Origin of the sequence: Sporichthya polymorpha DSM 43042, assembly GCF_000384115.1 — a bacterium.
Lineage (GTDB): Bacteria > Actinomycetota > Actinomycetes > Sporichthyales > Sporichthyaceae > Sporichthya > Sporichthya polymorpha.
Genome location: NZ_KB913029.1, coordinates 2,573,183 through 2,629,701, shown reverse-complemented (window position 1 = coordinate 2,629,701; position 56,519 = coordinate 2,573,183). Strand labels below are relative to the sequence as shown.

Annotated in this window: 53 protein-coding genes (2 of these 53 running past the window's edge); 8 read left to right on the top strand and 45 right to left on the bottom strand. The window is 70.5% G+C overall.

The window, feature by feature from the left end:
• The 22 genes from SPOPO_RS0112920 to SPOPO_RS0112820 form a co-directional block, all read right to left on the bottom strand.
• Nucleotides 1-482, bottom strand: partial view of a cytochrome P450 gene (locus SPOPO_RS0112920; protein WP_019875227.1) — the 5' end (the start) only. 775 nt of this gene lie to the left of the window's left edge; the window shows 482 of its 1,257 coding nt (coding positions 1-482); its start codon is at nt 480-482; its stop codon lies beyond the left edge, outside the window.
• A gap of 77 nt (nt 483-559) precedes the next feature.
• A complete protein-coding gene (locus tag SPOPO_RS0112915; RefSeq protein WP_019875226.1) occupies nt 560-1,426 on the bottom strand; it encodes an SDR family NAD(P)-dependent oxidoreductase in 867 nt (288 codons plus the stop codon).
• A gap of 247 nt (nt 1,427-1,673) precedes the next feature.
• Nucleotides 1,674-3,995 carry a CaiB/BaiF CoA transferase family protein gene (locus tag SPOPO_RS0112910; RefSeq protein ID WP_019875225.1) on the bottom strand — a complete coding sequence of 774 codons (2,322 nt, stop codon included), beginning with the start codon at nt 3,993-3,995 and terminating at the stop codon, nt 1,674-1,676.
• Nucleotides 3,992-4,777, bottom strand: coding sequence for a crotonase/enoyl-CoA hydratase family protein (locus SPOPO_RS0112905; RefSeq protein ID WP_019875224.1), 786 nt, complete (start codon nt 4,775-4,777; stop codon nt 3,992-3,994). Before SPOPO_RS0112905 ends, SPOPO_RS0112910 begins: the two co-directional genes overlap by 4 nt.
• Complete coding sequence (locus SPOPO_RS0112900; protein WP_019875223.1) at nt 4,774-5,271, bottom strand: Zn-ribbon domain-containing OB-fold protein; 498 nt, start codon at nt 5,269-5,271, stop codon at nt 4,774-4,776. The genes SPOPO_RS0112905 and SPOPO_RS0112900 overlap by 4 nt, the downstream gene beginning before the upstream one ends.
• Entirely contained in the window at nt 5,268-6,470 is a 1,203-nt protein-coding gene (locus tag SPOPO_RS0112895) for a thiolase family protein (protein WP_019875222.1), read from the bottom strand. The genes SPOPO_RS0112900 and SPOPO_RS0112895 overlap by 4 nt, the downstream gene beginning before the upstream one ends.
• Nucleotides 6,467-7,900 (bottom strand): aldehyde dehydrogenase, encoded by a 1,434-nt coding sequence (locus SPOPO_RS0112890; protein WP_019875221.1) that lies wholly within the window; start codon nt 7,898-7,900, stop codon nt 6,467-6,469. The genes SPOPO_RS0112895 and SPOPO_RS0112890 overlap by 4 nt, the downstream gene beginning before the upstream one ends.
• A gap of 41 nt (nt 7,901-7,941) precedes the next feature.
• Complete coding sequence (locus SPOPO_RS0112885) at nt 7,942-8,697, bottom strand: SDR family NAD(P)-dependent oxidoreductase (RefSeq protein ID WP_019875220.1); 756 nt, start codon at nt 8,695-8,697, stop codon at nt 7,942-7,944.
• Nucleotides 8,694-9,797, bottom strand: a complete 1,104-nt coding sequence (locus tag SPOPO_RS0112880) for an acyl-CoA dehydrogenase family protein (protein ID WP_019875219.1) — start codon at nt 9,795-9,797, stop codon at nt 8,694-8,696. The genes SPOPO_RS0112885 and SPOPO_RS0112880 overlap by 4 nt, the downstream gene beginning before the upstream one ends.
• The gene (locus tag SPOPO_RS0112875) at nt 9,794-10,996 is read right to left on the bottom strand and encodes an acyl-CoA dehydrogenase family protein (protein ID WP_033385017.1); all 1,203 of its coding nucleotides are present in this window, start codon (nt 10,994-10,996) and stop codon (nt 9,794-9,796) included. Before SPOPO_RS0112875 ends, SPOPO_RS0112880 begins: the two co-directional genes overlap by 4 nt.
• 97 nt (nt 10,997-11,093) lie before the next feature.
• Nucleotides 11,094-12,260 (bottom strand): acyl-CoA dehydrogenase family protein, encoded by a 1,167-nt coding sequence (locus SPOPO_RS0112870; RefSeq protein WP_019875217.1) that lies wholly within the window; start codon nt 12,258-12,260, stop codon nt 11,094-11,096.
• A gap of 1 nt (nt 12,261) precedes the next feature.
• Nucleotides 12,262-13,029, bottom strand: a complete 768-nt coding sequence (locus SPOPO_RS0112865) for an SDR family NAD(P)-dependent oxidoreductase (protein WP_019875216.1) — start codon at nt 13,027-13,029, stop codon at nt 12,262-12,264.
• Nucleotides 13,030-13,052: 23 nt separating this feature from the next.
• Nucleotides 13,053-15,281 carry a molybdopterin oxidoreductase family protein gene (locus tag SPOPO_RS0112860; RefSeq protein WP_033385014.1) on the bottom strand — a complete coding sequence of 743 codons (2,229 nt, stop codon included), beginning with the start codon at nt 15,279-15,281 and terminating at the stop codon, nt 13,053-13,055.
• A 61-nt stretch (nt 15,282-15,342) separates the two neighbouring features.
• Nucleotides 15,343-17,523, bottom strand: a complete 2,181-nt coding sequence (locus tag SPOPO_RS0112855) for an ABC transporter substrate-binding protein (RefSeq protein WP_245541711.1) — start codon at nt 17,521-17,523, stop codon at nt 15,343-15,345.
• Nucleotides 17,516-18,331, bottom strand: coding sequence for an ATP-binding cassette domain-containing protein (locus SPOPO_RS0112850; RefSeq protein ID WP_019875213.1), 816 nt, complete (start codon nt 18,329-18,331; stop codon nt 17,516-17,518). Before SPOPO_RS0112850 ends, SPOPO_RS0112855 begins: the two co-directional genes overlap by 8 nt.
• Nucleotides 18,318-19,226, bottom strand: a complete 909-nt coding sequence (locus tag SPOPO_RS29365; protein ID WP_033385013.1) for an ABC transporter ATP-binding protein — start codon at nt 19,224-19,226, stop codon at nt 18,318-18,320. The genes SPOPO_RS0112850 and SPOPO_RS29365 overlap by 14 nt, the downstream gene beginning before the upstream one ends.
• Complete coding sequence (locus SPOPO_RS29360; RefSeq protein ID WP_051098359.1) at nt 19,223-21,238, bottom strand: branched-chain amino acid ABC transporter permease; 2,016 nt, start codon at nt 21,236-21,238, stop codon at nt 19,223-19,225. Before SPOPO_RS29360 ends, SPOPO_RS29365 begins: the two co-directional genes overlap by 4 nt.
• Entirely contained in the window at nt 21,238-21,567 is a 330-nt protein-coding gene (locus SPOPO_RS0112840; RefSeq protein ID WP_019875211.1) for a hypothetical protein, read from the bottom strand. Before SPOPO_RS0112840 ends, SPOPO_RS29360 begins: the two co-directional genes overlap by 1 nt.
• On the bottom strand, nt 21,567-21,926 hold the full coding sequence (locus SPOPO_RS35175; protein WP_019875210.1) for a hypothetical protein: 360 nt from the start codon (nt 21,924-21,926) through the stop codon (nt 21,567-21,569). The genes SPOPO_RS0112840 and SPOPO_RS35175 overlap by 1 nt, the downstream gene beginning before the upstream one ends.
• Nucleotides 21,927-22,006: 80 nt before the next feature.
• Nucleotides 22,007-23,293, bottom strand: coding sequence for a hypothetical protein (locus SPOPO_RS0112830; RefSeq protein ID WP_019875208.1), 1,287 nt, complete (start codon nt 23,291-23,293; stop codon nt 22,007-22,009).
• Between the two features lie 94 nt (nt 23,294-23,387).
• Nucleotides 23,388-24,914, bottom strand: a complete 1,527-nt coding sequence (locus SPOPO_RS0112825; protein ID WP_019875207.1) for a class I adenylate-forming enzyme family protein — start codon at nt 24,912-24,914, stop codon at nt 23,388-23,390.
• Nucleotides 24,914-26,023: an NDMA-dependent alcohol dehydrogenase gene (locus tag SPOPO_RS0112820; RefSeq protein ID WP_028984743.1), complete on the bottom strand. Its 1,110-nt coding sequence runs from the start codon at nt 26,021-26,023 to the stop codon at nt 24,914-24,916. Before SPOPO_RS0112820 ends, SPOPO_RS0112825 begins: the two co-directional genes overlap by 1 nt.
• 333 nt (nt 26,024-26,356) lie before the next feature.
• On the opposite strand from SPOPO_RS0112820, the gene SPOPO_RS0112815 reads away from it, so the two are divergent.
• The gene (locus tag SPOPO_RS0112815; protein WP_019875205.1) at nt 26,357-26,974 is read left to right on the top strand and encodes a TetR/AcrR family transcriptional regulator; all 618 of its coding nucleotides are present in this window, start codon (nt 26,357-26,359) and stop codon (nt 26,972-26,974) included.
• 43 nt (nt 26,975-27,017) lie between these two features.
• Here SPOPO_RS0112815 and SPOPO_RS0112810 read toward each other — a convergent pair whose 3' ends face one another.
• The 6 genes from SPOPO_RS0112810 to SPOPO_RS0112785 are packed head-to-tail and all read right to left on the bottom strand — an operon-like array spanning nt 27,018 to nt 32,043.
• Nucleotides 27,018-28,184, bottom strand: a complete 1,167-nt coding sequence (locus SPOPO_RS0112810) for a thiolase C-terminal domain-containing protein (protein ID WP_019875203.1) — start codon at nt 28,182-28,184, stop codon at nt 27,018-27,020.
• Nucleotides 28,181-28,597 carry a Zn-ribbon domain-containing OB-fold protein gene (locus SPOPO_RS0112805; RefSeq protein WP_019875202.1) on the bottom strand — a complete coding sequence of 139 codons (417 nt, stop codon included), beginning with the start codon at nt 28,595-28,597 and terminating at the stop codon, nt 28,181-28,183. The genes SPOPO_RS0112810 and SPOPO_RS0112805 overlap by 4 nt, the downstream gene beginning before the upstream one ends.
• A 10-nt stretch (nt 28,598-28,607) precedes the next feature.
• On the bottom strand, nt 28,608-28,997 hold the full coding sequence (locus tag SPOPO_RS0112800) for an SCP2 sterol-binding domain-containing protein (RefSeq protein WP_019875201.1): 390 nt from the start codon (nt 28,995-28,997) through the stop codon (nt 28,608-28,610).
• A 45-nt stretch (nt 28,998-29,042) separates the two neighbouring features.
• Nucleotides 29,043-30,323: a cytochrome P450 gene (locus SPOPO_RS0112795; RefSeq protein ID WP_019875200.1), complete on the bottom strand. Its 1,281-nt coding sequence runs from the start codon at nt 30,321-30,323 to the stop codon at nt 29,043-29,045.
• Nucleotides 30,323-30,535 carry a ferredoxin gene (locus tag SPOPO_RS0112790; protein WP_033386427.1) on the bottom strand — a complete coding sequence of 71 codons (213 nt, stop codon included), beginning with the start codon at nt 30,533-30,535 and terminating at the stop codon, nt 30,323-30,325. Before SPOPO_RS0112790 ends, SPOPO_RS0112795 begins: the two co-directional genes overlap by 1 nt.
• Before the next feature lie 5 nt (nt 30,536-30,540).
• Nucleotides 30,541-32,043, bottom strand: coding sequence for an aldehyde dehydrogenase family protein (locus tag SPOPO_RS0112785; RefSeq protein WP_019875198.1), 1,503 nt, complete (start codon nt 32,041-32,043; stop codon nt 30,541-30,543).
• Between the two features lie 132 nt (nt 32,044-32,175).
• Between SPOPO_RS0112785 and SPOPO_RS0112780 the strand changes: the two genes are divergently transcribed.
• On the top strand, nt 32,176-32,811 hold the full coding sequence (locus tag SPOPO_RS0112780; RefSeq protein WP_019875197.1) for a TetR family transcriptional regulator: 636 nt from the start codon (nt 32,176-32,178) through the stop codon (nt 32,809-32,811).
• A 24-nt stretch (nt 32,812-32,835) separates the two neighbouring features.
• Here SPOPO_RS0112780 and SPOPO_RS29350 read toward each other — a convergent pair whose 3' ends face one another.
• From SPOPO_RS29350 to SPOPO_RS0112745, 7 genes are all read right to left on the bottom strand, one after another.
• Nucleotides 32,836-33,423: a hypothetical protein gene (locus SPOPO_RS29350; protein ID WP_019875196.1), complete on the bottom strand. Its 588-nt coding sequence runs from the start codon at nt 33,421-33,423 to the stop codon at nt 32,836-32,838.
• 43 nt (nt 33,424-33,466) lie between these two features.
• Nucleotides 33,467-34,729, bottom strand: coding sequence for an aromatic ring-hydroxylating oxygenase subunit alpha (locus SPOPO_RS0112770; protein ID WP_019875195.1), 1,263 nt, complete (start codon nt 34,727-34,729; stop codon nt 33,467-33,469).
• 183 nt (nt 34,730-34,912) lie between these two features.
• Entirely contained in the window at nt 34,913-35,884 is a 972-nt protein-coding gene (locus SPOPO_RS0112765) for an NAD(P)H-dependent flavin oxidoreductase (protein ID WP_028984742.1), read from the bottom strand.
• 88 nt (nt 35,885-35,972) lie between these two features.
• Nucleotides 35,973-37,208, bottom strand: coding sequence for a cytochrome P450 (locus SPOPO_RS0112760; RefSeq protein ID WP_019875193.1), 1,236 nt, complete (start codon nt 37,206-37,208; stop codon nt 35,973-35,975).
• Nucleotides 37,209-37,217: 9 nt separating this feature from the next.
• Nucleotides 37,218-38,108, bottom strand: coding sequence for a TIGR03619 family F420-dependent LLM class oxidoreductase (locus SPOPO_RS29345; protein ID WP_019875192.1), 891 nt, complete (start codon nt 38,106-38,108; stop codon nt 37,218-37,220).
• 87 nt (nt 38,109-38,195) lie between these two features.
• Nucleotides 38,196-39,266: an oxidoreductase family protein gene (locus SPOPO_RS0112750; RefSeq protein ID WP_019875191.1), complete on the bottom strand. Its 1,071-nt coding sequence runs from the start codon at nt 39,264-39,266 to the stop codon at nt 38,196-38,198.
• Between the two features lie 46 nt (nt 39,267-39,312).
• Nucleotides 39,313-41,475, bottom strand: coding sequence for an MMPL family transporter (locus SPOPO_RS0112745; protein WP_169577195.1), 2,163 nt, complete (start codon nt 41,473-41,475; stop codon nt 39,313-39,315).
• Between the two features lie 181 nt (nt 41,476-41,656).
• On the opposite strand from SPOPO_RS0112745, the gene SPOPO_RS29340 reads away from it, so the two are divergent.
• Nucleotides 41,657-42,256, top strand: a complete 600-nt coding sequence (locus SPOPO_RS29340; RefSeq protein WP_019875188.1) for an acyl-CoA-like ligand-binding transcription factor — start codon at nt 41,657-41,659, stop codon at nt 42,254-42,256.
• Between the two features lie 22 nt (nt 42,257-42,278).
• On the opposite strand, the gene SPOPO_RS35655 is transcribed toward SPOPO_RS29340, so the two are convergent.
• The 5 genes from SPOPO_RS35655 to SPOPO_RS0112715 form a co-directional block, all read right to left on the bottom strand.
• Nucleotides 42,279-42,497: a hypothetical protein gene (locus SPOPO_RS35655; RefSeq protein WP_019875187.1), complete on the bottom strand. Its 219-nt coding sequence runs from the start codon at nt 42,495-42,497 to the stop codon at nt 42,279-42,281.
• Between the two features lie 273 nt (nt 42,498-42,770).
• Nucleotides 42,771-43,622 (bottom strand): DUF222 domain-containing protein, encoded by an 852-nt coding sequence (locus SPOPO_RS35650; protein ID WP_019875186.1) that lies wholly within the window; start codon nt 43,620-43,622, stop codon nt 42,771-42,773.
• Between the two features lie 94 nt (nt 43,623-43,716).
• Complete coding sequence (locus tag SPOPO_RS0112725; RefSeq protein ID WP_019875185.1) at nt 43,717-44,856, bottom strand: LLM class flavin-dependent oxidoreductase; 1,140 nt, start codon at nt 44,854-44,856, stop codon at nt 43,717-43,719.
• A 65-nt stretch (nt 44,857-44,921) separates the two neighbouring features.
• On the bottom strand, nt 44,922-45,608 hold the full coding sequence (locus SPOPO_RS0112720) for a tyrosine-protein phosphatase (RefSeq protein WP_169577194.1): 687 nt from the start codon (nt 45,606-45,608) through the stop codon (nt 44,922-44,924).
• A 23-nt stretch (nt 45,609-45,631) separates the two neighbouring features.
• A complete protein-coding gene (locus tag SPOPO_RS0112715) occupies nt 45,632-46,243 on the bottom strand; it encodes a TetR/AcrR family transcriptional regulator (RefSeq protein WP_084671055.1) in 612 nt (203 codons plus the stop codon).
• A 70-nt stretch (nt 46,244-46,313) separates the two neighbouring features.
• On the opposite strand from SPOPO_RS0112715, the gene SPOPO_RS29335 reads away from it, so the two are divergent.
• From SPOPO_RS29335 to SPOPO_RS35170, 3 genes are read left to right on the top strand one after another with little or no spacing between them, the layout of a single operon-like run.
• Nucleotides 46,314-47,078 carry a hypothetical protein gene (locus SPOPO_RS29335; RefSeq protein WP_211210894.1) on the top strand — a complete coding sequence of 255 codons (765 nt, stop codon included), beginning with the start codon at nt 46,314-46,316 and terminating at the stop codon, nt 47,076-47,078.
• A gap of 5 nt (nt 47,079-47,083) precedes the next feature.
• Nucleotides 47,084-47,914, top strand: coding sequence for a protein kinase family protein (locus SPOPO_RS32000; RefSeq protein ID WP_211210893.1), 831 nt, complete (start codon nt 47,084-47,086; stop codon nt 47,912-47,914).
• Nucleotides 47,911-48,054 carry a hypothetical protein gene (locus tag SPOPO_RS35170; RefSeq protein ID WP_019875181.1) on the top strand — a complete coding sequence of 48 codons (144 nt, stop codon included), beginning with the start codon at nt 47,911-47,913 and terminating at the stop codon, nt 48,052-48,054. Before SPOPO_RS32000 ends, SPOPO_RS35170 begins: the two co-directional genes overlap by 4 nt.
• A 16-nt stretch (nt 48,055-48,070) precedes the next feature.
• On the opposite strand, the gene SPOPO_RS0112700 is transcribed toward SPOPO_RS35170, so the two are convergent.
• From SPOPO_RS0112700 to SPOPO_RS29325, 4 genes are read right to left on the bottom strand one after another with little or no spacing between them, the layout of a single operon-like run.
• Complete coding sequence (locus tag SPOPO_RS0112700; protein ID WP_019875180.1) at nt 48,071-49,252, bottom strand: phosphotransferase family protein; 1,182 nt, start codon at nt 49,250-49,252, stop codon at nt 48,071-48,073.
• Between the two features lie 2 nt (nt 49,253-49,254).
• On the bottom strand, nt 49,255-50,061 hold the full coding sequence (locus tag SPOPO_RS0112695; RefSeq protein WP_019875179.1) for a hypothetical protein: 807 nt from the start codon (nt 50,059-50,061) through the stop codon (nt 49,255-49,257).
• Nucleotides 50,062-50,075: 14 nt separating this feature from the next.
• Nucleotides 50,076-51,257, bottom strand: coding sequence for a phosphotransferase (locus SPOPO_RS0112690; protein WP_019875178.1), 1,182 nt, complete (start codon nt 51,255-51,257; stop codon nt 50,076-50,078).
• Between the two features lie 7 nt (nt 51,258-51,264).
• Nucleotides 51,265-52,953 carry a phytoene desaturase family protein gene (locus SPOPO_RS29325; protein WP_019875177.1) on the bottom strand — a complete coding sequence of 563 codons (1,689 nt, stop codon included), beginning with the start codon at nt 52,951-52,953 and terminating at the stop codon, nt 51,265-51,267.
• A 121-nt stretch (nt 52,954-53,074) separates the two neighbouring features.
• Between SPOPO_RS29325 and SPOPO_RS29320 the strand changes: the two genes are divergently transcribed.
• Both SPOPO_RS29320 and SPOPO_RS0112675 read left to right on the top strand, forming a co-directional pair.
• Nucleotides 53,075-54,148 (top strand): alpha/beta hydrolase, encoded by a 1,074-nt coding sequence (locus tag SPOPO_RS29320; protein ID WP_019875176.1) that lies wholly within the window; start codon nt 53,075-53,077, stop codon nt 54,146-54,148.
• 423 nt (nt 54,149-54,571) lie between these two features.
• Nucleotides 54,572-56,302 carry an HNH endonuclease signature motif containing protein gene (locus SPOPO_RS0112675; RefSeq protein WP_019875175.1) on the top strand — a complete coding sequence of 577 codons (1,731 nt, stop codon included), beginning with the start codon at nt 54,572-54,574 and terminating at the stop codon, nt 56,300-56,302.
• A 36-nt stretch (nt 56,303-56,338) separates the two neighbouring features.
• Here SPOPO_RS0112675 and SPOPO_RS29315 read toward each other — a convergent pair whose 3' ends face one another.
• Nucleotides 56,339-56,519, bottom strand: the 3' end of a protein-coding gene (locus SPOPO_RS29315) for an acyl-CoA dehydrogenase family protein (protein ID WP_019875174.1). The gene runs 2,063 nt beyond the window's last position; 181 of the gene's 2,244 nt are visible here — the last part of the coding sequence; the start codon falls outside the window, past its right edge; the stop codon is at nt 56,339-56,341.

Below are 56,519 nucleotides of genomic sequence, written 5' to 3'. Positions count from 1 at the left end.
TCCTCGAGCGGCCAGTCCATCAGCGCGAGGAAGACGCGAGCGGGCAGCTCGTGCGCGAACTCGGAGACGAACTCCGCCTCGCCGCGGCCGGCGAACCCGTCGATGAGCTCGTTCACGATGCGGCGGATGTTCGGCTCGAGCGCCGCCATGCGCTTCGGGTTGAACAGCGGCTGCAGCGCGTGCCGGTAGAGCGTGTGCTCCGGCGGGTCGAGCTCGAGAGGGAGGAACTTGCCGGCGCCGTGCGGCACGAGGTTGTTCGGATAGCTGGAGAAGGTGTACGGGTCACGCATGACCTGGTGCACCTCCTCGTAGCCGAGGACGACCCAGTGACCGCCGTACTTGCTGGAGAAATGGATCGGCGACTTCTTCGCCATCTCGGCCAGGATGTCCTGCACGCGGTCCACGGGCTGGGCCATCGACTCGTCGAAGATGTCGAAGTCGGTGCGCAGGCGCTCGGGGACGGACTCGAACTCGGTGGGCATCGATGCTCCTGGGGGCGGTGATACGGGCGGCTGCAGCGGGTCGTGCTCGGCGGGTGATGATGCGTCAGCTGGGGGCGTCAGCTGAGGTCGGGCTGGTCCTCGGGGAACGGGATCGCGACGCGGGCGAGCGTGCCGCCGTCGGTCGAGACCATCGTCTGGCCGGAGAGGTAGGCGGCCTCGTCGGACACCAGGAACAGCGCGACGTTCGCGTTGTCGCGCAACGTCGGCGGGCGGTCGAGCTTGAGCGGGATCGGCGTGACGCGCTTGTCCCACGGACCGGCGACCTGCTCGTAGGACTGGCCGACGACCGGGGCGCCCCGCTCCATGAGGAAGTTCGGCGACATGCCGTGCGTCGGGGCGATGCCGTTGACGCGGATGCCCCACTTGCCCAGGTCCAGGGACAGGCTACGGACCAGGCTGTTCACCCCGCCCTTGGTCGCCATGTACGGCGCGATGCCGTGGTAGGCGGCGAACGCCGACGCCGACGAGGTCATGAGGATGACCCCACCACCGTTCTCCCGCAGCGGCTTCACCGCGTGCTTGGCGCAGAGGAACGGGCCGGTCAGGTTGACCCCGATCACCTCGTGCCAGTCCTCGAGCGGGAAGTCCTCGAACGCCAGCTCCTCGCCGCCCATCACCGACGGAACCCCACCGCGGGAGACGATGCCGGCGTTCGCCCACATGATGTCCAGCTTGCCGAAGCGCTCCAGGGCGGTCGAGACCGTCCGCTCGACGTCGGCCTCGACCGAGACGTCACCCACGACGGCAACGGCGGGGCGGTCGGCGTCCTCCAGCAGCTTGACCGTCGCCTCGGCCCGGTCGCCGAGCACGTCCATCACGACGATGCTCGCGCCTTCGGCGGCGAACAGCTGCGCCGCCTCCCGGCCCAGGCCGGACCCGGCTCCGGTGATGATCGCGACCTTGCCCTCGAGTCTGCCGGCCATGGTTCCCCTCCGATGCGTGTCTAATACCTTTAGATATAACAAACGGAGTCCGGTCGCGACAAGGCTTTCGGAAATCGCTCAGGTTGCGGCGCTGGTTGCGGCGTCGCCGGCCCGGCGTCGCACCAGCCCCACCCGCCCCACTGGGGGTGACACCCTTTCTGGCGCCAAAAAAGGGTGACACCCCTTACTCCGCAGTAAGGGGTGTCACCCTTTCTTGACAGACGACCGGCCGTGTCAGGGCCGGCGGCTACTCGGCGTCGGGGGCGGCGGGGGCGGCGGGGACCTGGAGCACGCCGGCCTCGATCAGGGCGGCGATGCGGGTCTCGTCGAGACCGAGCTCGTTGGTTGCGATCTCGACCGTGTGCTCGCCCGGGAGCGGGGCGGGGCGGAGCGGCGGGTCCGGAATCGTGGAGAACCGGGCGACGTGGGCATTGGTCGGGATCGGGGCCTTCAGCTCGGGGTGCTCCAGGGTCCGGAACGCGCCGCGCTCGACGAGCTGAGGGTCCGTCAGCTGGTCGGGCAGCCGGAGCATCGGGCCCGCGGGGACGCCCGCGGCCTGGAGCACCTCCGCGGCCTCGGCCGGGGTGCGCTCGGCGGTCCAGGCCTCCAAGGCCTCGCCGCCAGTCACCTCGGCGAGCCGCTTCGCGTCGGCCTCGTCGCGCACGTCGATCACGACCCACTCGTCGTCACCGGCGCACGGGTAGACGCCGGCACCGACGCCACCGGCCTCGGGACGGAGGGCGGGGCCCACCGTGCCGGGCTGCAGCGACTCCTGCGCGAGCAGGGGGCCGAGGTGGACGACGGCCACGTCGGCCTGCGCCAGTTCCAGCCCGGCCCCACGACCGGTCCGCGCCCGGTCGAGCAGCGCGGCGATCACGCCGACCGCGCCGACGTGCGCCGCGATGTGGTCGGGGTAGACGGTCGACCCGTCGCAGTAGGTGTCGTGGTCCGCGTCGCCCTCCGGGTACCGCCACAGCGTCGAGACGCCGCACGCGCCGCGGACGAGCGGCCCGTAGCCCATGCGGTCGCTCCACGGACCGCGCGAGCCGAAGGCGCTGGAGTCGGAGACGACGATCCGCGGGTTGATCTCGGCCAGCTGCGCGAACGAGAGCCCGAGCGACTCCAGCGTCCCCGGCTTGAAGTTGCCGGTGACGACGTCGGCGGTGCGGACGAGCTCGCGGACGATCGCGCGCCCCTCCTCGCTGCGGAGGTCGAGGCCAAGGCCGCGCTTGTTCCGCGCGCCCCACGCGAACGAGGCGTTCATCGTCGAGTTCTTGCGGGTCTGCCGCAGACCGTCGGGGAACGCGGAGTTCTCGATCTTGATCACGTCGGCGCCCTGGTCGGCGAGGAGTCGGGTGAGTTCCGCGCCGAAGACGATGACGCCGAGGTCGAGGACGCGCACGCCGGACAGCGGACCCTCGCCGTCACCGGGGAGGTCCAGCGAGGTCAGCCGGTCGGCGCCGGGGAACGCCTCGCCGTCGTGCTCCCCCACGCGCGGCGCGCGGTGGCGGAGGCCGGCGCGCTCGCCGTCGACCGAGAGGTAGCCGTGCGGCACGCGGGCGCGGACGCCGTCGACGATCTCCGCGTCGACGAGTGCACCCGACGCGGCAAAGTGGTCGGCGGCGAGGACCTCGGACGGGCTGAGCACCGCCGAGATCGGGATGCCGCGGCGCGTGCCCTCGGCGACGAGCTCGGCACGCGGGCTGTTCACGAAGTGCGCGGCGATCAGCGGGTGCAGCCGGTCGGACGCCTCGAAGCGGACCGCGATGTGGTTGTACTTCGGGTCCGCGAACTCCTCGGGCCGGCCGAGCCAGTCGAACATCGACTGCCACTGCCGCGGGGCGAGCAGCGCGATGCGGACGTGCCCGTCGGCGCACGGGAAGACCGGGTAGAACGCGGCGGCGTCGGGCCGGCCGCGGGGGAAGGATTCCTTGCGGCCCGCGGCTGCCGAGCCCTGCGTGCCGAAGCCGGGGTCGAAGCCGTGGACCACCGCCTCGAACGCCGAGACGTCGACGAGCTCGCCCTCACCGGTACGCAGCCGCTTCGCGAGTGCGACCAGCGCGGCCCACGCGGCGTGCACCGCGACGGTCTGCGCGACGATGCCGGACGGCGGGAGCAGCGGGGGCCGGCTGGGTAGGCCGGAGCGCGAGAGCACGCCACCCATCGCAGCGAGCACCGCATCGGTGCCGACGTAATCCGTGTAGGGACCGGTCCGGCCGAAGTCGGTGACGGAGACGACGACCAGCCCGGGATGCGCGGCGAGCAGCGCCTCCGGGGTGACGCCCGACTCCACCAGCTCCCGCGGCAGCGACTCCACCACGACGTCGACCTCGCCGGCGAGCGCGAACAGCCGCTCGCGGCCCTGAGCCTCCGTCAGGTCGAGCACCGCACCGCGCTTGTTCGCGTTGCGCAGGCCGAAGCCGATCGCGTCGGCCCGGCTCGGCGACCCGCCCGGCGGCTCGACGAGGAGCACGTCGGCGCCGAGGTCGGCGAGGTAGCGACCGCAGGCCTCCGCGGCGCCGCTCGTCAGGTCGAGGACGCGCAGTCCCCGCAGCGGAAGATTGCTCATCGTCCCTGCCACTCCGGCTTGCGCTTCTCGGCGAAGGCGCGCGGGCCCTCCATGGCGTCCTTGCTGGTGAACACGATCTTGGCGGCCTGCGCGTTGACCTCCCAGACCTCGGGCTCCCAATCCGAGCCCAGAGCCGCGGTGGTGTACGCGACGTGCTTGCTCTGCTCGACGGACAGCGGGGCGTTGGCGGCGATGCTCTCCGCCAGTGACAGCGCGACGTCGAGCGCGGTGCCGGCCGGGGCGACCCGGTTGACCAGACCCAGTTCGTAGGCCCGGGCGGCGGTCATCGCCTCACCGGTGAGCATCGCCTCGAGCGCCACCTTGAAGGGAATCTGTCGCTGCAGCCGGATCACACCGCCGGCCGCCGCGAGCAACCCGCGCTTGACCTCGGGCAGACCCAGCGACGCCGCCTCGTCGATGACCGCGAGGTCGCAGGCGAGCATGATCTCGGTGCCGCCACCCAGCGCGAAGCCGTTGACGGCGGCGATCGTGGGCTTGGAGATCCAGTGCTGGACGATCCCGCCGAAACCCCACTCCGGGTGCTCGCGGTCGTCGATGCGGTTGCCCTTCGCCAGCTCCTTGAGGTCGGCGCCCGCGCAGAACGCGCGACCGGCCCCGGTGAGCACGACGACGCGGATCTCCGGGTCGTTCTGCGCCTCCTCCAGCGCGGCGCCCGCGGCGATCGCCAGGTCGGCGTTCACCGCGTTGAGGGCATCCGGCCGGTTCAGCGTCAGGATCCCGATGTTGCCGCGCTTCTCCAGCTTCGCCGCCGGCTCGGTCATGCCTTCTCCTCCGTTGCCTTGTCCCCCGCCTTGTCCTCCGCCTTGTCCGCGGAGCCAACCCGCCGGAACACCGGCAGCATCTCTCCGGTGTTCTCCCCCGCACCCGAGCGGACGAAGTCCACCTGGACGGAATCGCCGGCCGTCAACACCTCGGGATCCGCGTCGATCAGACGGACCATCAGCCACGGGCCCTCGTCGAGCTCGACGACCGCGGTCACGTAAGGAACCGCACCCGCGAGCACCGGGACCGGTGGGTGCGAGACGACGACCCAGGTGATCAGGCGGCCGCGGCCCGACACCACGGTCGGGCCGAGCTCTACTGACCCGCACGAGAAGCAGGTCTTCGCCTCGGGCGTCAGGACGGTGCCGCAGCCGGCGCACTGCTGGACGAGCAGCTCACCCCGGCCCGCGGCGTCGAAGAACGCCTCGGTGGCGGCGTCGCGCTGGACCGCCGGGAACGGGGGCGGCAGCTCCGAGACCTCGGGCGTACTCATGCGGTCACCTCCGCGGGGAGCTTGCGCGCGTGCGGGCTGAGCACGAGCGTCGAGTGGTGTTCGAGAATGCCGCCGTTGCCGGACACGAGGACGACGTCGTTGCGCGGCGCCTGCCGCGCGCCACCCTCGCCACGGGCCTGGATGATCGCCTCCGACAGCGGCGTCATGCCCCACATGTAATAGCCCGACAGCTGGCCGCCGCCGGTGTTGACCGCGAGCTTGCCGCCCGGGGCCAGCCGGCCGTGCTCGACGAACGAGCCGCCTTCGCCCTTCCCGCAGAACCCGTAGTCCTCGAGCGTGACGAGAACCGTGTAGGTGTAGCAGTCGTAGAGCTCGACGACGTCGACGTCGTCGACGCCGATGCTGGCCATCCGCATCGCGGCCGGGCCGGACCGCGCGGCCGGGGTGACGAGACCCCAGTCCGAGCCGCGGTGCATCCGCCGAACCTCGTGCGCCTGCCCCCAGCCCCAGACGTGGACCGGAGGCTTCGCCAGATCCTTCGCCCGGTCGGCGGACGTGACGATGACCGCGACCGCGCCGTTGCTGACGAGGCAGCAGTCCAGCAGGTGCAGCGGGTCGGCGATCCAGCGCGAGTTCTGGTGGTCGGCGATCGTCATCGGCTCCCGCATCGCGGCGAGCGGGTTGTGCTGCGCCCACGCGCGCTGGGCGACGGCGATCTCGCCGAGCTGCTCCGACGTCGTGCCGTAGCGCTCCATGTGCCGGCGGGCGCACATCGCGTAGAGGATGTTCGGATTGGTCGCGCCGCCGGCGAGCGACCAGCCGCCGAGGCCCGCGATCTCACGCGTCGAGGCGCGCGGCGAACCCCAGGCCGCGCCCGTGCTCTGCTTCGGCTTGAGCGGAGTGTCGGCGAAGACGCACGCGACCGTCGTCGCGGCGCCCTCGGCGATGGCCTTGGCCGCGGTCGCGACCATGATCCCCGCGGTGGCGCCGAACGAGTTCATCGTCGCGCAGAGACCGAGCGGGCCGGTCGAGAGCGCGTTGGCGAGCGTGATCCCGACGTCCTGCTTCTGGCCCGAGCTGATCAGCAGCCCGTCGACGGCCGACAGCGGGAGGCCCGCGTCGGCGGCGGCGAGCCGGACCGCCTCGGCAGCCAGGCTCGACGACGAGCGGCCGTACACCTTCCCGAGCTCGGTGATGCCGAGCCCGGCGATCGCCGCCGTCCGGTCGTCGTTGCTCATCGCGCCACCGGTGCCAGGTAGACCGACCGGGTCTGCACGTACGGCGCGAGGCCCTCGGGCCCGAGCTCACGGCCGAGGCCGCTGGCCTTCACACCGCCGAACGGAGCGCCGAAGTCGAGCGCGTAGTGGTTCACGCCGACGGTGCCGGTCTCGATGCGGTCGGCGATCGCGATGCCGCGCTCGACGTCGCCGGTCCACACCGTGCCGCCGAGGCCGTACTCCGAGTCGTTCGCGAGGGCGACGGCCTCGTCCTCGTCGCGGTAGGGAATCACCGCGAGGACCGGGCCGAAGATCTCCTCCTGTGCAATCCGGGCGTTGTTGTCGACGTCCGCGAAGACGGTCGGCTGCACGTACCAGCCGGGCAGGTCGGCCGGGACCTCGCCGCCGACGGTGACGCGGCCACCGTCGGTGCGCCCGATGTTCACGTAGTCGAGGACGCGGTCGCGCTGCGCCGGGCTGACCAGCGGGCCGATCTGCGTGTCCTTCTCGAGCGGGTTGCCGATCCGCAGGCTGCGCACGGTATCGGTGACGGCCTCGACGACTTCGGCGTACCGGCCGGCCGGGGCCAGGATGCGCGTGCAGGCGTGGCAGGTCTGGCCGTTGTTCGGCAGCGAGATCTCCAGCAGCGCCTTCGCGAACAGCTCGAGGTCGGCGTCCTCGCAGACGATCGAGGCGGACTTGCCACCGAGCTCGAGCGTGACCGGACGCAGCAACCGCCCGCACTCGGCGCCGATCGCGCGGCCCGCGGCCGTCGACCCGGTGAACGCGACCTTGTTGACCTCGGCGTGCGAGACCAGCGCCGCGCCCGCCTCACGGTCCGCGGGGACGACGTTGAGGACGCCCGGCGGCAGACCCGCGGCGGCGGCCGCGTCGGCGAACGCGTGCGCGTCGAGCGCGGTCTCCGGCGCCGGCTTCAGGACGACGGTGCAGCCGGCCGCCAGCGCGGGGCCGAGCTTCATCGCGGCGAGCGCCTGCGGGTAGTTCCACGGCGTGATCGCGGCGACGACACCGATCGGGTCACGGCGGACGAGGGTGCGCGCCAGCTGGCCGTTGCGCTCGTCGTTCTCCACGTCGCCGCGCACGAGGCCGGCGTAGTACTGGAAGATCGCGGCCGGGGCGAACTTGTTCGCCCCGATCGACAAGCGGATCGGCATGCCGTTCTCGCGGCTGACGAGGGCCGCCGTCTCCTTGCCCGCCTCGAACAGCGCGCCGGCCATGCGGTCGATCAGGTCGGCCCGCTCCTTCGCCGGCGTGGCCGCCCAGCCCTTCTTCGCACGCGCGGCGGCGGTGACGGCGCGGTCGATGTCCGAGACACCGCCGAGCGCGGCGGTCCCGATCACCTCACCGGTCGCGGCCTCGACCACGTCGCGGGTCGTCCCGTCGAGCGGAGCGACCTGCTCGCCGTCGATGTAGAGCGAGAGCCTGTCCATGCGATTCCTTACCTAGGGCGTCGGGCGGTCGGGCGGTCGGGTCAGAAGATGCAGTAGCCGCCGTCGACGACGACTTCGTTGCCGGTGTGGAAGGTCTGGCTGGGGTCGGCGAGGAACACGGCGACCTTCTCGAACTCGTCGGCGGTGGCCCACCGGCGGACCGGGGTACGAGCGGTCGTCGCCGCCAGAAAGCGTTCGTCGGCCTGCAGGTGCTCGTTCATCGCGGTACGGGTCCAGCCGGGGATGAGCACGTTGGCGCGGACGCGGTGCCGGGCCAGCTCGACGGCGAAGGTGCGCCCCATGCCGACCACGGCGGACTTGCTGGTGGCGTAGGCGCCGAGCCCGCCGGCACCGAACCGGCTCGCGGTCGAGGAGACGAGGACGAGCGAGCCGCCCGTGTCCTGCGCGACGAAGCGCCGGCCCGCCTCACGGGCCGTCAGAAACACGCCGTCGACGTTGACGCGCATGATGCGGTGCCATTCGTCCAGCGAGGTGTCGACGAGCTTGGTCTCGCCGGCGATCCCGGCGTTCGCGACCATGCACCCGAGCGGGCCGAGGGACTCGATCGTGCGGTCCATCGCCGCGGCGATGTCCTTCTCGTCGGTGACATCGCACTCGACGGGGAGCGCCTGCACCCCGAGGGCGGCGACCTGCGCGGCCGCCTCGGCGTTGCGCTCGGCGTTGCGGCCCCAGATCGAGACGTTCGCCCCGGCCCGCGCGACCCCCAGGGCCATGCCGAGGCCCAGGCCCGAGTTGCCGCCGGTGACGACGACGTGAAGTCCGGTCAGGTCGATCATGCGGCGGCCCCTCCGGTCGGCACCGCGGGGATCCCGACCAGGTCGCCGATCGCGGCCCGGTGCCGGTCCGCGGTCCCGAGCAGGATCGCCGAGCTCTTGGCCCGCTTCAGGTACAGGTGCACGGGGAGCTCCCAGGTGAAACCGATGCCGCCGTGCAGCTGCAGGCACTCCTGCGCGGCGAGCTCGGCGGCGGGTGAGGCGGCGGCCTGCGCGAGCGCGGCCGCGACGGGCAGGTCGGCCGCGTCCGTGGCGGCGCAGTCGGCGGCGTACCGCGCGGCGGCGCGGACGCCGCTGTTGCGGACCCACACGTCGGCGGCGCGGTGCTTGAGAGCCTGGAACTCCCCGATCAGGCGACCGAACTGACGACGCGTCTGCAGATACTGGACCGCGATCTCCAAGCAGCGCTGAGCGAGCCCGAGCTGCTCGGCGGCCAGCAGGACCGCCCCGATCTGCAGCGCCTTCGCGAGCGCCTCGTCGACCGCCGGCCCGGAGGCCACGACCGTGCCCGGCGCCCCGTCGAAGCTGATGTCCGCGATCGGGCGGGTCCGGTCCAGCGACGGCGCCGGCGTGACGCGGGCGTCCGCCGCGTCGACGGCGTACAGCGCGTCCCCGGCCCGGACCAGCAGCAGGTCGGCGGTGGTGGCGTCCAGGACGGCCGGCACCGAACCGTGCAGCCGACCGTCCTGGAGGTCCACGGAAGCCGCGTTCTCGTGCGCGGCGGTGGCGGCGCGCACGACGACGGCCGCGGTGCGCTCCCCCGCCGCGACGGCGGGGAGCAGGTCCTCGGCGCCGAGCTCCAGGAGCAGCGCGGTGGCGACGGCGTGCCCGAGGAACGGCACGGGCGCGACGGCCCGCCCGAGTTCCTCGGCGACGACGGCCGCCTCGCGCCAGGACGCGTCGACGCCGCCCCACGCCGAGGGCACGGCCAGGCCGGCGCCGCCGAGCTGCGCCAGGCGCCGCCAGAGGTCGGTGTCGACCGGCTCCGCGGTCTCGGTCCGTGCGAGCACGGCCGGCCAGGGAGCCCGGTCGGTGAGCAGGTCGCGGACGCTGGCCCGCAACTGCTCCTCGGTGTCGGTGTAGAGGAGGTCTCCGACGCTCATCGCGGCAGGTCCTTCCACGCGGTGTTCTTGTCCGCGCGAGGTTCGGCGGGCAGGCCGAGCACGCGTTCCGCGACGATGTTGCGCAGGATCTCCGACGTCCCGCCCTCGATCGAGTTCGCCCGCGAGCGCAGGTAGCGCCAGCCCGGTTCCTTGGTCTCCTCGGGCTCCATCACCGGCATGCGCGTGGTGTAGTCCGCGTACCGCAGGCCGTCGTCGCCGAGCAGGTCGAGCTCGAGGGAGGAGATCGCCTGGTTCAGCCGCGCGTACTCGAGCTTGGCCGCCGACCCCTCCGGGCCCGGCTGACCGGCCGCGATCTGCTGACCGAGGCGCGCGGCGGCGAGCCGGGCGACCTCGGCGTCGACCCAGAGTTCGAGCAGGCGCGTCTGGAGGCCGGCGGTCCGCTGCTCCGGGTGCGCGCGCCAGGCCTCGACGACGCAACCGATCGGTCCGGACCCGCGGGGGGCGGGGCCGGACGTGTACTGGACCCGCTCGTTCATCAGCGTGCCCTGCGTGACCGCCCAGCCCGCGCCGACGGCCCCGATGCGGTAGGCGTCGGGAACGCGGACGTCGGTCAGGAAGACCTCGTTGAACTCGGTCTCACCGGTGATCTGACGCAGCGGCCGGATCTCGATCCCGGGCGCCTGCATGTCGACGACGAAGTAGGTGAGGCCGCGGTGCTTCGGCACCGTCGGGTCGGTCCGCGCGACGAGCAGCGCCCAGCGGGCCTGATGCGCGAGCGTGGTCCAGACCTTCTGGCCGTTGACGACCCAGTCGGCGTCCGGGGCGTCGCCGTCCCGGACCGCTGAGGTGGCGAGACCGGCGAGGTCGGACCCGGCGCCGGGCTCCGAGAAGAGCTGGCACCACAGCTCCTCCCCCGTCCACAGCGGCCGGAGCCAGCGGTCGAGTTGCTCCGGCGTCCCGAACGCGAGCAGCGTCGGGGCCGCCATGCCGAGCCCGATGACGTTGTTGTCCGGGTCGTTGCCCGGGGCGCCGGCCGCGGAGAGCGCGCGGTCGACGGTCTCCTGCAGCACGGGATCCAGGCCCAGCCCACCGCGCCCGACCGGGTAGTCCACCCGTGCCAGGCCCGCGTCGAACCGCGCCCGCAGGAACTCCTGCGGTGCGGTCGTGGCCGGGTCGCACTGCGCCAGCAGCGCGTCGACCCGTGCGGACAGGTCCGTCACTCCTCCGCCTCCCGGCATCTCTCCACCCACTAACCTACAAGGTATAGGTTACGCGCGTTCTCGGTGCTGATCCAGCCGAGACAACGCTGTCTAATACCTTTAGATTACCGGAGACTCAGCCGACCAGGTCGCGGCCGATGATCACCTTCATGATCTCGGTGGTTCCGCCGTAGATCGTCGAGATCCGGGTGTCCCGGTAGGCCCGCGCGATCGGGTACTCCTCCATGTAGCCGTAGCCGCCGAAGAGCTGCAGGCAGCGGTCCACGGTGCGCTTGTGCATCTCCGAGCCCCACCACTTCGCCTTGGCGGCGTCGACCGCGGAGAGCTCGCCGCGGTTCAGCGGGTCGACGAGCGATTCGACGTAGGCCTGGGTGACGTCGAGCTCGGTCACGCACTCCGCGAGGACGAACTGCGTGTTCTGGAAGTCCGCCACCCGCCGGCCGAACGCAGAGCGGTCGCGGACGTACTCCAACGTCCACGCCAGCGCGGCCCGGCTGCCCGCACACGCGGTGTACGCGATGCTCATCCGTTCGCCGGCGAGCTGGCGCATCAGCATCGAGAAGCCCCCACCGGGCTCGCCGAGCAGGTTCGCTTCCGGGACGCGCACGTCTTCGAAGACGAGCTCCGCGGTGTCCTGCCCGTGCAGACCGACCTTGTCGAGGTTGCGGCCGCGGGAGAACCCGGGCATGCCCTCCTCGACGACGAACAGACTGAACCCGCGGCTGCCCGCGTCCGGATCGGTGCGGGCGACGACGACCACGAGGTCGGCGAGGATGCCGTTGCTGATGAAGGTCTTCGACCCGTTGAGGATCCAGTCCGACCCGTCGCGGCGGGCAGTCGTCCGGATCCCTTGCAGGTCACTGCCGGTGCCGGGCTCGGTCATCGCGATCGCGACGATGTGCTCACCCGTGGAGCAGCCGGGGAGCCAGCGCTCCCGCTGTTCCACAGAGCCGAAGTCGCGCAGGTACGGCGCCGCGATGTCCGACTGTGTCGCGAAACTGACGGCGAGTGAGGCCGCTCCCACGCGCTGCAGTTCCTCGATCACCACGCAGCGGAAGCGGTAGTCCTCGACACCGCCGCCCCCGAACTTCTCGGGGAACGAGATGCCGAGCAGGCCTTGGCGCCCGGCCTCGAGCCAGACGTCGCGGGACACGATGCCCTCGTGCTCCCAGCGGTCCATCTCTCCCGCGACGTGCCGAGTCACGAAGGTGCGGACGGCGTCGCGGAACGCCTCGTGGTCAGCGTCGAAGAACGGGCGGGGCGCCCAGAGGTCGGTGGCCATGTCAGCGCCCGAACCCGCCGTCGTCGACGACGACGACCGTGCCGGTGACCGTGGCCGAGGCCGGGCCCACGAGGTACAGCAGGGTGCCGTCGAGGTCTGCCGGCGTCATCATCCGCTTGCGCGGTTGCCGGGCGGCGACCTGATCCACGGTCAGACCGGTCCGCTCCATCATCCCGCCGACCATCTCCGTGTGGACGAAGCCGGGCTCGATGCCGTTGACGTTGATCCCGAACCGCGCCCATTCGACCCCGAGGACCTCGGTCATGCGATTCAGCGCGGCCTTGGTGACGGAGTAGAGCGCGGCCGGTGCCGAGTCCGGGCCGTAGTTGGTCGCGGCTATCGAGGAGATGTTCACGATGCGCCCGCCCCGGCCGGCCTCGATCAACCGCGCGGCGACGCCGGTGGCGAGCAGCCACGGCGCTCGCAGGTTCGTGTCGAGAACGGTGTCGGTCAGCTCGACCGGCATCTTGTGCGCGCGGCGGCCGTCGACCGCCGCCGCGTTGTTCACGAGGATCGTGATCAGCCCGACCTCGTCGGAGATCCGGGCGAGCGCCTCGCCGAGGTCGTCGTTCTCGAGGTCGAGCGCCCACGGGACGCACCGACCGCCGCCGTTCGCGATCTCCGCGGCGACCTCGTCGAGCCGGTCCTTGCGTCGAGCGGTGGCGACGACCGTCGCCCCCTGCTCCGCGAGCGCGACGGCGAACCGGCGGCCGAGACCACCGGATGCCCCCGTGACGAGCGCGATCTCCCCGGCGAGCGGGCCTGACATACGTACTCCTTGCGTGCGGGTTGCTAAGCGGGGGTCAGTTCGACCGGCACCCCGTTGAAAACGGCGGTGCCGGAGAGCGGGTCGACCACGCGGTGATCGGTCAGGGCGTTGGCGTTGACGCCGGCCGCCGAGGTGGCGACCTTCAGCCGGACGCCGGGGACGTCGTGGCCCCATCCGTGGGGCAGGCTCACGACACCGGCGCGCATCGCCGGCGTGAGCTCGGCCGGAGCCGTCACCGATCCGGCGGCGGACGTGATCGTCACATCGGCGCCGTCGGCGATCCCGAGCTTGGCCGCGTCGTCGGGATGCATCTGCAACGTGCACCGCGTCGAGCCGCCGATCAGGTCCGGCAGGTTGTGCATCCAGCTGTTGTTGGACCGCAGCGCACGGCGGCCGATCAGCACGTACTCCGGCCAGGCGCGGTCGAGGTCGGCGGCGAGAGTCTCGACCTGCGCGGCGAACTCTGCCGGGCAGAGCCGGACGAGCCCGTCCGGGTGGATCGTCACCTCGGTCAGGCGCGGCTCCATCGGCCCGCAGTCGATGCCCTCGGGGTGCTCCAGCAGCTTCTCGAGGGTGATCCCGTCGGGGTTCGCGCCAAAGCCGTCGCCGAACGGGCCGAGGCGCAGCATCACGTCGAGGTGGCGCTCGAGGTCGCTGCGGCCGGTGACCGCGGCGAGCAACTCGGCGGGGTCCCGGCCCTCGACCGGCGAGCCGGGCATCGTCACGGCGCGCGTGAGGATGCCATCGACGAGCTTGGCGCCGGCGGCGGCCGCCGCGGCCGGGGTGTCGTTCCCGGCGCAGATGGCCGCGAGGCGCGCGAGGATGTCCGCCTCGGAGAGCTGACCGGGCGCCAGGTCGACCGCGGCCGGCGTGTAGCGGACGACCGCGCGGACCTGGAAACCGCTGAGCAGCCAGTCGAAGTGGCCGTTCTGCATCACCCGCGGGGGCGGCAGGATCACGTTCGCGTGCCGAGTGGTCTCGTTCAGATACGGGTCGACGCTGACCAGAAAATCGAGCGTCGGCAGGGCTTGGTCGAGCCGGTCGCCGTTCGGCGCGGAGATGACGGGGTTGCCGGCGACGGTGATCAGAGCGCGGATCTGCCCGGCCCCGGGCTCGGCGATCTCGTCGGCGAGGGTGGCGACCGGGAACTCTCCGATCACCTCAGGCAGGTTCCGCACGCGGCTGTGCCAGCGCCCGACCTTCATCGGCGCCTCGGGCAGGTAGGCGGGGCGGATCGCGCTGCGCGGGAACATCGCGCCGCCGGGCCGATCGAGGTTCCCGGTCACGGCATTGAGCACCATGATCAGCCACTGCGTGAGGGTGCCGTGGACCGTCGTGCACGTCCCGATCCGCCCGTAGACCGCGGCGGTCGAGGCGGCGGCCAGGTCCTGCGCCACCGCGCGGATGTCGGCCGGGTCGAGGCCGGTCGCGCCCGCGACGCGCTCCGGCGTGAACGGGGCGGCGAGGCGGAGCACCTCGTCGAGGCCCGCGAAGGCCGCCGCGTGCTGACCCGGCGTCACCTTGCCGGTGGCGTCGAGCTCCGCGAGGAGCGCGAGCAGGAACAGGGCGTCGGTACCGGGGCGGATCGCGAGGTGCCGGTCGGCGCGGCGGGCGGTCTCGGTGCGCTTCGGGTCGACGACGACCAGCGAGCCGCCGCGCTTCTTGAGCTCCCGCAGCCGGCGCGGCAGGTCCGGGGCGGTGAACAGGCTGCCGTTGGAGACCAGCGGGTTGGCGCCGAGCATCAGCAGGTACGAGGTGTGATCGATGTCCGGGACCGGGATCGACATCGGGGACCCGAACACCGCGCCGGCAGCCACGTGCGCCGGCATCTGGTCGGCCGAGCTGGCCGTGTAGTGCTGACGGGTCTTCATCGCGCCCATGAGGACGCGCAGGTAGGGCACCGCGGCGAAGTTGTGGGCCGTGGGGTTGCCCCGGTACAGCGCGAAGGCTTCGGAGCCGTGGGCCTCGCGCACCGCGTCGAGGCCGGCCCGGACGGCCGCGAAGGCCTCCTCCCAGGAGGCCTCGACGAAGCCGTCGTCGGTGCGGATCAGCGGGACCGTCAGGCGGTCCGGATCGCTGTCCAGCGCCCCGAGGTTGATGCCCTTGGGGCACTGGTAGCCGCGGCTGAACACGTCGTCGTCGGCGCCGCGGACGGCGGTGACGACCTCCGTCCCGTCGGGCGCGACCTCGAGCGTGACGTCGAGGCCGCACATGGCCTCGCACAACGGGCAGATGCGACGGGCGGTACGCATCGGTTCCCCCTTCCGGTGGAGTCTCCGGCAGCGGAGACCCCACCGGAGGGGTGTCCGCTTTCTAGCAGGGCGTGTTCGTCGCCTTCGCGTCGCGGAACGAAGCCGCGAGCTGCTGCAGGCTGCGGTCACCCGGCTGGATGAACTGACCGTAGTCCTTCGCGATGCCGTCGAGCGCCTCGGCGCCGGCGTCGATGAAGCCGTTGGCCTGCTCGTTGTACGCCGCGAGCGGCTCGATGAAGGTCCGGAAGTCCGCGATGGCCGCCGGAGCGTCCTTGCTGAACTGCTCGACGAACTTCGCGGACTCCGCGAGCAGCTGGCCCTGGAACTGACCGAGCGGCTCGGGCAGCGGGGTTCCGAGCACCGCGAGCGCGATGCCGTAGACCACACCGGGGCCGGCCGCGCTGCCGGTCTGCATCGCGTCCAGCAGGTAGGACAGGCCGGCGACCCGGTCCGGCGGGCAGGTGTCCGCCGCCGGCTGGCCGGTCGCCGTCGCACCGGCGGTGGCGTTACGGGCGGGCGCCGAGGTGGCCACGCGGGCCCGGGCCGGCACGACACCCACGATCGGGTTCAGCTCCGGCAGCCACGCCTGCTGCTGCGTCGCCGGGGCGGCCGGGGCCGCCGCCGGGGTCGACGCCTGCAGAGCGGCGCGGGTCGGCGAGGCCTGCTCGACCGCACCGGCAGCCGCACCCATCTGGGACGAGTAGTCGTCCGGGTTGCTCAGCGGCTTGCCGTTCTTGGCACAGGTGAACGACTTGCCCGAGCCGGTGGCGAACTTGTCACCGGCGACGACCGCGACGCCGTAGCAGAGCTGACGGTCCATCGCCTTGCCCCGAGTCATGGTGATCGGGAACGTCATGCCCTTCAGGTTGTTGTTCTTGATCGAGTAGATGCCGTCCTCGATGTCCTTCAGAGTCTGCTTGTCCGGCAGGTTCTTGGCGGCCGCGGCGAAGAACTCACCGATCAGCCAGCCGTACGAGATGCCACCGGTGATGACCTGGCCCGGCGCGAAGCGGGCGAACGCCGTGTGCATCTCCTTGATGCCCGCAACGCCCGTGTTGGTGAACGGCGCCATCTTGGTGCCGATCACCAGGCCGTCGACGTTCTTGTCGCCGGGGAGGTCCTTGGTGATGACCAGGTCGGCGGACGAGAGCTTCGGACGGTAGTTCTGCCGCGCGCAGTCGCTGGCGAAGCGGCGGATGGCCGCACCGTCGAGGGCGACGATGATCGCCTCGGCGCCGGCCTGCTTGGCGGCCAGGCACTGCGAGGTGTAGTCCGGCTGGGTCAGCGACGGACGACCACGGGCGACCAGCGAGAAGCCGGCCTTGTCGAGGACGTTCTTGTCGCTCCAGCGCTTGTCGAAGTTGTCGCACAGACCGAAGTCACTGCAGGCGAACGAGGCGAGCTTGACGCCGCCCTTCGCGCCGATGCCCGCGCCGAACGAGAGCACCATGACGTCCGCGTAGGTCAGACCCGCAGGGGCCGGCGTGAGGACGTACGGGTTCTTGTAGGGAACCTCGAGGCCACCCTCGTGCGCGAAGGTGAAGATCTTCTTCGAGTCCAGGTACTTGTTGTTGCCGTTCGGCGCGAAGCCGAGCGTCGTGTAGAGGAACGCCTGGACGCCCTGCTGCTCGACGAACTGCTGCAGGATCGAGTTGAAGCGCGCGGGGTCACCACCGTCGTCACCGACGAGGATCTCGACCGGGTGGCCGTTGATGCCGCCGGCCGCGTTGACAGCCTGCGCCCAGACGCGGATACCGGTGACGGTGTCCTTCACCAGACCGCCGACGGGGCCGGAGAACGTGCCGACCGCGCCGAGCTTGATGACGGACTTGCGGGTGACCGGGCCGGCCGCCTGGCCGCCCGACGCCTGGCCGCCACCCGTGGTGGCGCCGCCGGCGTTGGTCGAACCGCCGGCGTTGTTCTTGCCGCCGCCGGCGTTGGTCGAGCCACCGCCGGTGGTCGCGCCGCCGGTCGTGGCACCGGGGGCAACCGTGCCGGGGTCGCTGCCGACCGCGCCGGGGGCGGCGGGGGCCGCACCGGTGCCGGGGTCGACACCCGGAACCGCGCCGAGGCCGTCGGTGACGGCGCCGCCGGCCTGCGCCTGCTGCGCAGCGCCCGCCGCCTCGACGATCGCTTCGTCGCTCATGCGGGTGCCCCCGCACCCGGTGAGCAACACGGAGAGCGCGGCCACGCCGACGACAGCTGTCGTCCGCGCGCGCCGGCCGAATCGGATATCAGACACTGACGGTTCCTCCCTGCTGCACAACCTGGGGGCCGCCGCCGGTGTTCGTCCCGGCGTAGGCGGCGAAGATCTCGTCCTCGCTGAACTGGTCGGAGCGGCCGGCCAGGCGGATCGTTCCGCGCGCGACGACGACAACGCTGTCGGCGAGGGCGAGCGCACGGTGGACGAACTGTTCGACGACGATGAGCGCCACGCCCGCGTCCTTGAGCGTGGCCAGGAACTCGAAGATCTCGTCGACCAGGTTCGGGGCCAGGCCCATCGAGACCTCGTCGAGCAGAACGACCTTCGGGGACTGGATGTAGGAGCGCGCGACCGCGAGCATCTGCTGCTCACCACCGCTCATGGTCCCGGCGACCTGGCTCAGGCGCTGACCCAGGCGCGGGAACGCCGAGGCCGCCTTCTCGATCGCCGCCGAGGCCTGCCCGCGCGGGGCCTGCAGGATCAGGTTCTCCTTCACCGTGAGGGAGGGGAAGATCCCGCGGGGGTCGGGGATGTGGCACAGCCCCGCCTTGACCCGCTCGTGCGTGGAGCGGCGGGTCATGTCCTTGCCGTCGACGAGGATCTGACCCGCCGTCGGCTTGAGCAGACCCGAGCACGTCTTGAGGAACGTGGTCTTCCCGGCGCCGTTCGGGCCCAGGATCGCCATCGAGCCACCGGCCGGCAGCGTCAGGCTCATGTTGCGGACGACGGTCTTCTCGCCGTAGCCGGAGGTCACCCCACGCGCCTCGAGGATCGGGCGCGCGCTGGACTGCTCGGTGGCCTGGTCGGTGCGCTGGGCGGTGCGCTGGTCGGTGCTAGGCGTGGTCACGGTGCGGCCCCGTTCCGTTGAGGTTGCCCGACGCGCCGGAGTCCTGGGGCGGGTCCGTCTCGTCGCTGTCCTCGATTCCGAGGTCCTCGGTGCCGAGGTAGGCCTTGCGGACGATCTCGGAGGACAGGACCTCGCGGGGCAGGCCTTCGAAGATCAGCTGGCCGAAGTCCAGGACGTAGGTGTAGTCGCAGAGCCCCGAGATGACGTTCATGTCGTGCTCGACGATGAGGATGCCCACGCCGTTCTCGGCGACCACCTTGAGCAGCAGCGCGGTGAACGCGTCACTCTCGGAGTGGTCCAGACCCGAGGAGGGCTCGTCGAGCAGCAGCAGCCGGAAGTCCCCGGCCAGCGCGCGGGCGAGCTCGACGAGCCGGCGCTGACCGGTCGAGAGCCGGCCGGCGCGGGCATTGGCGACGTCGAGGATTCCGCACTGCTCCATCGCGCGCTCGGCCGCCTCGGCGACCATCGTGCGCTCGCCCTTGCGGGGCAGGAGCTGGGTGATCGGCGAAGTGCCGGCCAGCCGGGCCTCGCGGCCGAGCTGGACGTTCTCACGCACCGTCAGGGAATCGAAGAGCTCGATCCGCTGGAAGGTGCGCCCGATGCCCAGGTGCGCCCGCTTGGACTCCGGCGCCTTCGTTAGGTCGACACCGTCGAAGAAGATCGACCCCTCGGACGGGGTGAGCGAGCCGGAGCAGGCATTGAACGTCGTCGACTTACCGGCGCCGTTCGGGCCGATCAGGCCGGTGACCTGACCGATCGGGGCGCTCATCGTCAGGTGGTTCACCGCGGTGTGGCCACCGAAGCGGATCGTCAGACCGTCGATGTTCAGCCCGGGCAGATCCTTGCGCTCGTGGATCTGCAGGGTTGCCGTGGTGTCGGCGCTCGGTGAGCTCATCGGGAGCCTCCCGTCGATGCGAGCTCGATCGGCTGGTCGTCGTCCTCGTCGCCCTCACCGGCAGCCCGCCGCGCGGCCGCCGCCGGAACGGGCTGGCGCGAGCTCGCGGCCCGGCGCCAACCGCCGTCCGTCGCCCGGCTCGGGATCGGGCCCCGGGTGCCGACGCGGGAGGAGGTGGCGAGGTTCTCGCGGATCCACGCGACCGGGTCGAACTCCTTGGCTGCGAGCAGCGCGACCAGGACGGCGGCGACGCCGAACATGATCGACTGGTAGTTCGGGTTCAGCTCGGTCACGTAGGAGGGCATGACCGCCAGCAGCAGCGCCGCGATGATCGAGGACCGGATCAGGTTCGACCCGGTGATCGAGATGATCGCCACCCACAGCAGCGACTGCAGCGACCCCAGACCACCCGGACCGGCCGCGCCGGTGCCGACCGCGAGCACCCCACCGGCGATGCCGGCGAAGAACGCCGAGATCGCGAACAGCAGCATGAGCGTGGTCGTGGTGCCGGTGCCGTAGGTCGACAGCGCCAGCGGCGAGTCGGCCATGGCCCGCAGCAGACGACCCAGGCGGGAGCGCTGCAGCACCACGACCGCGACGATGACCGCGACCAGGATCGCGACCGCGATGTAGAAGAACTCCTTGTCACTGGCCTGACCCGAACCGGGGATGTTCGGCCGCGGCGCCTCCCGCACCCCGCCCTGCGGGAACATGATGTCCTTGCGGTAGATCAGGTTCTCCATCAGCAGGCCGAACGCGAAGGTGGCCAGCGCCAGGTAGATACCGGCCAGGCGCACCGCCGGCAGCGCGACGATGATGCCGAGCGGGACGGTGATCAGACCCGCCCCGAGCAGCGCCAGCAGCCAGGGCAGGTTCGCCTCGGTCGACAGGCGGGAGAACGCGACCGCACCGACGGCGACGAAGGCGGCCTGGCACAGCGAGACCTGCGCCGACATCTTCACCAGCAGCGAGAGCGACAGGAACATGATCGCCAGACCCACGGCCTGGGTGAACACCGGCAGCCGCGCGTCCACCAGACCCGGCAGCGCGATCACCAGGATGCCCAGCGCGACACCGAAGCCCGCGCGGACACCCAGCGGGAGCGGGGTGAAGTGCTCCGGCTGCTGGCGGCGCACCGGCGCCGGGGTGGGCAGACCACGCTTGCCCGCCACGATCAGCATCACGAACAGGGCGAGGAACGGCACCGAGGCCGGCAGACCCAGCAGCGCCGAGTGCTCCGCCTCCAGCTTCTGCCCGATCGCGGCCGCGACACCGATCATCAGACCACCGATGAACGTCCACGGCAGCGAGCGGAAACGGCCGATCGCGGCGGCGCCGAAGGCCTGCACGACCAGGTAGGTCAGACGGACCGGGTCCAGACCGATGGTCGGGGCGAGCAGGATGCCCGAGACGACCGCGACCGAACCACCGATCATCCAGGCGAAGCGGCGGATCGCCGGGCCGGACAGACCGGTCAGCTCCATCAGGTCCGAGTCATCGACCACACCGCGCATCGCGATACCGATGCGGGTCCGGCCGAGCAGGATCGCCAGGCCCGCCGCGATCGCGACACCCACCAGGGTCGTGATCAGCTGGTCGTAACCGACCGAGACACTGATGTCGAAGGTGTCCGTCGGCAGGAACTGGTCGATGGTGATCGTCTGCGAGCCGTACCGCTCGGCGGCGGCGCCCTGAATGATCAGCAGGATGCCGACGGTCGCGACGACGATGACCGACGCCGGCGCCTTGGCCAGCCGGCGCGCGACCTGTTCGAGCGCCAGGCCCATCAGCACACCGAAGACCGCCACACAGACGATCGCGGCGAGCCACCACGGCCAGCTGCGCTGCACCGAGAGCTCGTAGAACAGGTACACGCCGGCGGTCGCCAGCGCGCCGTGGGCGAAGTTGAACACGCCCGAGGTCCGGTAGGTGAGGACGAGGCCGACGCCGGCCAGGCCGTAGATCGCACCGGCGGTGATGCCGATGACGACGAAGGGCAACCAGGTGTCCATCAGTCCTCCTCCTCCCCGTACTCAGCACCGAAGATCGAGCTCCGCACCGCACGCATGCGGTGCGCGATGCGACGGCGGAACATGAACAGGTAGAACCCGCACCCGATCAGCACGACCAGCGCGCCGAGGATCGCGAGGTTCAGGCCGGTCTGCTGGTCGTCGAACGCGGCCTCACCACTGACCGAGATCCAGCCCAGCACCAGCAGCAGCACACCGAGCGCACCCGGGATCGCCGCGGCGATCAGGCTGGGCGGCGAGCCCGGCCGACGCCGTCCGGCGGCGCGGCTCCCGGCTCCCGCGCTACGCGACAGAACCGTGCTCCCAGCCATCAGTGGGAGCGGCTGAGCTCGGACGCCCGGGCGTCCGCGCGGCTCTCCAGCGCGCGCAGACGGTCCTGAAGAGCCGTCAGCTCAGAACGGTCGACGGTGTTGGCGCGCTGCGCCTCTTCGAGGCGGTCGAGCGTGCGCCACTCGTCGTTCATGTCCGCCGACAGCCACAGCGTCGAGCCGATGATGATCAGCACGAGGCCGCCGATGCCGTAGGAGACGACGAACGGCACCTGCTTGGCGATGTACGGGGTGTCAGAGACGCCGATCCAACCCAGGATGACGAGAACAACACCGGCGAGGATCGCCGCCACGGACAAGGCCCGGTCCCACTGCAGGCGGCACCACTTCACGAATTCCATCTTCGGGTCCTCAGATCGGTTGGTTCGGAGGTCTAGGAGCTGGCGATCACACGCTGTGCCGACTCTGCACGCTGCGCCTTCTAGACGAAGCGGCGGGCGCCGACAGCGGCCAGCAGAAGGATCGGAACGATCGCGGCGAGGATCGGGTAGAACTCCAGCTCGGTCAGCTTCGGCTGCGCGATGCCCGCGTTCACGAAGTTCGCGGTCGGCACCGGAGCGCCACCGGCAACGGCTCCGGGCACGGCGCCGGGCAGCGCGCCCGGGAGGGCACCGGCGTCGACCTCACCGGTGGTCGGCACACCGGCCACCGGCGCGGCCGGGGCCGCGGGAGCCTGGGAGGCCGGCAGCGGCGTACCCGTCCCGGTCGCACCCGAGGTGAACCCGGACGCGGTCGCCTGGGCGAACGTGCGGCCGATGATGTAGGAGACCACGCCCTTGGCGGTCCCGACGTTCGGGATCGCCTGCTGCATCGAGATCTCCAGCCCGGAGGACAGGATCGAGTCCGCCGTCTCCACCGCCGGCAGGAACTTCACCGTCACCCCGGCCTGGGTGATGGCCTGCTCGACCTGCCGCGCCGGGTCCAGCGGAGCGTTCTGGTCACCGACGACCAGGCCCTTGTCGGTCACACCGATCACGGTGTTGCCGATGCGCAGGGCGGTCTCGAACGTCGAGGACTTCGTGACCTTGCCACCCGGAGCCACCGTCACCACCGCACGGGAGAAGGCGCCGTTGAGCTGCAGGGCACCGACCGCCAGCCGGGTACGCGCCTCGCCGAGGGAGGTGATCGTCCCGCCGACGAAGTCCACGCTCGCGTTGGCGAAGGTGCCCAGCTCCTCACCGGTGTTCGTCGACGAACCCAACTGGGTCTGCGCGGCCGACCGCTCCGCCGCCGACTCCGCGTGCATCAGGTAGCCGGGCTGACGGACCGTCTCGACGGGGTTCGAGGGGTTCTGGCTCGTCACGTAGAACGGGTACGAGGGGACCGACTTGCCGGACAACGTCGAGACCAGACCCGGCAGGGCCACACCGGTCGCGCCCGGGTACGGGAGCGAGGAGTACGCCGTGGACTCCCCGAGGCTGTCCAGCGCCGCCTGGGCGGTCGGGCCGCCACCGTCGACGAAGTCCTCGATGATCAGGTAGTCCCGCAGCGCCACCGTCGCACGCACACCGTCCGCCGACGCCTTGCCCGCATAGGTACCCGACCCGAAGTCGGAGACCGCACCGAACGGGTCCTCCTCCGCCGGGGCGGCGGAGGCGGCCGGCGCGCCGAACGTGGCGGCCGCCGGGGTGAGCACCGTGGCAATCGCCGTCGCCGCGACCCGCCGCCGGCTTCCGGCGAACTTGGATCGCTTGTGCTTACCGCTCATGGGTGGGGTCCCTTCGTGCCGTGCGGTGAAGATCGGGGCTTTATCTAAAGGTATTCGACAGATGATCCGTCGGCGTTACGGCGAGCGTGCGGGTTTAGCGAACCTTTGGATGGGTCGTTGCGACATCCGCGTACTGCTCACGAATGGCGACCTTCGCGAGCTTGCCGTTCGGGAGCTTGGCGAGCGGCTCCTGGGAGAGGACGACGTACCGCGGAACCTTGTAGCTGGACAGCTGCTCGTTGCACCGCTCGACGACCGCTTCCACGGTCACCGAACCGTCGGCGAAGAGGATCGCGGCGGGCGTCTCGCCGAACTTCTCGTCGGGCGCGCTGATCACTGCGACCTCGGTCACACCGGGGATCGCGGCGATGACCTGCTCGATCTCCACCGGCGAGACGTTGATGCCGCCGGTGATGATCAGGTCCTTGAGCCGGTCCACGAACTTGAGGCGGCCGTCCTCGGTCGTGGTGCCGAGGTCGCCGCTGTGGATCCAGCCGTCCCGGATCGCCTGCGCGGTGGTCTCCTCGTCGCCCCAGTAACCCGGCGTCATGCCCGGGCCGCGGAGCAGGATCTCGCCGTTCTCACCGGGGGCGACCGGGTTGCCCTCGGCGTCGACGATGCGGAACTCGGTGAACACCGAGCCGTGGCCGCACGAGTCGGGGTGCTGCTCGGCGTCCTTGACGAGAGTCGCGGTCGCGACGCCGCCGGCCTCGGTCATGCCGTAGATCTGACGGAGCTTCACACCCTTGCTGCCCCAGGCCTGGAGCAGCGGGACGGGCACGGGGGCGCCACCGGTGAAGGCGGACGTCAGCGACGAGAGGTCGGCACTCGCGAAGTTCGGGGCCGAGGCGATCGCGCCGAAGATGAGCGGCACACCGAACAGAGCGCCGATCTTGTGCTTCTCGATCAGGTCGACGGCCCGCGTCGGGTCGAGGGTCTTCTCGACGACCAGCGTGGTGCCGAGGATCGCGGAGAGCGCGAGCCCCCAGACGAGGCCCGGCGTGAACGCGAGCGGGAGGACGAGGAGCGTCCGGCCGCCGGGGCGCATGCCCTCCTCGGTCAGGCTCGCCTCGAAGGCGATCGAGAGCAGCTGACGGTTCGTGCAGATGACGCCCTTGGACAGGCCGGTGGAGCCACTGGTGAAGATCACCATGGCCGGGGCCTCGGGGTCGACGTCGACGACGAAGTCGTTCGGGGCCGCACCCGCCTCCGGGCGGAGGTCGGTGACGGCGTCGAGGGCGACGGTCCGGAGCTCGAGCCCCATGCCCGCGACCTCCTTGAGCACCGGCTCGAAGGCGGGCTCGTGGATGATCGTCGTGGCACCGGCGATCGACAGGATCTTGTGGAGCTCCGGCCCGACCAGACGCGGGTTCAGCGGAACCACGACGCCGCCGGCCTTGAGCACGCCGAGAGCGGCGGCCGCCCACTCGAGCGAGTTGCCGCCGAGAACGCCGACGCGGTCGCCGGGCTGCACGCCGCGGGCGGCGAGGTCCTCACCGATGCGGGAGGTCCAGTCCTGCGCGGTACGGAAGAAGACGGTGTCGTCCTCGAGGATCCACGCGGCGTCGTTCCCGCGGGTGCGCGCCCACCATCGGAGCGCCGAGACCAGGGTTGCCGCCATCAGAAGTCCACCACCCCACGGATGTTGGTGCCCGCGTGCATGTCCGCGTACGCGGTGTTGATCTCCTCCAGTGGGTACCGCTTCGAGACGAGCTCGTCGAGGTGCAGCTGACCCTGCCGATAGAGGTTCAGGAAGTGCGGGATCGCGGCCTGTGGCGACATCATGCCGAACAGGGCGCCCTGGATCCGCTTCTGGAACATGGCCATCTCGAAGAGGCTGACCGGGATGTTCGCCTCGTCGATGTTCGAGACCGCGGTCAGCACGACGGTGCCGGCCTTGCGGATCGAGGCGAAGGCCTGGCCGACGTGCTCGCCCTTGGCGACGCCGACGGTGACGATGGCCGAGTCGGCGCCCTGACCGTTCGTCAGGGACTGCGCGAGGTCGGTCGCCTGCGTCATGTTCTCGACCGCGTCGGTGGCGCCGAGCTTCAGCGCGCTCTCGCGCTTGAACTGCACCGGGTCGACGGCGATGATCCGCGCCGCCCCCGCGTGCTTGGCGCCCTGGACGGCGTTGATGCCGATGCCGCCGGTGCCCATGACGATGACGACGTCACCGGGGCGGACCTGCGCGGCGTTGACCGCCGAACCCCAGCCGGTGGGGACACCGCAGCCCAGGAGCGCGACGGACTGCAGCGGCAGGTCCTTGTCGATCTTCAGCGCGCCCCACTCGGGGATGACGGCGTACTCGGAGAACGTGGAGACCAGCGACGTCTGCGCGACGTCCTGACCCTTGTGATGCATGCGGTACGTGCCGTCGAGCTGCGTGCCCATCATCATGAAGGCGCCGTTGTCGCAGAGGTTCTGCATCCCGGTCGCGCACCAGCGACAGTGCCCGCAGCTCGGGATGAACGCCGCGATGACGTGGTCACCGGGCTGCAGGTTGCGGACACCCGGGCCGACGGCCTCGACGATGCCGGCGCCCTCGTGGCCACCGCACAGGGGCAGGTGCGCCATCGGCACGTCGCCCTTGGCGACGTGGTCGTCGGAGTGGCAGAGGCCCGCGGTCACGTACCGGACGAGCACCTCGTGCTCCTTGGGCTCGTCGACCTGTACCTCGACGATCTCCCATTCCCCCGGAGCTTCGAAGAGGACCGCTGCCCTCGACGTGATCGTCACCCTGGTGACCCCTCACTGCTGGCCGCGGTGCCCCCGAACGGGTGATCGTCGGGACGGCGTCCGCAGCAACGCCGATGAAACCTACAGGCTTTAGTCTAAGGAGACATGACCACGCCGTCAACGGGCGAACGGGAACCCCGGACACGATCCGGACATCTTCACTCGAAGCGAGCGGGCACTTACTACACGTAGGTAACTCGCGTCTGACCTGGCACGTTACGTGGAGTATGTTTCGTCGCTCTCCATAAATACTGACTTCAACGCACATCTGTCAATATTTCGATTCGGCTGAGCCCCGGTTCAGGCGGCCGCCCTAAACTCGCCGCCATGGGGGACGACGAAACCGGGAGCCGCAAGCGCGGCCCGAAGTCGGCCCTTGGCACCGACCCGCGGACGCGGATACACGACGCCGCCCTCGCCTGCTTCGAGAAGCAGGGCATCCGGGGGACGAACATGGACGACGTCGCGAACGCACTCGGCGTCTCGCGCCCGACCGTGTACTACTACTTCGCGTCGAAGGACGACCTGATCCTCGAGGTCGTCGCCCGGCAGGTGCAGCAGCTCCTCGACAGCACCCGCCGCCGGCTGCGCGGCCGCGGCCTGGACCGCGTGGCGCACGCCGCCTACCTGACGGTGGCGGAGTCCCTCGCCAATCCGTACGTGCGGCTGCTGGTCGACGCCGAGTTCGCGCAGCTCACGCCGATGTTCCTGGAGTCCGAGCGCGTGCTCGCGATTCTCGGCGAGTTCTGGACTCCCCTGCTCACCGACGCCCAGGAGCACCACGGTCTGCGGACCGACCGCCCGCTGGACGAGCTGATCCAGTGGATCATGTTCGCCCAGTTCGCCCTGGTGGAGAACTCCGCCGGGTTCGGCCTCGACGACGACCGCATCCGCGACTGGATGTCGACCTACGTCATCGCCGCGCTGCGACAGCCGGCCGACTGACCCGCTGACTGGGCCGGTGACTGACCCGCCGACTGACTCAGCGTCAGGCGAGCGCGTCGGCGGAACCGAAGAGCATCGCGCCGACCTGGGGGGCCATCGGGCCGCCGAGGAGCAGCGAGACCTTCGCGTCCGCGACCGGGTTCGGGGAGTCCCCGCGGATCTGGCGGACCGCTTCCAGGACGACGCCGATGCCGTGGACGAACCCGTCGGCGAGGTTGCCGCCGGCGGTGTTCATCGGCAGTCGGCCCTTCTCGACCGTCAGGTTCTCCAGCGTCATCACCTCGCCGGCGGCGGGGCCGGGCGGGACGAGACCGACGTCGATGAGCGCGGCCACCGCGGGACCCGTGAAGTTCTCGTAGACCTGGGTGACGTCGACGTCCTCGACACCGACCCCGGACTCGCGCCACAGCCGCTCGACCATCGGCGGCAGCAGGCCGTTCGAGGTGTACGGGTTGTGGTTCTCCGTCAGCTCGCCCCAGCCGGCGACGAAACCCTGGACGCCGCCGAGTACGTAGGCCGGCTTGCCCCGGGTGTCCTTCGCGCGGTCGGCGGACACGAGCAGGATCGCCCCGGCGCCGTCGTTCTCGCGGGAGCAGTCGTTGAGGCGCAGCGGCTCGGAGATCAGGCGCGAGGCGCGGTACGCCTCGGCGTCGAGCGGCTGGCCGTAGGCCACGGCACGCGGGTTGTTCTGCGCGTGGTGGTAGCCCGCGAGCGCGAGGGCCTCGAGGGCGGACGGCGGGACCTTGTCGATCTCGAGCATCCGCTGGGTGCGCAGCGCGCAGGTCTGGACAGGCGTGAGGATGCCGTGCGCGGAGTACTGGGTGTCGAAGTGACCCTTGGCGTACGGCAGCCGGCCTTCCTCGGCCTGGTTCATGCCGCGGTAGACGACGACGCAGTCCGCCATGCCGGTCGCGATCGCCGCGACGGCCTGGAGGATCGACGGGACCTGCCCGCCGCCACCGCCGCCCCATGCGAGCGAGGACCAACGGAGTTCGCGCACGCCGAGCGCGGTCGCGATGTGGGTGCCCTCGGTGGGGTCGTCGCCCCACGAGGCGAAGCCGTCGATGTCGCGGGGGTCGATGCCGGCGTCCTGCGCGGCCTGGATCACGGCCTCGGCGACGAGACCCCGCGTGCTGCGCGGGGCGGTGTTGCGCTTGTAGTACGGGGTCTGCCCGACGCCGACGACGGCGGCTGCTCCGCGGATGCTCATGCCGCACTCCAGCGGATCAGGGGCCAGCTGTTCTCGTCCGGGGCGGGTTCGAAGGTCCCCACCACCCGGGAGCCGATCACCGGGTCCTCGGTGCCCGCGTAGAGACCGAGGACCCGGGTGTTGCCGGCCTGGGGCAGTTCGACCAGGACCGTCGTGTACGGCACCTCGGCGGTCGGGTGGAACGCCTTGTGCGTGCGGGTCCAGGCGTAGACGACGCCGGCGGGCTCGACGGCCTCCCACCCCGGGTCGAAGGTGTGGCAGGACGGGCAGAGCGGCTGGGCGATCCAGATCCAGCGCGCACACGCGGTACAGCGCTGGATCCGGAACTCACCCGCTCGCAGGCCGTCCCAGTGGCCTTCGTCGTGTCGGTTGTGGGAAGGGCCCTCGAGCCCGAAGCGCTGGAGCGTCGTCAAGGCGTGCGACCTACTCGAACTCGACCTGGGTCATGGCGACGATCACGTACTGGAACGCCGACATGTTCTTCAGCAGCTGCGACATCTTGCCGCGGACACGGAGCTGACCCCGGGTCAGGGCGACGGTCGGGTTGATCTCCTTCTTGAAGACCCCGGCCCAGGTGTCGGACGAGCCGCTGATGACGAAGTCCGCCTCCTCGGCGTCCTGCGGCGACGCGTCGCGGACCTCGGTGACCTTGCCGTTCTCGAACTTCGCGTGGAACGAGCCCTCGATCGGAGCCTCGTAGTTGTAGACCATGCGGTAGTTGAGGTTCTTGCCCTTCTCCGCCCACTCCGGATCGCTGTTCAGCGCATCGGCCATGGCCTGGTAGAAGTCGACGGTTCCGAGCTTGACTGCCATTGGGTTCTCCCGAGTCTGTGGTGGTGCGGTGGTGGCGGGGGCCGGTCAGATGGACTGGTTGAGCAGCAGCGGCAGGCTCTCGACGCCGCGGACCTGGCTCAGGTGCTTCTTGTACGGCTTCTCGGGGTGCAGCCGGTAGTCCGGGTACCGCTTGTGCCACTCCTCGAAAGCGATGTTGAGCTCGATGCGCGCGAGGTGCGAACCGAGGCAACGGTGCCGGCCGCCGCCGAACGTGACGTGCGGGTTCGGCTCACGGGTGAAGTCGATGTCGTCCGGGTTCTCGAACTTCTCCGGGTCGCGGTTCGCGGCCGCGAGCGGGATCAGGACGCGGTCGCCGGCCTTGAGCTGCACGCCGCCGACGACGACGTCCTCCTTGACCACGCGGGCGCCGGCGACGGCGGCCTCGAGGCGGAGCATCTCCTCGACGGCGGACGGGATGAGCTCGGGGTGCTCGACGAGCTCCTTGCGCTTGGCGGGGTTCTGCGCGAGGTGGATCCAGCTGTGCGCGAGCTGACCCTGCACGGTGTGCAGGCCGCCGATCATCATCAGGAAGAAGATGTTCAGCATCTCGAACTGCGTGAGCTCACGGTCGCCGAACTTCGCGTTGACGAGGACCTCGGTGACGTCGGCGGTGTCCGCGTCGATCTCGACCTGGCCCTCGTTGTCGCGCTGCTCGATGCGGTCGTCGATCATCTCCGCGAAGTACGCGTAGGTCTCGAGCGCGGCCTCCATGCGGAAGGCGGTGTTGTCCTCCTCGGAGGCGCCGGGGAGACCGAGCACGATGCGGTCGACCCAGTCGTTCATGCGGTCGGCGTCGGTCTCCGGCCAGCCCATCAGCTTGAGGAACACCCGGGTCGGAAGCTCCTTGGCGAAGGCCTCGACGAAGTCGATCTCGCTCGCGTCGCCGATCTGGTCGAGGAGCTCGAGGACCAGCGCGCGGATCTCCGGCTCGAGCTTGCGCATACGGGTCGGCGAGAACAGCGGGGTCATGATCTGCCGGTACGTGGTGTGGTCCGGCGGGTCGACCTCGAGCGGGATCATCGGCCCGTCCTGGCCGATGGTCGGCGGGATGTTCACGCACTCGCTGGAGAAGATCTCCGGCTTGCGCATGACCTCCATGATGTCCTCGTAGCGGGTCATCACCCAGTGGCCGCCCCACGTGGTGGACCGGGCGACCGGGCACCGGTCGCGCAGCTCGGCGTAGTCGCCGTGGACCGTCTCGACCCGGTTGGGGTCGTGGATGTCGAAGTCGGTCTGGATCTCCGGGGACTCCGCCGTCTTGAACGGGCAGCCGCCCGCCTGCGGCTCCGCGATCACGTCGGTCATCACGCCACCTCGCTCTTCGTGGTCTCGTCCACGATGACAGCCTGCTCGGGACAGTTGCGCTGGGCCTTCAGAACGGCGTCGCGGTCACGCTCGCCGGGGGTCTTGTTGATGGGGACCGCGAAGCCCTCGTCGTCCGGCTCGAACACGTCCGGGGCGAAGACGTAGCAACGGCCGTGGCCGGCGCACTTCTCGCGGTCGATGTCGACCTTCATCTGCGTCACTCCCACTCACCGCCCACCGCTGAGTACGGCCGGGCGTCGATGTCCGCGTCGAGCGCGGTGTACAGGCTCTTCGTCTTCGTGTACGCGTACAGACCGTCGGTCCCCAGTTCGGAACCGACACCGCTCTGCTTCTTGCCCGCGAACGGGGTCCGCCGCACGTCCGCCTGGGCGACGTCGTTGATCCAGCAAAGACCGGACTGGATGCGGCTGGCAACCGCGCGGGCGCGTCCCAGGTCGGTGCCCCAGACCGAGGCGGCCAATCCGTACTCGCTGTCGTTGGCGATGCGAATCGCGTCCTCGACGTCCGAGTACCGGAGAACCGAGAGCACCGGGCCGAAGATCTCGTCCTTGGCCGCGACGTTGTCGTTGTCGAGGTCGACGAGCACGGTCGGGCTCACGTAGTGCCCGCCGGCCGGGAGGCCCTCGGGCCGTTCGTCGCCGACGAGCACGCGGGCGCCCTGCTCGACGGCGGTGGCGATGAACTTCTCCACCTTCTCGCACTGACGGGCGCTGACGACCGGGCCGACGTCGGTCAGCGGGTCGTCGGCCGGGCCGAGGACCATCTCACGCGCGCGCGCGGCCAGGAGCTCGCAGAACTCGTCGTAGCGCGAGTCCGGCACGAGCATCCGGGTGGTCGCCACGCAGGCCTGGCCGCTGTTCATCATGCTGCTGAACAGCGTTCCCCGCACCGCGAGTTCCGCATTCGCGTCGGGGAGCACGATCCCGGGCGACTTGCCCCCGAGCTCGAGCAGAACCTCCTTGGCCGTGCCGGCCGCGGCGGCCATCACGGCCTTGCCGACCGCGGTGCTGCCGGTGAAGGTCACGAGATCGACGTCGCGGTGCGCGACGAGCGCCTCCCCCGCGATGCGGTCACCGTGGACGATGTTGAGCACGCCCGGCGGGAGACCGACCTCGAGGCACGCCTCGGCGAGCGCGTTCAGGCCGAACGGCGTGAGCGGCGAGGGCTTCAGCACGACGGTGTTGCCCGCGAGCATCGCCGGCGCGGCCTTCCACACGGCGAGGAACAGCGGGAAGTTGTAGGCGGTGAAGCCGGCGACGACGCCGAGCGGCTCCCGGTGCAGCTCCCACTGGCCGAGGCCCGGCGTCGTCTGGATCGGGAACGGGACCGGCTCGCTCAGCAGCGGGGCCATGTCGGCGAAGTCCCGCAGGTGGGCCAGCGGTGCGCCGGCCTGCAGCATCGGCGCGAGGCGGGCCGTGGTCCCGGTGTCGGCGACCAGGCCGTCGGCCAGGGTGTCGAACCGGGCCTCGAGGGCACCGGCGAGGCCGCGCAGGACGTCGGCGCGGTCGGCCGGAGTCATCCGGGCCCAGGGGCCGTCGACGAACGCGCGGCGGGCGGCCGCGACCGCGGCGTCGACGTCGACCGTCGTCGAGTCCGGCAGGGTCGCGACGACCTCACCGGTGGACGGGTTGTCCACGTCGAGGCGCGGAGCAGCACTGTCGCTCCAGGCACCGTCGACGAAGTTCAGATAGCGATGCATGGGCGGAGAGCATCCTTCGCTTCGGCTACCTAAACCTTATCACTGTAGGTTATTCCGTCCAAGGCCTCCGACCTGCGGAAACATCACGTCGGTCTGGTCAGAAACCTTCAGGTAGTAGGGCATACTGCCCTCATGGCACGCCCGTCCCAGCCGCTGCTGACCCGCGAGTCCGTCGTGGCCGCCGCCCTGCGGATCATCGACGCCGAAGGCCTGACGGCCTGCAGCACACCGCGGTTGGCCAGGGAGTTCGGCGTCCGGGCGCCCTCGCTCTACCACCACTTCGCGGACCGGGCGGACATCATGGCCGAGGTCGCGCGGCTCGTGGTCCGGCAGACGCCGTTCCCGAAGGAGCGGGACCCCGAGAAGTGGATGGACTGGTTCGTCGAGCAGGCGGTGAACTTCCGTCGGACGATCCTCAAGCACCCCAACGTGGCGCCGATCCTGTTGGAATTCCTCCCGCGTGACCAGCTCTCCGTGCTCTACGACAGTGCGGCCGAGCTGATGACCGAGGCCGGCGTGCCCGTCGAGGTGCACGCGCTCGTCCTCGACGGCCTGGAGACCCTGACCGTCGGCGCGGCCCTGATCACCGCGACCAAGGGCGCCGAGAACCGCAGCACACCGTTCCCGGCGCTGAACCCGGCGACCGACACCAACCTGGCCCGCGCGGTCGCCGCGAACCCGTGGAACACCACGGAGGAACTCTTCGCCGAGGTCGTCCGCGCGATGCTCCGCGGCGCGATGGTGCAGGCGGGCGTCAGCGTCGTCTGACACCCGGCTCTCAGCGAGAGAGCGTCAGCCGACGAGCGGAACGGCGGGGACGCGCCAGACGTAGCGGACGTCCGTCTGGTCGTGCACGAACCCGTCGTGACGGGCCCTCAGAACCGCACCCTCATCCTCGGGGTCGACGATCAGCTTCTCCGAGCCGCGGTACAGCGTCCAGGTGGCGCCCTCGACCTCGGCGCCGAAGCGGCGGGACATGCGGTCGGCGGCGGGATGGTTCCCGCGCGCCCAGCAGCTGATGCTCACCGCACCCGTCCCGGCGAAGCCCTCGCCGGGACGTTCGGAGAGCGTCTCGACCATCAGCGTGGCGATGCCGAGCGACCGGAACTCCGGCTTCACGAGCATCTGGGCGACCGCGCCGCCGGCCCGGTCGACGGCCAGTCGGAAGTACGCGACGAGCGGGGTCTCCTCCGACCCGTGGAACCCCGGCGTGGAGCGCGCGAGGACCTGAAAGACCTCGTGGTTGTCGTCGAGGTCGGCCTGCAGGTCGACCGTCGAGAAACCAGCCTCTTCGTCGTAGACGGCGGAGGAGGAGATGAGCGCCGACAGCTCGGCGCTCTCCTCCTCGGACAGCTCGTCGCGTACCTCGACCGTGATCATCGAAGTGGTTCTACCTCAACGTTTCTGACGGCGTGAAAGCAGGTCAGGACTTGACCGGTGTCTCGACGACGGGCGGCGCCACGACGCCGACCGAGGTCGCCGGCAGCGGCGGAGCCACCTCGTCGTCGGCGGCGGCCAGAATGCGCCGGACCTCGCGGTGGAACACCTGGTTCGCGGTCTCGTTGCGACCCATCACCATGGTGCCGGCGTCCTTGCTGCCCATACCGGTCTGCGAGGCGCGCAGCAACGGGAAGTCCTCGGCGTGCAGGACGGCGAGCAGGATCTCCCAGTTCTTGTCCCACAGCCGCTGCCACTTCTCCGGCGTCAGCGACGTGCGCTCCTGCGGCGGCACCATGAGGCGCATCTCCATGTAGGAGCGGTCCGGGTGCACCGGGTCCGGCCGGAACGTGAGCAGCTGGTAGTGGTCCGGCTGCTTGAGCAGGGTGTGGCACGGGCCGAGGAACTGCGTCTCGGTGACGTGCGGGACCAGGCTCTCGTCCTCGGGCGGGTCGACGTCGATCCACTTGTCGATGGTCTTCCGGGGAGCGATGAACCGGCAGTGCCGGCCGAAGTCCTCGAACGCCATGACGTTGGTGTGGATGTGCTTCGCCGCGGTGTTCGGGTGCGCGTAGGCGATGTGGTACCCGTCGAGGAAGGCGTCCTGCATGATCTTCCAGTTGACGGGCTCGTCGAAGCCCTCGGCGCGGACGGCGACCAGGTCGGCCAGCCCGTAGCCCTCGAGGATCGAGTCCATGTCCGGGCCGAGCCAGGTCTGAACGTCGATCGTGGCGTTCGCGTTGTCGACGACCCAGATGAAGCCGTGCCGCTCCTCGGTGGGGAGCTCGATCAGGCCCTGCTTGGTCTTGTCGACGTCACCGAAGGTGCTGGCGCGGGTGATCGTGCGCAGCGAGCCGTCGATGTTGTACGACCAGCGGTGGTACGGGCAGGAGAACAGGCGCGCACGACCGCAGCCCTGGAAGCTCTCCTCCTCGAGGAGGGCGCCGCGGTGCCGGCAGAGGTTGACGAAGGTCTTGACACCGCCGTCGGGCTGGCGGGCGACGATGACCTTGTTGCGCGGCAGCTGGAGCGTCACGAAGTCGTACGGCTGCGGGATCTCGCTGCTGTGCGCCACGATCGTGGGCACGCGGCCGAAGATCAGCTCGCGCTCACGCTCGGCAACGACCGGGTCGACGTGCTCGCCGGAGGTGAAGGTCACCGTGCCGTCGAACTTGTCGGTGGTGTTCTCGCGCAGCAACTGCAGCGCCCGGCGGATGCGGCGTTCCCGATCGAGAGCGACCTCGTCCATCCCGACTCCTGAAGCGAGCTCCTCGGACAAAACCTTACTCCTTTAGGTAAGCACACAGCCACTGACCATTCCATACCTGTGTGCGTTACCTACAGGGTATAGATTTCCCTCGAGTCGTCAAGGGGCACAACACCTTTCGATGCTGTGCCCCTCGGCTGGTCGGCGACGTGTCGCCGGCGGGATCTACCGCCGCAGCGCCGCCACGCGGTCGAGCGCGGCTTCGGCGTCGGCGACGATGCGCGTGACGACGTCGGCCACCGTCGGGATGTCGGAGATCAGACCCTGGGTCTGCCCCGCGCACCACACGCCGGCCTCCAGGTCACCGGTCTGCAGGACGACCGCGCCCTTCTCGCCGGAGGCGAGGTGGGCAACATCCTCGAACGTGCCGCCCTCGTTGAGGATGCGGACGATCTCGTCAGTGACGCCGTTCTTGGCGTAGCGGCCGGTGTTGCGCAGCTGACGGAAGATCAGGTTCGTGCTGCGTTCGTCGTTCGCGACGATCTGGTTCTTCACGTTCTCGTGGATCGGCGCCTCGACGGTGCACATGAAGCGCGTGCCCATGCTGATGCCCTGCGCGCCGAGCGAGAGCGCGGCGGCGAGGCCGCGACCGTCGGCGAAGCCGCCGGAGGCGATGAACGGGATGCCGATCTTGTCGGCCAGGGCCGGGATCAGGACCAGGCCGGGGACGTCGTCCTCGCCCGGGTGCCCCGCGGCCTCGAAGCCGTCGATGCTCACCGCGTCGACACCGATGCGCTCGGCCTTGAGGGAGTGCCGCACGCTCGTGCACTTGTGCAGCACCTTGACCCCGGCGTCCTTGAACAGCGGGAGGAAGGGCTCGGGGTTCTGGCCGGCGGTCTCGATCGCCCGAACGCCGCTCTCGACCGTCGCCCGCATGTACTCCTCCCACGGCGGTGGCTGCCGCGCCGGGAGGATCGTGAAGTTCACGCCGAACGGCTGGTCGGTGAGGTCACGCACCCGCGCGATGTCCTTGACCAGGTCCTCGGGGGTCGGCGAGTTGTGCGCCGGCATGAACCCGAGGGCGCCGGCGTTCGCCACCGCTGCGATGAGTTCGGGCGTACCGACGCGGGTCATACCCCCGCACACGATCGGGTGCTGCACCCCGAACAGGTCGGTGAACCGGGTCGACAAAGCCACGGGCTCTCCTCGCTTCTACTCGCTGGTAACTCCTGATCGAACCACAACCGTCCAGAATGGACCTAACCCGAGTGCGTCACACCGGCCGTCAGGCTTCGGGCGTGAACACGATCGGGAGCTGCAGCACGCCGCGGACCTGGCTGGCGTGCCAGAGCGTCACGGCGTCGGGCGCGAGACGGTAGTCCGGGATCCGACGGTGCAGCTCCTCCAGCGCGATCCGCAGCTCGACGCGGGCGAGGTGCGAGCCCAGGCACCGGTGCGGACCGGAGCCGAACGAGAGGTGGCGGTTGGGCTCGCGCGTGCCGTCGAAGCTCTCCGGGGCGTCGAACTGGCGGCCGTCCCGGTTGGCGGCGGCGAGGCTGAGCAGGAGCTGGTCGCCGGCGCGCAGCGCGATGCCGCCGAGCGTGGTGTCGGCGACGACGCGGCGGCCCGGGTGGACGGCGGCCTCGATGCGGAGGATCTCCTCGACGGCCGCCGGGATGCGCGCCGGGTCCTCGGTGAGGCTGCGGTGCTGGTCGGGGTGTGCGGTCAGGTGCGCAACCGCCCAGCCGAGCGACCCCTGGACGGTGTGCAGGCCCGCGATCAGCAGCAGGAAGAACATGTTCTGGAGCTCGGCGTCGGTGAACTTGCGGGGAACGCCGTCGATCGTCACGTCGCCGAAGATGATCTGGCTGGTGACGTCGTCGCCCGGGACCGGACGTGACCGGCGCTCCGTCACGAGGTCGCCGAAGTAGCTCCACATCCGGAACATGGCATCCTCGCGCGCGGCGTTGGACTCCTCCTCCGTGGCTCCGGGCTTGCCGAGCATGTAGGTGTTGGTCGCCTCGGTGAACAGCGGGGCGTCCTCGAGCGGCAGGTCCATCAGCGAGAGGAAGACCCGCGCGGGCAGCTCGTGGGCGAACTCGGAGACGAACTCGGCCTCGCCGCGGGCGGCGAACCCGTCGAGCAGTTCGGTGACGGTGGCGCGGATCTGCTCCTCGAGCGCGCGCATGCGGGTGGGGCTGAAGAGCGGCTGCAGCGCGTGCCGGTAGGCGGTGTGCTCCGGCGGATCGAGTTCGAGTGGAAGGGTCTTCTCACCGCCGTGGGGCATGATGTTGTTCGGGAAGCTGGAGAACCGCTCCGGGTCGCGCAGAACCTCGTGGACCTCGTCGTAGCCGAGGACGATCCAGTGCCCGCCGTGCTTGCTGGAGTACAGGATCGGGCCTCGCTTCGCCAGCGCCGCCAGCTCCTCCTGGACACGGTCGACCGGCGCCGCGAGCGACGGGTCGTAGATGTCGAAGTCGGTCTGCAGCTCCGGCGGGACGTCGGCGAGGGCGGTCGGCACGAGGGGCTCCTATCGGGCGTGGGGCAGGATGTCGGACGCGACAAGTGCGAGTTGGGCGAGGATCTGATCATTCGTCAGGTTCGGGGCGGCGAGGCGGAAGACGAAGTTGGAGACGCCGAGGTCGCGGTAGGTGCCGATGTCGTCGATCACCTGCTGAACGCCACCGGTGAGCGGGACGCGGCGGTCGGTGTCGACCGGCTTCGGGCTGATCTCGCCGAAGTAGCCGCTGTACGACAGCGTCGGGGTCGGCCGGCCGGCGCGGTCGGCGAGCTCGGCCAGCTGTGCGGCGCCGGCCGCGTAGGCCTTGGGCGGGAGCGCGAGCGGGTGCCAGCCGTTGCCGTGCATCGCCGCGCGGCGGATCGCGGCCGGGCCGTTGCCGCCGACCCAGATCGGGGGGTGCGGCTTCGAGATCGGCCGCGGCCCGAGCTCGGGTTCGTCAAGCCGGACGTGCTTGCCGCTGAAGACGGCGGGCCCGTCGGTCCAGACGGCCTTCCAGAGCTGGAGGTACTCGTCGATGACTTCGCCGCGGCCGGAGAAGGGAGCGTCGAGGACGTCGAACTCATGCTCGGAGTGCCCCGCCCCCACGCCGACGATCAGCCGCCCGCCGCTGATCACGTCGAGCGTCGCCAGCATCTTCGCGGCGAGGAACGGGTGGCGGTAGGGAACGATCAGCACGTCGGTCCCGAGCGTCATGTCGGGGACGTGCGCCGCCAACCCGGCCAGCAGCGTCGGAGCGTCGTACCAGGTCCGCGACTCCTCCGGCGGCGGCCCGACCACGAGGTGGTCCGAGAGCCAGAGCCCGTCGAACCCGAGCTCGTGCGCCCGCCGCGCGAACGCCAGCAGGGACTCGTAGTCCGCCTGGTGGTCGTAGAACGGCACCGCGACGCCGAAGGTCGTCATGGCCCCGAATCTAAGCCCATTAGTCACAAGGGGTGACACCCCTTACTGCGCAGTAGGGGGTGTCACCCCTTCTTGACGCCGGCGGGGTCAGGCGTCGGCGAGGACCAGGTCGAGGGTGCCGTGGTCGCGAGCGGCGGTGGCGTAACGGTCCCCCATCTGCCGGCAGACCTCGGCGGGCTGCATCTCCGGTGGGCAGAGGGCGAACATCAGGCCATGGAGGTGGTGGCGCCGGTAGGCGTCCCAGGCCTCCGAGTACGGCGGGGCCTCGCCGCCGGCGGCCGCGAGGGCGTCGAGGTAGTGCCGAAGCAGATCCTCCTCGTGCTTGCGGCGATCCTCGATCTCGAGCGCGCCGACGAGGAAGTACGCGACGTCGTCGGACCACGGCGCGAGGCAGGTGGTCTGCCAGTCGAGGAAGCGCGGGACGCGGTCGGCGGGCACGAAGGTGTTGCCGACGTGCGGGTCGCCGTGCGAGACCGCCAGCGGAGCCGCGTCGTCGGCCGCCCAGAGCAGATGGACGGCACGGTCGACGCGATCGCGGTCGCGCAGCGCGTCGTCGAAGGAGCCGGTCTGCGGCAGCTCCTGGTACGCGTCCCAGTGGGCCGGGGTCAGAAAGCTCTCGACCACCGGACGGAACAGCATCGAGCCGACGGTCAGCCAGTCGAGCGACCCGACGCCACGACGCTGCCAGGTCCGCCCGTGGACGGAGGCGAGAGTCGCGAGGCCTTGCGCGACCTGGTCGACGTCGAAGCGCACCGACGGTCCACCGAAAACGACGCCGGCGTCGCGCAGGTCGTCGACGATCAGCAGCCCCTGGTTGCCCGTCGGGTCCTCGGCGGCGTACCAACAGCGGGGCACCGCGTCGCCGAGCAGACCCGCGATGTCGCGGTAGAACCGCGCCTCCACCTGGTACCCGATCCCGGCGACGGCCCGCATGGTGTCGTCGAAGCCGCCCTTCAGGCACAGCGCCGGCGGCGGACCGTCCGGCGGGCAGGTCTCGTACCCGGCCCGGAGGAACACCTTCGTCGCGGTTCCCCAGATCACGGACTCCACCTCGACCGAGCGCACGACCGTCCCCGGCGTCCGGACGCTCAACGCACCGGTCAGCCAGTCGGCGGTGATGCCGTCGAGGGCGGTGGGCAACGCGGTCGCTCCGGACATGACAGTCCTCCGTTCAGGGAGCGCGTGAGAATCAGCTGGTCCGTCCTCAGTCCTGGGGCACTGGCGTTTTCGCGGCCGGGGTGTCGTGATGGATCGTCGGCAGGATCCGGTCGAGCCAGCGGGGCATCCACCAGTTCCAGTCGCCGGCGAGGCGCATGAAGGCGGGGACGAGGACCATCCGCACGATCGTCGCGTCGATCAGGACGGCCAGCGCGAGTCCGATGCCGAGCTGCTTCATCTCGGGAACGGTGCTGAGGCAGAAGGCGCCGAAGATGACCATCATGATCGCGGCCGCGTAGGTGATGACGCTGCCCGTGCGCTCGAGGCCGACGGCGATGGCGTCCTGGGTGTTGCCAAGACGGGCGTACTCCTCGCGGATGCGGGAGACCATGAAGACCTCGTAGTCCATGGACAGCCCGAACAACATGATGAACAGCGTCAGCGGCATCCAGTGCTGCAGGTAGCCGGGGCTCTCGAAGTCGAGCAGGCCTTCGGCGTGCCCGTCCTGGAACAGCAGCACAGTCAAGCCGATCGCGGCCCCGATGCTGAGCAGGTTCATCACGATCGCCTTGGCAGCCAGGAGCGGGCTGCGGAAGATCATCAGCAGGAGCAGGAAGGACAGGACCAACGCGCCGCCGATGATCCACGGCTGCCAGGTCGCGGTCTTGTCGGCGTAGTCGACGGTTTCCGCGATCACGCCGGTGACCTGAACCTCGCCTGTCGGAACGGCGTCCGCCAGGTTCGCGCGGAGCTGCTTGATCTCCTCGAACGACTCCAGGGAGTCGACCGTGGCCGCGGACTGACCCGTGATCACCACCGCCCCGGGTCCGATCTCGGTGGTCGCGATCCCGGTGAGGCCGGCGCGGTCAAGGACCGCCTGGGCGCTCTGGATCGCCTGCTGGTCGCCCCGCACGAGAACCTCGATCGGCGCGATCGCGGCGTTCGGGAAGTGCTCCTGCAGATCGGTGATCGGCTCGACGGACTCCTTCCCGCTCAACGCCCGGACGTTCAGATCGATCCCGGTCTCGACGTCCAGCACCGGGGTGGCCGCGGCGCCGAGCAGGAAGACGCCGCCGGCGAGAAAGGCCAGCGGGCGCCGCATGACCACGCGGGCCCAGCGACTCCACAGCGGTGAGGTCTCGTTCAGCCGGCCTGCCCCCAGCCGGCCCGGGAGTCGGCCCTTGTCCAACCGGTCGCCGAGCTTGAGCAGCACCACCGGCAGCAGGGTGACGAGGAGCAGCAGCTCGATCACGACGACCACGATCACCGCGAGCATCGTGTCGTAGAAGAACGGGAGCCCGCTCGGGAGCACCGGGATCAGGGCAGCCGCGAAGATGGTCCCGCTGAACAGCACGGTCCGGCCGGCCGTCCGCAGCGTCCGCTCGACGACCTCCCGGTCGGTGCCGCCGCGCCGCCGTTCCTCCCGGAACCGCCGGACGAACAGCAGCGAGTAGTCGATGCCCAGCGCCAGACCGAACATCACCATGAACGTCTCGGCGAAGCTGTTGAAGTCCAGCAGGAACATCAGCAGGGCGACGACGCCGATCGCGGCGATCAGTCCGCCGTAGGCCATCATCAACGGCAACAGGGCCGCCACGACGCTGCCGAACGCGAGGAGCAGGAGCAGCAGCGCGATCGGCAAACCGACCAGCTCGGCCTTGGCGACGTCGATCTCTTCGGTGTGCACGAGGTCCGCGAGAACCGGCGAGTTCCCGGTCAACCCGGCCCGCAGGGGGTCGTCGACGACGTCGTCGATGACGTCCTGAAGGTGATGTGCGAGTTTCTGACGGTCCGCCACGTCCCCGGTCAGATACACGGTCGCGGTGGCGACGTGGCGGTCCTCCGAGATCGCGCCGCCGCCCGGCTCGCCCGGCGGCACCACGCGCAGCTCGTCGTTCTCCTCGCGAATCGCGTCGACGGCCGCGTCGAAGCTGCGCTGGAACTCGTTGTCGTCGAACGTCAGCGAATCGGACGCGACGACGAGCAGGTCAGTCTCGGTGAAACCGGTCTGCTCCTCGATGAACTTCGAGGCCTGCTCGGACTCGCTGCCCGGAACTTGGTAGCCGACCCCCAGCAGGTTGGAGTCGAAGCGCAGGAACAGTGCAGCACCCGCGAGGATCAGCGACACGGTCAGCAGCACCACGACCCGTGGTCGCTCGACGATCAGCCGGGCCAAGGCCCCGAACGCGCCCTCAGATCGCTCAGTCACGGCGCTGTGTCTACCAACCGTATGAACACCGTGTCCAGCCTCGATGTTCGAGCCGCGATGCCCTGGACGCGGACGGACCACCGCCCGACTTCGCCCCGGCCGCCCTCGCGACGTGGACCGGTCAGGACACTCCGACCTGACCGTGCGCCGCGAGGCATCGCCGCTGTCCGAGAATGGCCGAGTGTCAGTCGAGCGCGCCGCGGCCGAGCGGACGAAGCGGCCCTACGGCCGGTCGCGCCGCGATCTCGCCGAGGCCGCGATCCGAGAGATCGAGCGCCGCGGCTTCGCAGCGACGACCGTGGAGGACATCGCCGCCGCGGCGGGTTACTCCCCGCGCACGTTTTTCCGGCAGTTCTCCTCGAAGGAGGACGTGGTCTTCTTCGACCTCCCGGACATCCTCAGCCGCCTCGAGGCGCTGCTCGACGCCCCGCCGAAGAGCGCCTGGCGCGCGGTGTCCGCGATCCTCATGGACAACTGCGAGCGCTGGGAGTCCGAGGGCCAGGAACTCGCTCAGCACCGCACCGCCCTGATTCACCGCGAGCCGGCGCTCTACGTCCGGTTCCTCGAGGTGTGCCAGGAGTGGGAGGAGGTGATCGCGCGGATCTTCGCCGCCGAGCGGCGTCAGGATCCCGCGACCGATCTCCCCTCCCGCGTGCTCGCCGGCTCCGTCGTCGCGGCCTGCCGCGTCGCGCTGCGGGTCTGGGTGGCGGAGCCAACGGTCTCGCTCGCCGGACACATGCGCGCCGGCCTCGACGTGATCGAACCGCGGCGCCGCCGCTGACGGACCGCAGTGTGACGGCTGCTCAGAACGGGACCGGGGCGGTGAGGTCCTTGATGAAGTCCGGTAGTTCGGCGTCGGGGTCGTCCGCGCCGGGGTAGGTGATGAACCGCAGGCCTGTGGGGGTGGTCCAGATGAACCGGCCGCGGTCTTGTTCGAGGTGCCAGCCGGGCATCTGTTTGACCTGGTGGTGGAAGCGGCACAGGCACCCGAGGTTCCAGTAGCGGGTTCCGCCGCGGAGCACCTCTGTGGGGGAGTGGCTGCGCTCGGGTTGTCCTCCGTCGCTGACCTCCCGGACGCGCGGACCGCGTGGGTGCATGGTGACGGTTGGCGCCCGCGCGTCCTGCTCGCGTGTCCTTCGGCCACGCGGGTCGGCTTGACGCTCCTCCGGACAACCCGAGCTCCGCCCCTCCCAGACGCGATTCCGCGGCTCCGACGCCCGGCCGTGGGCCGCCACGCCTACCGGCAAGCCCGTCAGCATGCGCAGGGCCCGCCTGGCTCGAGACTGCCGCTCTCGTCATCTTCTGCGGGGGATCACCAGCGGCGCTTCGGCGGCCTGTTCCTTCTGCACCGCCCGATCCGCGTGGACCTTGTCCTTCAGCGCGCGGAAGATGCGCTTGGCTTCGTCCTCGGGCATGAACAGGCACAGAGTGGCCATGCCGTCGTACTCCGGCCGGATGTAGACGCAGCGCTCTTCCTTCGCACGCTTCTCCCGCTTGCGGACCGCGTCGGCGTCGATGGCCTTGACCTCGCGGCGGACCCGGTCCCGGAACGAACGCCCCCCTCGTTCCCTGGCCTCGGGCAGCACCGCGTCCTCAAGCCGGGACGCCTGGGCGACGTCGAGGTCCGCGCCCTCGTCCACGATGGCCTGCACCTGCACCCGGTTGACCTCCCCACGCTCCAACGCGGCGAAGGTCTTGGGGTAGCGGCGGGTCAACTCCATCGCCACGTGGCACAGGTTCTGCACCGCCGCCGGGGAGAGCTTGAGCAGGCACCCGAGTTCGGCCTCGACCGAACGGCGCAGATACTCCGGGTCGTAATCGGCGTCCGGGTCGCGCAGCTTGCGCAGCGCCAGGTTCGACACCGCCCGGCACTTCGCCCCGTACGCGGCGTTCTCCAACCGGTCGGCGTCCGCGACCTCCCAGACCAGTTCGGCGTCGGAACGGGCCGCGGTCAGATCGATCGGCGCATCCACCGGCAGGACCGGGCCCGCGGCGTGAGCGGACCAGAACGCATCCCGCCGCGCCTCGTACGCGCAGTAGTCCAGGTAGGAGGCGTAGTCCGGATCCCCGGGCGCGGGCGGGCGGCCACCATCGACCCACGGGGGCTCGCACCCCACGTCGGCCCGGTCCGCCAACTCGACCAGCACGGAACCCCCATCGGTTCGAACGTATGTTCGAGTATAGGGGCCGCCACCGACGGACGCAAGAGTTCTTGCCGCAGGACATGCGTGAAACTGCGAGCTACTCCTTGACGAGCCGGCAGATCTCGGCCGAGGCCTCGATCGTCTGCGCCGGGTCGACCGGCATCAGCAACGGGGCGAGGTCGGCGATCAGGTTGAGGTTCGCCCCGGCCTTCACGAACGGCTTGATCTCCGCGGCGATGTCGGCCGGGGTGCCGTGGAAGAAGGTCTTCCGCACCATCTCCGGTGTGACCCGGCTGATGACGTCCTGGATCTGCTCGTACGGCGTGGAGTTCGGCTTCATGTGCAGGGCGTAGTGCCAGTCGAGCGGCATGACGGGCTCGATGCCCTCCGGCGCCCAGTCGGCCATGTTGATACGCCCACCGGTGGCCGCGTACCACTTGAGCAGAGGGTTGTCGACGTACTGCTCGAACTCGTCCTTGTCCTTGAGGATGAACGTGATGTGATGCAGGGCGAAGGTGAAGTCGTCCGCGCCGCGGCCGAGGGCCTCCAGCTGCTGCTTCCACCCCGTCACGGCCTCGCCGTACTTGGCCGGGTTCGCGTAGACGAACGGGGCACCGGTGCCCATGCCGTCCGCGTACTTCAGCGCCATCTCGATCAGCTTCGGGCCGCCGCCCATCGCGACGACCTCGGGCCGGTTCTGCTGGCCGCCGGCGCCGATCCACGCGTCCTTCAGCGTCCAGATCTCGCCCTCGAAGTTCACGGGCTCCTTCGCGTCCCACAGCAGTCGCAGGATCTGCAGCGCCTCGTTGAGCCGCTTGAGACCGATCGACCGCTTGCGCCCGAACGGCGTGACGTGGCGGACCTCGCCGGCACCGAGCGACAGCGTCGCCTTGCCGGGTGTGGCCGTCGCGAGCGTCGACATCGTCTGCGCGAGCTCCGGCGGTTCACGGCGGATCGCGTCGGTGCAGACGGCGAAGCCGGTCCGCTCCAGGCCCGAGAGCGCGAACGCGATCGTGATGAACGGGTCGGAGACCGAGTCCATGTCCGGCAGCATCGCCGCCATCGGCGAGTTCTCCGGCGTCCACAGCGCGTCGGGCCACCAGCTCTGCAGCTGGTCCCAGACGACGACCTGGTCGATCTGCCCGGTCGCCTCCAACGCCTGCGCGTAGGGGATGCCCATCCTCGGGCCGAGGTACCGGGATCCCCACAGGCCGATTCCCGTGCGCACGCCGCTCATCGTGGTGCCGTCCTCTCGTCAGGTCGGAAATGTCATTGTGTGACATTCGGCCGGTTGAGGGAAGGTCAGATCTCCACCAGTCGTTCGCGCAACCGGTCGAGATCGGAACGATCCAGCCCGTGGTCGACCAGGTACTGGGCGGCGTCGCCGTGCCGTTCGCGGATGCCGTCGAGGACGGCGAGCAGCAGGTCGGGCGGAGAGCCGAAGTCGTCGAGCGACTGGTCTGCCGGCAGGCCGGCTCGCCGCGACCGCTCGAGCGCGAGCGCGAGGTAGTCCGGCGGCATCAGCTTCTCGGTCCGGGCGTAGTCCTCGATCACCGCGTCCTCGGCCACGCCGAGGGCCGACTGCACCAGGGCGGCCAGCACCCCGGTGCGGTCCTTGCCTGACGAGCAGAAGAGAACGGTCGGCATCGGCTCATGGGCGAGGACGCGGACCGCCTCCGCCAGCAGGTGGCCGCGATTCTCGGCCAGCCAGTGAGTGAACGGGCGCAAGTTGTGCGGGGCGGCCGGGTCCGCCTGAATCAGCTCGACCTCGTGCACCTGCGCCGGACCGGCGGTCGGCGGCTCGGCCAACTTCTCCCCCGGCTCCCGCAGGTCGAGCGCCGTACGCAACCCGAGGCGCACGGCAATGTCGTTCGGCAGCCCGACGACGGCGTTGGACCGGAACAGCAGTCCCGTCCGCAGTTTTCCCCCGGGCACGGAGTGGCCACCGAGGTCGCGGTAGTTGAAGAGCTCAGGAGGAAGCACGGTCACCACGTCAGAATTTCATCGGTTGGTCAGTTCGGACGCAGAACCATCGCGAGCGAGGTCAGCACGAAGCGCTGGATGATCTCGCGTTCGGAGTCCGGATGCAGGTCGGGGCGGAGAATCATCGACGTGTAGACCGTGCGCAGCCAGTCGGACAGGTCGCGGGTCGAGAGATCCGCGCGCAGCAGACCCTCGGCGCGTGCCCGTTCGAGCATCGGCAACCAGAACCGCTCGCCGCGTTCGGTGAGCTCCTCGCTCCACAGGGCCTCGTGCAACGTGAGCGGGCCACCGGGGGCGAGGAGGACGGCGAGCTCGGAGTCCCACCGCAGTCGCTCGATCACCGCGACCGAGACGGTGGTGAACAGCTCGGCGACGTCGGAGATCGGGCCCTCGATCGCATGCTCGGTCGCGATCTCGTCCGCGATCTCGCGAGTGCGGGCGGAGACCGCGGCCTCCACGAGTTCCCGGCGGCCGAGGAAGAGCTTGTAGACCAGCTGGCGACTGACGCCGGCCTCGCGGGCGACGCGCTCCATCGTCGTCGCCTTCACGCCGTCACGCAGAAAACACGCGCGGGCCGCGGCGAGGACCTGCTCGCGCGCCTGGGCCCGCGCGGAGTGCGCGGTACGGGTTGACGGTGGCACGACTCGGAGCGTACAACGGAGCCGATCTGTTTACATCTGGCGCGATTTGTCATCGCCCATGGAGGCGTCGATGGTTCTCGAACAGTCCGCCGTGGGCACCGCCGCGCCCGCCCACCCCTTCGCGGGCCTCCCGCGGGCGACGATCACGAACCTCCGGATCCTCGTGTGGACCGGGCCGATCTGCGTCCTTCTGGTCTTCTTCGGCCTGTTCGTGATGGCCGGGTTCTTCCCGCCGCCCTCGCCCGAACTCACGGGCGCCGAGGTGGCCGAGGTCTGGAACGACAAACAGCGCCTGAAGCAGGCCGGGATGATCGTCTGCTTCATGGGCGGGACGCTCTACGCGACCTTCACGCTCGCGATCGGCATCATGCTGCGCAAGTGCACGCCGGATGCGGTCATGCCGATCACGCAGACCGTCATCGGTGTCTTCGGGACGGTCTACTTCAGCTTCAACTTCCTGATCCTCGCCGTCGCCGGCTTCCGCCCGGACGGGCCGAACGAGACCACCCAGACGCTGCACGACCTGGGCTTCATTCTGACGTTCAGCCCGGCCGCGCCGTTCTTCCTGCAGTACGCGGCGATCGCGATGATCATCCTGCAGATGCCGAAGCCGCTGGTGCCGCGATGGGTCGCGTACTTCAACCTGTGGGTCGCGATCGGCCTCGTGCCGCCGAGCTTCATCCCGCTCTTCGAGTCCGGCCCGCTCGCCTGGAACGGCCTGCTCGGCTTCTACATTCCGGTCGTGGTCTTCGGCGCCTGGTTCATCGTCATGGTGCCGCTGCTGCTCCGGATGCTCCCGAAGAGCGAGCAGCCGCTGCCCGCGACGACCGACTGACCGGCGTGGACCCCCGCGTCGAGCTCGTGCGCATGACCGCGCGCGTGGCGCGCAGCGTCGTGGCCGAGCGCGTCACGAAGCCGCGGCCGACGACGCTGCGGGAGGTCCCGCCGGGCCCGGAGGCGCTGACCCGCGAATGGCTCACCCTCGCACTCTGCGACGGGGTGCCGGGCGCGGAGGTCACGTCGTTCCGGTTCGGCGATCGGCACTCCGGGGCCACGGCGCGGTGCCACCTGACCGTGGAGTACAACGCGGCCGGCCGCGCCGCCGAACTCCCGGAGCACCTGTTCACCAAGTCGACGCCGACCTTCACCACCCGTCTGCTCTCGGCCGCGGTGAACCTCAACGAGGTCGAGACGGCCTTCTACACGCACCTGCGGCCCGAGCTCGACATCGAGTCCCCGCTCGGCTACTACGCCGGTTACGACCCGCTGACCGAACGCGCCTTTCTGCTGCTGGAGGACGTGGGCCGGACCCGTGGCGCCGTCTTCGGCACGGTGCTGACGCGGCGTCTGACGAAGGCTCAGGCCGAGGGCGTCGTCGAGGTCCTGGCCACGTTGCACGCCCGGTACTGGGACGCCCCGATCCTCCGGCGCTTCGGCCGGTGGGTGCGCAACCCGGTGGAGTACATCGACCGCCTGAACGCAACGCTGCCGGCGCGCCCACCGGCGGCTGGGCCCGCGACGTCTCCTACGCGCTGGCGACACACCTGCCGCCCGAGGACCGCCGCGAGTGGGAACGCGACCTGCTCGCCGTGTACTGCGCCCACCTGGAGAAGCAGGGCATCACGCCGCCGTCCCCCGACGAGGCGTTCCTGCTCTACCGGCAGCAGATGATGCAACCGATGCTCGTCTGGCTGGCGACGCTCGGGCTGGGCAAGCCGCTCCCCGTCGCGCACCCCGAGGACGTCATGCTCGAGACGGTCCGCCGCGTCACGATCGCCGCCGCGGACCTCGGCGTTCTCGACGCCGTCTGACTCTGCGTCAGCAGAATCAGGTCCGCAGCAGGTTCAGCGTCTCCAGGTCGACGACCGCCTGAGACGTGCGCCGGATCAAGGTGCGGACGTAGGTCTCGGGCTGGAGCTCGGACACCTTGCCGACGAGCAGGGTGTAGGTCCAGAAGATCAGGCCGTGGAGCATCTGCTGCCGGTACGCGAGCCAGCCCTCCTCGAACGACGGCGACTTACCGCCGGCAGCGGCGAGCTCGTCGAGATAGAGCGCGATCAGATCGCGTTCCCAGGCCCGCCGGTCTTCCACGTCGAGCGCGGCGCTGAGCGCGTAGGCGACGTCGAGCGCCCAGTTGCCCTTCGCGATGCCCTGCCAGTCGTAGAGGTGCAGCGCACCGTCGGGCAGGTGGAACCAGTTCCGGGGGTGAACGTCCTGGTGCAGCAGGGTCCGCGGGAGCCGGACGTTGACCTCCAGCGACCGCGCGAACGCGGGCCGGACCTCACGGCGCCGGGCGTGCAGGGCGTCCGGGATCTCCTCGCGGGCGAACCGGAACGCGAACACCGCACCCGCGTCCATGCCGGTGGAGGCGTTGAACTTCCGTTGCCACGTCAGGGCGTCGCGGAGCGACGTCCACTCGCGGTCCAGCCGCGGGTCCTCCCAGAGAGCGCCGTGGTAGCGCGCCATCTCGCGCACCATGCTTTCCGCGCCCCGGCGGTCGATGTGCACGGCGGCGTCCGGGAACGTCGCGCCGCGGGTGACGCTGACGTCCTCCGCGAGCACCATCGACCGGCAGCTGCGGGGGTCCCAGGCACCGGCGTAGCCCGCGGGGGCACCGATGTCGAGGTGCTGCCGGATGCGGTCGTAGAACAGCGCCTCGGCGCCGGCCGCGCCGGTGACGCCGACGAGCACGCGCGAGACGAAACGGGGCGTCGACTTCGTGTAGACCGCGGTCGGCAGGCCGGTCCCGGCCTCGTTGTACGACACGGTCAGCGCCCGCCGGGAGCTCGTGCCCTCGGACCCGCCGCCGAGCTCGACGCCGACGACGCGCGCGCCCGGCCGGTCCCGGCACAGGGCCGCGGTGAGCCACTCCGGGGTGAGGTCCTCGACGCGAGCGGGCACCGCGTCCGGCGCGGTGACGGGGCCACGGCCCCGTGCCCGCTCGGCCGCGACGGTCGCTCCCACCCGCAGGACGGAGCCGGTCAGCGTGAGCTGGTCGCGTACCCCCACGGCTAGACGTGCACCGAGGTCGGGCGCGACTCCACCGGTGCCGAGGTCGCGGTCTTCACCAGGCAGATCCCCAGCAGCCGGACGGTCGAGGCGATCGCCAGCGGGACGGTGAGCGCCGCGAGGTAGACCAGCGGCATCGGCGGGTTCTCGAAGCCGTGACGCACCGACAGGTACAGGATCCCGGTGCCGAACAGGCCGAACGCGAACGCGCCGGGGACGAGCGCGATCATCGCGACCTGGTCCACCGCCCGCGGCAGCATCGGGGCGACCCGGAAGGCGAGGGTGCCCGCCACCAGTGCCGACATCGCGTTCGTGAAGCCGAGGAACAGCGGGTAGCCGAAGAACTTGTACGGCTGGTCGTCCTGGTAGCTGTAGAGCTCGAAGACGCTCACGTAGGCGATCTCGGCGACGACGGCCATCGCGGCGACCGCGAAGTACATCGTCCACACCGTGCGCATGTTCGGGGTGCGCATCAGCGTCCGCGCGACGAACACCGAGGCGCCGCCGTAGAACGCGACGTAGGCCGCGGGCACCCAGACGGGCTGCGAGCTACCGAAGGTCTCGTAGAGGTTCCACTGGTCCTCCTCGTAGAACCACAAGCCGTACAGGTGGTCGTACAGCGGCTCCATCAGACAGGTCAGACCGCCGGAGAGCAGCAGGAAGAACGGCCAGGTGATCCGGTCGCGCCGCGCCACGGTGACGACGTAACCGACCGCAAAGAAGGCGAGCGCGAAGGTGAGCCCGGTCCCGACCACCTGACCCCACTCCCCGACCGGCTGGTCCTGCCCCAGAGTGTCGACCGGTGCCATGTCCCTTACCTCTCTCATACGCCGACCGCCTCGAAGGCGTCGAGTTCGTGGATCGCGGCCGCGGTGCGGCGCATCAGTGTCAAGCAGGTCTCGACGGGCTGCATCTTCGGCTGGTAGACCGCCCGCCCGATGGTGAACGCCCACGCGGTGTACGGCCAGAAGGCGTGCTGACGGTAGGTCAGCAACGCCTCCGACGCGGCAATGCGCGGCCCGCCCGCGCCGGCGAGCGCGTCGAGGTACGCGTCGAGCAGGTCGTCGAGCCAGGCCTTGCGGGCGTCGGGCTCGCAGCCGGTGTTGATCAGGTACGCGACGTCGAACGCCCAGTTCCCCTGGAGGAGCCCCTGCCAGTCGCACAGCCCCATCGCGCCCGCGGCGGTGCGGTAGGTCTGGCCGGCATGGCAGTCACCGTGCAGCAAGGTGCGTGCGGTGCCGTTCGGAGAGTCCGTGCTCAACTGCATCGAGCGGATCGTCGCGTCGTGCAGACGGTCGGCCTCCCCGAGCAGCGGCGGCGGCATCAGCTCGCGCGAGCGCTGCATCCCGACGGCGGCGCGCTTGCGGAAGTCGAGGAACGCGTCGGTGTTCTCCGAGTACTGGCGCGGCGTCTTCAGCGTCGCGATCGCCGGGGCGCCCCAGAGCGGCCCGTGCAGGCGCCCGAGATTCTGCACCAGGTCGACGATCTCGCCCTTGGTGAAGCCCGTCGTCGGTGCGAGGAACGTCGCGCCCTTCGTCACCGCGATGTCCTCGAGAACGGTGATGGAGCGCCACGACGCCGGGTCGACGGCGGCCCAGTACCCCTGCGGAGCCTCGATGTCGACGCGCTGGCGCAGGCCCATGAAGAAGTGTCGCTCGCCCGAGATCACGTCGGCGCCGCCGAGGAGCATCCGCTGCGCAAACCCGGCGGTCGCCTTGGTGAACACCGCCGTGGGCAGGCCCGCCACCCGACCGGCGTCGTTGTAGACGACGCGCAACCCGACGCGCTCGGAGGTGCCGCGGCTCCCGCCCGTGACCGTGAACGAGGAGACCTCGGCGCCGGGGACGTCCCGGCACAGCACGGCCGTGAGCCACTCCGCCGTCACCCGCCGCCCGGAGACCGGCACGTCCGCCGCCGTGCGGACCGCGGGTGGGCGGATTCGCTCGGCGAGGCAGTGCGCCCCGACCGTCGCCGCCTTCGCGGCCAACTGGACCTTGGCGTTCATGTGACCGCTACGGCGTCCTCGGCTTCGAGCCCGTGTAGGCGTCCGCGCTCTCGACGCTCTCCCAGAAGCGCGCCTCGTCGACCGCCGCGCCGCGGCCCTTGCGGTCCTCACGCCGGAAGACCTTGAGCATCGTCTTGGCCGCGTTCTGGCCGGGCATACCGCTGATGCCCGCGACCGGGTGGGTGCCGGAGCCGGTGAGGAACAGACCCGGGATCGGCGTCGAGTACCCGGCGAAGCCGACGGCCGGCTTGTTCGGGCCGAACCGGGTGATCAGGGGGTCCGTGTGGTAGACCGACCCGTCCATCGCGAAGAAGCGCTCCTCGATGTCGGGCAGCATGCGGACCCGGCTGTAGACCTGCAGCTCCTCGATGCCCTCGTAGTAGTGGTCGCTCTGGCTGATGATCGTCTCCGCGGCCTGCTTGCGCGCCGCCTCCCAGCCCATGTGCGGGTCGTTGGGGGTCAGACCCGACCAGAACCAGAAGACGTCGCACCCGGGCGGGGCGAAGTGCGCGTTCGACGGCAGGGCCGTGGAGATCTGGGCCAAGCCCGGGATGTGCTGCGGCATCTCGCCGCGCTTGCAGGCGATCTGCGCCGCCTTCACCTGCTCGTAGTTGTGGTAGCCGTTGGCCGGCAGACGGGGGTCGAGGTCGTCGTTCCGCTTGGCCTTGATCTTGTCCATGCGGATCTGACCCTTGGTCAGCACGTCGAGCTTCATGTCCGCGAACCCGCGCGACCGGGTCGGGATGTTCGCGACGCGGTTCGCCAGGTGCGGGGGCAGGGTGCCGGGCGGGAGCATGTCGCGCAGCACGCGCTTCGGGCTGAACGCGGTCAGGACACCGCGGCGGGCGTAGATCTCCTCGCCGTTCCTGAGGCGCACACCGACGCAGCGACCGTTGCGCATGACCATCTGCTCGACCTCGGCGTTGCACCGGACGCTGCCGCCGTGGTCGGTGATCAGGTCGATCAGGGCCCGCGGGAGCTGTCCCGTCCCGCCCTCGAACATCGCGACGCCGTACTTGGTGATGATGCCGAGGTAGATCAGCGACCAGCCGGAGAAGTCCGAGTCGTAGGACATGAACGGCAGACCGATCAGCACACACGCCTTGATCGGGTCGGACTCGAAGGACTCGTCGAGGACCTCGATCTCCGTCGCGCGCATCCACCGTCCGACCGCGAGCAGCTCGGACCGGTGCTTGAGGGACTGCTTGGCCAGCTCGAGGATCGCCTTCGGGTCCGGCCGCGTCGGCGAGGTCTGCATCATCGGCAGGCCGATGTCGACGGCCGCGTGGATGATCGAGTACAGGTCCTTCAGCGCGGCGGCGTCCTTCTTCGAGAAGTACGCGAGCTCGTCGGCCGTCTTCTGGGCGTCCCGCCACAGGCCGAGCGAGGTGTGGTCGTAGTTCAGCTGCAGGTGGACCGGGTCGATGACCCGCATCTTCAGCCCGTACTTCTCCTCGAGCTGCAGGTCCTTCATGATCGTCGTCGTCCGGAACAGCGACGGCTGGATCGAGGCGTCGTTGACCTTGTACCCGGGGCAGTCCTCGACCTCGGTGGTGGAGGTCATTCCGCCCGGGGTCGAAAACGCCTCCAGGACCTGCACCTGCAGGCCGGCCTTGGCGAGATAGGCGGCGGAGATCAGGCCGTTGTGCCCGGATCCGACCACGAGGACGTCGACGGTGCGATTCGCAGAGGACATGCGGCCAATCTTGGCCCAAACCAGACAGAGTGTCTAGTCATTGTGTCCGGATCGGTTCGTTCGGGTTACCGCCGAAATGCGACCATTGCGATCTCCTGAGAAAACCACAGATGATCGGCGGATGCGTCCCCTCCTGTCCGGCCTCGTCGCCGGCGTCCTGACCGCCGGACTCCTCAGCGCGCCGATCGGGACCTCCGCCGCCTTCGCGGGGACCACCGTCCCCGGTGCTCCGGCCGACAACCCGGTCGACATCGTCGAGGTGCCGATCAGCTTCGCGGTGAAGAACACCAACCGCACCACGGTCCCGTGCGCGAGCGACGGCAAGGACTACACGGTCCGCGGCGTCGTCATCGGCCCGCGGGAGACGGTCGCGGGCGGCCGGGCCGCGACGCTGTACCTGCACGCGGTCACCTGGACCTCCGAGTACTTCCACCTCGACATCCCCGGCCACAACTACGCGCGCTCGCTCGCCGCACTCGGCCACGTCTCGATCGCGGTCGACCGCCTGGGCTACGGCACGAGCGACAAGCCGGCGGGCCTGGCCACGTGCTTCGGTTCCGAGGCGGACGTGGCGGGACAGATGGTGGACGCGCTCAAGTCCGGCGACTACGAGGTCGCCGGGCGCACCGCCGCGCCGTTCGAGAAGGTCTTCCTCGGCGGGTCATCGGTCGGCGGGATGATCGCCAACATCACGGCCTTCAGCTTCCACAACATCGACGGCCTCATCAATCAGGGCTTCGGCGACTTCGCGGCCAGCCCCTACGCCGCCGAGGAAGTCTTTCAGGCCACGGCGAGCTGCTTCCAGGGCGGCGACTCCGGCGCGCTCAAGGACTACGTCCACTTCGCGAAGGACTCCCTCGACACCTTCTACTTCCAGACGGCGTCGGCCGAGGTCCGCAAGCGCGTCCCGGCCCCGGCGCCGGACCCGTGCGGGCAGATCGAGTCCGTGACGGCCGGGATCGGCAACGACGTCCTGCGCCTGGGCGAGATCGACGTCCCGGTGCTGCTCGTCTTCGGCACCCGGGACGCCGTCTTCCCGCCGCCGGCGATCCTGCAGCAGGAGCTGCGCTACTTCGGGAGCCCGGAGGTGACGCGCGCGGGCATCCCCGGCGCGTCCCACTTCCCGATCCTGGAGGAGCACGTCGACCTGATGCTGGGCGCGAGCGCCCAGTGGCTGGACAACCGGGTCAAGTAGCAGTCCGAGATCCCCACGGCCCCGCGGGTGCGTTTGGGCTGGGCCGCGCCGTCCCCGGGAAGAGTGGTCCGTCGCCCTCGGCGGTTTCGTTCAACGCGATCGTCCTCAGCCGTCGCCCCGCGCCCGCGGCGCCCGACGCAGCACTGCCCCCGTCAAGACACGGCGGCCCGCGAGCCAGCCGCCCCGCACTGGAGATGACATCTCTTGTGCAGACGCGGGTGGTGCTGATGATGCGTCAGAGACGTTGCGCAGCCGGGGTTACCGGGGCAGCGGCGGACCCGAGGGGCGACGAAAACAGACTGTCGGTGGTGGCCTCTAGGTTGCTCAGTGATGACAGGGACATCGGCAGCAGCGGCAGCACCCACGCCGAGCGCGTGGGGCATCTCGTTGGGCATTGCGCCCAGCGAGGGCGAGCGCGCGTCGATGACCGGGGCCGAGTCGGTCGCGGTCCTACGGGCGACGCAACGGCAGCTGAACGCCGCCCACGCGGTCTGGCTGGGCATGGTGGCCGAGGTCGGGTCCCGGGGGCTGGATTCCCAGGACGAGGTCGTGCGCCTGGCGGCCCCGGACCGCTGGAGCGCCGATGAGGTCCGCACCGCGCTGCGGATCTCCGCGTACACCGGCAACGAGCTGCTCGACTTCGCCTGGGCCGTCGTGCGCCGGTTCCCGAAGCTGCACGCCGCCATGGCGGCCGGGGAGTTGAGTATCGAACGGGCCCGGGTGATCCACTTCTGGGTCCGGGACATGACCGACGAGCACGCCAACACCGTGATCGATGAGGTCCTCGGGCACTGCTCGATCGACGCCGACCGGCCGTGGACCAGTGAGCAGATCGGGGCGCGGTGCCGCAAACTCGGGATCCAGCTCGACCCGGACTGGGCCCAACGCCGCTTCGCCGAGGCCCACCGGGAGCGGCGGGTGATCTGTTGGCGCAACGAGGACGGCACCGCCACCCTGGCCGCGCAGAACCAGGACCCCGCCCGCGTCGCCGCCGCCATCGCCCGGGTGCGGAAGCTGGCCGATGACGCCAAACGCGCCGGGGACCCGCGGCCGGTGGATCACCTGCGCTCGGAGATCGCCCTCAACCTGCTGGACGGCACCTACGCCGACTTCACCGACGAGCAGATCCTCGCCCACCTCGCCACCACCCGCCCCACCGACGACGAGACCGACGAGGTCGACGAGACCGACGCGGGCGAGGAGTTCCCGCCGGAACCCGAGCAGGAGCCCGAGCCCGAGGCGGAGCCCGAGGCCGAGCCGGAGGCGGAGGCCGAGGCCGAGCCGGAGGCGGCGCCCGAGCCGGAGCCCGCCCCGAAGCCGCAACCCGAGCCGGCGCCGATGGCGCGGTCCCCGCACCACGGGGTGCAGCTGACCGCGAAGGTCTCCACCCTGCTCGGGATCGACCGCGACCCGGCCGAGCTGGCCGGGCAGGGCCCGATCCACGCCGAGTACGCCCGCGACCTCGCCCAGCAGTTGTCCGCCGGGCAGTGGCGGTTCGCGGTCACCGGCCCCGACGGCTACGCGGTCAGCTCCGGGCTCGTCAACGCCCGCCCCATCGACTGGCCCAAGCGCCGCGCGGATGACCACGGCATCGTCGACCTGCTCATCCCCGCCACGCTGCTGCAGGCCCTGCTCGACCAGACCGTCACCAGCCCCCAGATCGCGCTCTGGCACCCCGTGCTCGTCGAGATCGGCCGCCAGCACCTCCTCGCCACCGCCGGCACCGACCGGGACGACCCGGACAACCCGGCCGGCCCGCCCACCCCGGAAGACCCGAACGACGCCCGGCGTCGGTTCCCCCGCCAAGGACTACGCCGGGACACCCAACTGCGGATGACGACCTGCCAGGCCCCCGGCTGCCGGCTCCCCGCCGCGCGGTCCGAGATCGACCACACGATCGACCACGCCCGCGGGGGACTGACCCTGGCCGGGAACCTCGGCCCCCTGTGCGAGCACGACCACGACCTCAAGACCAAAGGCGGGTGGCAACTCATCCGGCTCGGCCACGATCGAGTCCGCTGGATCACCCGCCTCGGCGCCGTCTACGACGTCGAAATCCCACCCCTGATCGAACCCGACCCACCCGGCCGACCCCGAGCACCCGGGGAAGACCGACAACCACCCCGCCCCGCACCCGACGAGCCAGCAGCCTGAGGCTCCCGGGGCGGACAGCGCCGCCCCGGGCTCGGGTCAGCCCTTCGGCAGACCCAGCACGCGTTCGGCGACGATCGACCGCTGGATCTGGTCGGTGCCGCCGGCGATGCCGAGAGCGGGAGCCGCGAGCATCGAGTACGACCACACTCCGGCCTTGGGGTCGTCGCCCGACCACGCGGCCGCGGCGTTGCCCCCGAGGTCGAAGGCCGCCTGCGTG

Bases quoted from the DNA above. Each gene is read 5' to 3' on its own strand.
- SPOPO_RS0112915 (WP_019875226.1), bottom strand. From the start codon at position 1,426: ATGGCCGGCAGACTCGAGGGCAAGGTCGCGATCATCACCGGAGCCGGG.
- SPOPO_RS29345 (WP_019875192.1), bottom strand. From the start codon at position 38,108: ATGACGACCTTCGGCGTCGCGGTGCCGTTCTACGACCACCAGGCGGAC.
- SPOPO_RS0112830 (WP_019875208.1), bottom strand. From the start codon at position 23,293: ATGAGCGGTAAGCACAAGCGATCCAAGTTCGCCGGAAGCCGGCGGCGG.
- SPOPO_RS0112790 (WP_033386427.1), bottom strand. From the start codon at position 30,535: ATGAAGGTCGACATCGACCGCGAGAAGTGCGCCGGCCACGGCCGTTGC.
- SPOPO_RS0112780 (WP_019875197.1), top strand. From the start codon at position 32,176: ATGGCACGCCCGTCCCAGCCGCTGCTGACCCGCGAGTCCGTCGTGGCC.
- SPOPO_RS0112880 (WP_019875219.1), bottom strand. From the start codon at position 9,797: ATGAGCGTCGGAGACCTCCTCTACACCGACACCGAGGAGCAGTTGCGG.
- SPOPO_RS29320 (WP_019875176.1), top strand. From the start codon at position 53,075: ATGCGTCCCCTCCTGTCCGGCCTCGTCGCCGGCGTCCTGACCGCCGGA.
- SPOPO_RS29325 (WP_019875177.1), bottom strand. From the start codon at position 52,953: ATGTCCTCTGCGAATCGCACCGTCGACGTCCTCGTGGTCGGATCCGGG.
- SPOPO_RS0112910 (WP_019875225.1), bottom strand. From the start codon at position 3,995: ATGAGCAATCTTCCGCTGCGGGGACTGCGCGTCCTCGACCTGACGAGC.
- SPOPO_RS0112890 (WP_019875221.1), bottom strand. From the start codon at position 7,900: ATGGACAGGCTCTCGCTCTACATCGACGGCGAGCAGGTCGCTCCGCTC.
- SPOPO_RS35175 (WP_019875210.1), bottom strand. From the start codon at position 21,926: ATGGAATTCGTGAAGTGGTGCCGCCTGCAGTGGGACCGGGCCTTGTCC.
- SPOPO_RS0112675 (WP_019875175.1), top strand. From the start codon at position 54,572: ATGACCGGGGCCGAGTCGGTCGCGGTCCTACGGGCGACGCAACGGCAG.
- SPOPO_RS0112785 (WP_019875198.1), bottom strand. From the start codon at position 32,043: ATGCATCGCTATCTGAACTTCGTCGACGGTGCCTGGAGCGACAGTGCT.
- SPOPO_RS0112750 (WP_019875191.1), bottom strand. From the start codon at position 39,266: ATGTCCGGAGCGACCGCGTTGCCCACCGCCCTCGACGGCATCACCGCC.
- SPOPO_RS0112875 (WP_033385017.1), bottom strand. From the start codon at position 10,996: ATGCCGGGAGGCGGAGGAGTGACGGACCTGTCCGCACGGGTCGACGCG.
- SPOPO_RS0112695 (WP_019875179.1), bottom strand. From the start codon at position 50,061: ATGGCACCGGTCGACACTCTGGGGCAGGACCAGCCGGTCGGGGAGTGG.
- SPOPO_RS0112825 (WP_019875207.1), bottom strand. From the start codon at position 24,914: ATGGCGGCAACCCTGGTCTCGGCGCTCCGATGGTGGGCGCGCACCCGC.
- SPOPO_RS35170 (WP_019875181.1), top strand. From the start codon at position 47,911: ATGATGCAACCGATGCTCGTCTGGCTGGCGACGCTCGGGCTGGGCAAG.
- SPOPO_RS0112725 (WP_019875185.1), bottom strand. From the start codon at position 44,856: ATGAGCGGCGTGCGCACGGGAATCGGCCTGTGGGGATCCCGGTACCTC.
- SPOPO_RS0112900 (WP_019875223.1), bottom strand. From the start codon at position 5,271: ATGAGTACGCCCGAGGTCTCGGAGCTGCCGCCCCCGTTCCCGGCGGTC.
- SPOPO_RS29335 (WP_211210894.1), top strand. From the start codon at position 46,314: ATGGTTCTCGAACAGTCCGCCGTGGGCACCGCCGCGCCCGCCCACCCC.
- SPOPO_RS0112810 (WP_019875203.1), bottom strand. From the start codon at position 28,184: ATGAGCATCCGCGGAGCAGCCGCCGTCGTCGGCGTCGGGCAGACCCCG.
- SPOPO_RS0112840 (WP_019875211.1), bottom strand. From the start codon at position 21,567: ATGGCTGGGAGCACGGTTCTGTCGCGTAGCGCGGGAGCCGGGAGCCGC.
- SPOPO_RS0112815 (WP_019875205.1), top strand. From the start codon at position 26,357: ATGGGGGACGACGAAACCGGGAGCCGCAAGCGCGGCCCGAAGTCGGCC.
- SPOPO_RS29365 (WP_033385013.1), bottom strand. From the start codon at position 19,226: ATGAGCTCACCGAGCGCCGACACCACGGCAACCCTGCAGATCCACGAG.
- SPOPO_RS0112895 (WP_019875222.1), bottom strand. From the start codon at position 6,470: ATGAGCAACGACGACCGGACGGCGGCGATCGCCGGGCTCGGCATCACC.
- SPOPO_RS29360 (WP_051098359.1), bottom strand. From the start codon at position 21,238: ATGGACACCTGGTTGCCCTTCGTCGTCATCGGCATCACCGCCGGTGCG.
- SPOPO_RS0112800 (WP_019875201.1), bottom strand. From the start codon at position 28,997: ATGGCAGTCAAGCTCGGAACCGTCGACTTCTACCAGGCCATGGCCGAT.
- SPOPO_RS0112690 (WP_019875178.1), bottom strand. From the start codon at position 51,257: ATGAACGCCAAGGTCCAGTTGGCCGCGAAGGCGGCGACGGTCGGGGCG.
- SPOPO_RS29350 (WP_019875196.1), bottom strand. From the start codon at position 33,423: ATGATCACGGTCGAGGTACGCGACGAGCTGTCCGAGGAGGAGAGCGCC.
- SPOPO_RS0112885 (WP_019875220.1), bottom strand. From the start codon at position 8,697: ATGATCGACCTGACCGGACTTCACGTCGTCGTCACCGGCGGCAACTCG.
- SPOPO_RS0112770 (WP_019875195.1), bottom strand. From the start codon at position 34,729: ATGGACGAGGTCGCTCTCGATCGGGAACGCCGCATCCGCCGGGCGCTG.
- SPOPO_RS0112865 (WP_019875216.1), bottom strand. From the start codon at position 13,029: ATGTCAGGCCCGCTCGCCGGGGAGATCGCGCTCGTCACGGGGGCATCC.
- SPOPO_RS0112795 (WP_019875200.1), bottom strand. From the start codon at position 30,323: ATGACCGACGTGATCGCGGAGCCGCAGGCGGGCGGCTGCCCGTTCAAG.
- SPOPO_RS0112860 (WP_033385014.1), bottom strand. From the start codon at position 15,281: ATGCGTACCGCCCGTCGCATCTGCCCGTTGTGCGAGGCCATGTGCGGC.
- SPOPO_RS0112870 (WP_019875217.1), bottom strand. From the start codon at position 12,260: ATGGCCACCGACCTCTGGGCGCCCCGCCCGTTCTTCGACGCTGACCAC.
- SPOPO_RS0112905 (WP_019875224.1), bottom strand. From the start codon at position 4,777: ATGACCGAGCCGGCGGCGAAGCTGGAGAAGCGCGGCAACATCGGGATC.